Origin of the sequence: Streptomyces maremycinicus, assembly GCF_001184025.1 — a bacterium.
Classification (GTDB): Bacteria; Actinomycetota; Actinomycetes; order Streptomycetales; family Streptomycetaceae; genus Streptomyces; species Streptomyces maremycinicus.
Genome location: NZ_BBYG01000024.1, coordinates 114,719 through 170,311 on the forward strand (window position 1 = coordinate 114,719; position 55,593 = coordinate 170,311).

The window sequence follows — 55,593 nt, forward strand, 5'->3', positions numbered from 1 at the left end:
CGAGGGCGTCCGCGAGAAGGGTGTTCATCTCGGCGCGTGCCACACGCTGCCGGTCCTGCTCCCGCACCAACTCACCCCTCGTTCCACCGTGTTCGCCGGTGTTCGTCTTGCACCGGCAGAACAACGGCGCACACATTCTCCGCGATGGTCGGCCCTGCCCGTCAACACCGCCTCCAGGCAAGGAGAATGCCGTGCCCACACCCGCCGTTGTCGTCCTGGCAAGCACGATCGTCGTCGTGATCGCAGCGCTGGCCGGCGCAGCCACCGCGAAGCTCGCCCGCCTGGACGGCGCTTCCTACCCCACAGCCCTGACTCGTGCGGCCGGCGCCTTCACCACCGTCCTCGCCCTGGCCGCTGCCCTCACCACCGCCCTCGCCGCGCTGCGCCCCTAGGCAGTTTCGTGCCGCGGCGCACTGACCACGAAGATCCGCCTCGCGGCCGACGGCAACCGCCGGCCTCCCGCATCCGTTCTCACCGCAGGACAGGCCGGCGGTGCGCCGGCCTTCACCGACGTGCCGGACCGCACGTCGCGGGCATCTTCGTCCGGTCCGCCCGGTGATCCAACGAAACTTCCCGGCGGCCGGCGGCCACCGCGGGACGCTGACGGTACTTCCCCGGCGGGATGCCGTACTCGCGCTTGAACGCCTTGGCGAAGGCGAACTCCGAGGTGTAGCCGGCGTGTTCCGCCACGGCGCGCAGCGGTGTGTCGCCCGAGCGCAGCAGTCGGCCTGCCGCCGTCATGCGCACCCAGGTCAGGTAGGCGAGGGGTGGTCTGCCCACCAGGGCGGTGAAGCGGCGTGCGAATGCCGCCCTGGACAGGCCGGCACGGGAGGCGAGCCCGCCCACCGTCCAGGGCAGGGCCGGGTCGGAGTGCATCGCTTGCAGTGCGGCGGTCACCGCGGGGTCCCGCAGGGCTGCCGCCCAGCCCTTCGCCTCCCGCCCCTGCGCCGATGTGCCCAGCCACCAGGTGCGCAGCAGGTACACCAACAGCGTGTCCAGGAGGCCGGAGACGATCGCGTCGGAGCCGGGGTGCGGGTGCGCCAGTTCTGCGCCCAGCAGGTCCAGGGCGGACCGGAGGCCGTGGTGTGTCCCGACCCCGGACCGGATGTGGACGACCGGAGGCAGCTCCGAGAGCAGCGGGTGCGCCCGTGACCGGTTCAACTGGTAGGCGCCGCAGAGCAGCACGGTGTGCGCGTCGTACAGACCGGGGCCGGGATCCGGCGACACCGGCCACGATCCGTCCGGCTCCAGCGCGAAGTCCTCCAGGGGAGTGTGGGGATGGTCGGCCAGGGCGTGCCCGTAGCCGTGCGGCAGGAAGACCACGTCGCCGGACCCGAGGGCTACGGGAGCGGCTTGCCCGGGGCGCAGGAGCCAGGCCGTGCCCTGGAGTACGACGTGGAATCCGGCGCCCTGCGAGGCGGGGAACCGTACGCCCCATGGAGCGGTCTGCGCCGTGCGGGAGGAGTGCGGTCGTCCCGTGCGCATGGCGGCGACCGCGTCGCTGAGCACATCCATGCTCGAACCGTACGGCAGGCGCTCTGCGAGACGATCGGACAGTAAGGGAAGACATTGCGACATGGACCGTCTCACGGCTGATACGTAGCGTCGTCTCCATGACGGCTTCCCTTCACACCAAGGCGGTTCTCTTCCACGAACTCGGCGGTCCCGAGGTGCTTCGCGTCGAGGACGTGCCGCTCGGCCCGCCCGGCCCCGGGGAGGTGCTGTTCCGCGTGGACGCGATCGGCCTCAACCGCGCCGACGCCCTCTTCCGCTCGGGCACCTACTACTACCGCCCCACCCTGCCCGGCTCACGACTGGGCTACGAGGCCGCCGGGGTCGTCGAGTCGGTCGGCGAGGGCGTGACCGGCTTCGTGCCTGGCGACCCGGTGATGGCCGCGGCCAACTTCGACTTCGGGGTCCACGGCGTGCACGCCGAGCGGGTCGTGTTGCCGCAGGAGTCGGTGGTGCGTCGCCCCGCCGGCGCCGACGCCGTGACCTCGGCGGCGGCCTGGCTGACGTACACCACCGCATACGGCGGGCTGGTGGAGACCGCCGGGATGGTCCCCGGCGACCATGTGGTGATCACCGGCGCGTCGAGCGGGGTCGGCACGGCCGCGATACAGACGGCCCTGCGGCACGGCGCGATCCCCATCGCCACCACGCGCGGCCCGCGGAAGCGGCAGCGGCTTTCGGAGCTCGGCGCGGCCCATGTGATCGCGACGGATTCCGAGGACCTGGTCGCAGAGGTCCGTCGGATCACCGGGGGCAAGGGAGCGGAGATCGTCTTCGACGCGATCGGCGGTCCTGGCTTCGCCGCCCTCGGCGATGCCCTCGCACCCCGCGGCACGGCGGTGCTGTACGGCTGGCTCGACCCCTGTCCGGCGCAGTTGGGTCTGAACTGGCCCCAGACGGTGCACATGTACGACAACGGCACTCTCGTGGAGCGTTCCGACCTCCGGCGGCGCGCCGCCGCATACATCGGCTCGGGACTGACCGACGGCACGTTGACGCCCGTGATCGCCGAGACCTTCGACGGGCTGGACCGCGTCGCCGACGCGCACCGGCTGATGGAGTCCAACGCGCACACCGGCAAGATCCTCGTAACCCTGTAGGGCGACAGGCGGCGGCTGGACGGTGATCCGGACGAAGCCGCCCAGCCCGTGCCGCCCGGCCTCGGTCCTGCCCTGCCCTGCCGGGCCGGGTGCGCACTGAAGCACTCCGTTCCCCCGTCCCGGACACCGGCCGGGAACGCCGCCGCATTGTCCGGCCCCCGTCTGCGCCCGGCCGGCTCGCGTGCGCCCCGCCGCCCGAGACCACCAGCGGCCACCCGGCGCTGTCCGCCGATTCCGGCTCCGGCCCAGATCCCGTGATCTGGTCACTGAGCATTCGGATCCCCACGGAGACGGACTCGCAGGGAGCGGGATATCCGGTCTGCCTGCTCAGCCGTCACCCGCTCCTGCTCCGGTCGCCTCAGCAGTTCGAAAACGCCCGGCCCGCGGTGTTCCGGTCACAGATCCGCCATACGCGGCACGATGTGGAAGTGCACGTGCGCGAAGCCCTCGGCTTCGGCGAACTGGACGACGTACGTCTTGGCGCAGCCCGTCACACCCCGCAGCGCGCGGGAGAGTCTGACCTGCCACCCGCCCAGGGCGGACGCCTCGGCGGGGGTGAGGTCGTGGACCGCGGCCACGTGACGTCGCGGCAGCAGCACCAGCCAGCCGGGCACGGCGGTGTCAAGGGCGTGGGCCACCCGCCAGTGCCGGTCATGGGCCACGCGCTCGCGTGGCGGGAGGTCGTCGAACTCCGCTTCCTTGCCGCATGTGTAGCAGTCGGGAGTCGTCATGGACGGGGATCGTAGAGCGCGTGGCGCCCGCTCGCGATGGCGGCGCAGGTGCTGCCGACAGGGGTGACGGTGGCCTGGTCGCGGGTGCGGCTCGACCGCCGCACCCGGACGCACACGTGGCCGCCGGGCGGCGTTCGGTCTGTCGCCGGGCGGGGCGGTGGCCGGCGCCTTTCGCCGGGCCGGGCCGTCGGCACCCCAACGCGGGCGGGAGCGCGGGCTGTTGTCAGTGGTCGCGTGCCACGGTCCAGGCCGGCAGGTGTTCGAGGAACGCCACGGCGTCCGGCCGCCAGCGTCCCCGCCAGGCGGCGGCCCGGCCCGCGGCGTCCCGGGCGAAGCGGTCGGCGTCGGCCCGCAGCGTCCGGTCGATGCCGTGGGTGCGCCCGATACGGCGGATGCCCTCGAGGGTGTCGTCGTCGCAGCCGGGATCGCCCAAGGCGTCCTCCAGCAGCTTGCGTTCGGTCTCGTCGGCGGCGGCCAGCAGGGCCCGTACCGCGTAGCTGCGGCGTCCGGCACGGATGTCGGAACCGGCGGACTTGCCGAGCAGCGCGGGGTCGCCGAACAGGTCGAGCCAGTCGTCGTGGATCTGGTTGGCGATGCCCACCGCGGTGGCGTAACCGCGCAGTTCGTCCTCGTAGGGGGTGGGGTCGGCGCTGGCGGCGAGCAGGCCCAGACGCAGCGGGGCGAGCACGGAATAACGGGTGGACTTGAACTCGGTGACCGCGTGCAGGAGTTCGGTGTCGGGGGCGGGAGGGAAGTCGCGTTCCAGATCGAGCATCTGCCCGGCCGTCGCGGCGGCTGCGGCGTCGGCGTGGACGGCGGCCATGGCCAGGGCGCGGGCGGGTGGCAGGCCGCTGGTGAGCAGGACGCGTACGGACAGGAACGCCGCCAGGTCACCGGCGAGGACGGCGAGGGCGAGGGCGGTGTCGGGCCGGTCGGGGAACTCGCGGCGGTAGGCGTAGTAGGTGGAGGGGCCGCCACGGCGTACGGGTGCGTCGTCGATGATGTCGTCGTGGATCAGGCCGTGGGTGTGCAGCAACTCGATGCTGATGGCGGCCTCGTCGAGCCCGGGCACGCTCTCGTCGGTGACCAGGGCGGCGGCCTCGTGGATCAGGGCCACGCGCAGGCGTTTGCCGCCGCGCAGCGACATCTCGCGCACCAGGTCCAGCGCACGGGCGGGGAACGCGCCGTACGGCGGGACCTCCAGAGCGCCGCTCTGGGAGCCGGTCAGGGAGTCGAAGTACGCCGCGAAGCGGGCGTCGAACCGGCGCTGGTGGCCGGCCGCGCGCTGCAAGGCGGCGGTAAGGGCATCGTTCACCGTCCCAGAGTTCCACCCGCCCGGGCACCGCACGCGCCGCCCCCGGCGCCCGTGAAGGAGCGCCACGGGTGTGCAGGCAACAGGAGTGCCTGCCGCAGCCGCACCGGCCGGCCGAGAGGCACCCGTTCGACGAGAACATCTCGGGGCTGCGGATACCCGCCCCCCACCGCAGAAGGCCGCCGGGCAGGCGCGCGCTGGGACTTCTTCCATCTGGTTCGCGCGTTGATCGCCATACGGCGCGAGCAGCATGCCGCAGACTTCCAGGGTGATCCTCATACAGCCGGTCCTGGAGATCTGCTCCCATGACGGCTTTGCCCTCTGGCCCGTCGCCGAGTCCGGGTCCGGGTCCGGGTCCGGGTCCGGGTCGTACGATTTCCTGCCGCTCAGCGGCGCACTCGCTCCGGCCGAGGTCGGCACAGCGTTGATGTGCATCGCGGACTGCAACACCATCGGCTCCGAGGACGGCGGGCTCCCGCAGCGGCCCACCGAACCGCTCAGGGGCTTCCTGCACGGGCTGCTCACCATGGATGACCTCTTCGCATCGGGAGGTCTGCGGGTCACTGACACCGCAACCGGCACCACGCTGCTACCGGGCTGCTGCAACGGGCTGCACGAGAGGCGCGACTGGCTTGAGGTCGTCGACGGCGACGGCTGGGCTTCCTTCGGACACGATCCCTCACCGCTTGCTGAACGTCACGGCGAAGTCGTCCGATTGACCGTCGACGCCGAGCAGGCCGACAGCCCGGTGATCGAGCTGCCCGTCACCGACCTTCGCCGACTGCTCACCCACACGGAACGCGACCTGACCGACTTTCTTCGACTGGCCGCCGCCTGGGCTCTTCGCCACTTGCCTGATGACGCCGCCTCGGTCACCTCAGCCCTCGGCCGTGCTCTGGACCTGCCCGCGCCGGTGATACTGCCGAACCCTTGACATCCTCTCGGATCCAAAGGTCCGGGATTCCCACCTGCTCCCACACAAGCATCTGTGGTCCGGGGCCGCGGGCTCCGGGGTATCCGCGGTCAGCTCGGTGTGGGGTCGTTGTCGGTGAGAGGGCTCGACAGCTGGCGTGCCAGGGCGCGTTCCGTCGCGGTGAGCGGCATGTCGGGGCGCAGCCGCTCGGGGTGGCCCTGGGGTGGTCCGGCGCAAGCGGGCAGCGGGCCGTGCCCGGCCGCGGGCCGCTGCGCTCCCCCGCGGGCGCGCGAGGCGTCCTCGGGGGTGCGGCCGGGCCCGGGTACCTCGTCGTATCCCACCAGTCCCAGGCACATCAGGCCGTAGGCCTTCAGGGACCGCCACACGGGCAGCACACAGCGCCGGACGACGGCTGCTCTCGCCCGTGCCGCGGCCGTGGGGTGGTGCGGCAGGCCGTGCGGTGTGTCGCGCGCGGACGGTTCCATGTCCTTGGCCTCCGCTCCCGGGGTTTTCGGTCGGCTCTGCACAGTGCCCGAGGGGACTCGGGTTCCGGTCGAGAGACGAGCAGTGCCCGCACTGGTGGCGTGCAGTGGCGGCGTCATTGGTCAAGTGCTGCGGGGTGCCTGGCGAGCCGCGGGGTGAGGGTCCCTGCGGCGCTAGCGGGAGCGGGCTGCCCCGCGTTCCCGCCCGCGCGACTCTGGGGTAAGACCGGCCTTCGTCCTGTACGGCAGCGTGAAATCATCAAGCGATGACCGAAGCGAGTAGCGACGACGCTTCACGTTCCGGCGTGCGGCCCGAGCGGGTCGTCAACGAAACCGCTCAAGGGCTTCGCACGTTGGACGCGAGTGTGGGCTGGTTCTCTGGCCTCGCCCCGACACGTCGGCAGGAGGTTCTGCGCGAAGTCGCTGGCTATGCGATGCAGGCGCACGTTACATCTGCCGACGGTCGTGCGGGGGTGGCGCGGTCCGGGGTGAAGCCCACGGCCAACCCCGCTGTAATGATCTGCATGGACTCGCCTCGCTTCGGGTTCGCGGACCTGCCCGCCGCCGAGCACGTCAAGGCGTTCCGTGTCCTTGCCTCCGCGTTCGGCATTGCCGACACTGGCCGCCGCGAGACGTACTGCAAAGGCACCTGCGGGCATGCATGGCACAACCTGCCGGCTGCACCCGGGGCGCCATAGAATCGGCCATTCCGGCTCGTGTGTGGGCTGGTTATCGGGCGGCCCCTGTTGCGGGACGCATTTCTCCACTGCGCAGGAGCTCGGGAAGGGTCAGCACACCGTCGGCGAGCAGGCGGCGGCCGGTCTCGTCGATCGGGCCGATCGTGCTGCGGTGGCCGTCGCTGCGCACGACCAGCAGGTGGTCCGGGTCTGCCGCGGGGCTGTCCAGCAGATCGGCACTCTGCGTCGTCACCAGCACCTGCGTGTAGTGCGCGGCACCCACCAGTGCGTCGTAGAGAGCCCCCATGACTGGTGGGTGCAGGGAGATCTCGGGTCTTTCTATCCCGATGAAGGGGATCGCCCCGTCCAGGGCGGCAGACTGGAAGAGCGCGGCAAGGACACCGGCCAGGCGCAGGGTGCCGCCGGACAGTGACCGGCGGTCGATGTCGTTCTGACTGCCGTCCTTTTGGAAGCGTCCGACAACGTAGGCCAGATCGGCTTCCTCAAGCTCCTTGCCGTCCAGTCCCGCCGCGTTCTCGATCATGGTGGAGACGTAGCCGTCGATAGTGTCCTTGGCCCAGGGCCGGTGCCGGGCCAGGAGGCTCAGGACCCGTGCCAGGTGCTCCCCCCGTTCCCCGAGCACGACGTCACCGCGCCGGCTCCGTGTCTGGTCGATGTCCCGCAGTACCGGCGTGTGCAGTTCGTAAAAACGCATGGAGCGCAGGCTCCGGGCGACCGAGTAGGCATCACGCTGCCGGTGAGGGACCTTGGACAGGAACAGGTCATCCGGCCAGTCGTCGGAGCGCGCCTGCTGGTCGCACTCCGGCAGGGCAGACAGAGCAGGCCTACCGGGGAAGGACAGTTCTTCCCGCCTGATAGCCGGCATGCCGTCCGCCTCCGGATCGGCCCCCACCTCCAGCAGATAGGAAGCGTTCAGCGCTTCCGGTGCTCTGTCCGGCCCTGGGGCGGGCACGGTGAGGTCCAGGCGGATGCGGAAGGAGTCGGCCTGCGTGCCCGCTGGAGACCTGTGGAGGGCGTCTTCCAGGCCGCCTCGCCGCTCCAAAGCCTGGCCCGCCGACGTGTGCAAGGCGTCCCTGACGAAGCGCAGCGTGTCCAGGAAATTCGACTTCCCGGCCGCGTTCGGGCCTGCGAGGATCGTCAGCGGCCCAAGCCGGACATCACAGACAGCGAACGACCGGAAATTCTCGATCCGCACACGCGTCAGAAGCATAAACGCCTACTGCACCAGCAGAAGTCACCGCGCTCGGTGCCAAGGCCAGTCACGTGTGTCCCTGCTCCCTCGTCCGTATCGGCTACGCCGGGCACCATCCTTCCCCAGCAGGGACCGTCGCCATTGACGAAGCGCGATCACACCACGGCCAGCGCCTGCGCCGCCACGTCCCGGACGCATTGTGACCTCAGTCCGTCGCGTTACCGTCCACATACCAGCCGACCTTTCTTCACCCGAGGCCAATCCATCTCGCCAGCTGCTGCGGATTACCCAGGGCGCGGATTCGTCATGAGCCGCGCGCGAGCACCCGCTGGGACGAGGGATACGGGCACCGGCGGTGTGCTCCCGGGCTCTCGTGCACGGCGGTGCGCGAGAGCCCGGTCCTCCGTTGCTTCCACAGCCCTTGAGCCTGCCCTGGCCACCGCAGGCTGCGCCTCCATGCATGGTGAGCCCGGCAGACGCCCGGACGGCAAACGCCTCCGCCTGGCCGCCCCGCAATAAGCCCGGGGCCGCATGTCTGTGACGATTTCCGGCGACCACGCACCGGTAGCGGGCTGCTGTTCGGGAGCCGGAGGGCCCCGTACGCCTTTCGGCACGGAGGACGACGGCCACGATAGGAGCTGCCTTCGACGGCAGCCCCTCACCCCGCACTGCGGCGCAGCTCAGCGCTGCAAAACGGCGACCGAGCGTCGCTGTCCGCGGTGGGGAGCGTGAGACGCTAAGGGAGGTCAGTGCCCTACGCGGGAGTGCTCGCGCCGGGTGATACGGCGGTCGGAGAGGAAGACGGGGCGCGGGTGTACGTCACGAGGGTCCAGCTCACGAACATCAAGGGTTTCAGCGGCAAGCGTGTTGTCGACCTCACCCTGCCCGGGCGTAGCGGCTGGACGGTACTTGCGGGACGCAACAGCTCCGGCAAATCCACCGTGCTGCAAGCCATCGCGCTGGCGCTGGGGGGGCCGACTGTCGCGCGCACGCTGGTGCCGGACTTCACCGGTTGGATCACCACCGGCGCCAAGAAGGGTGAAGTGGAGGTCCACGTCACCGGCCAGTCCGGTCTTGACGCCTTCGTGGAGCCGGGAAACACCCCCCAGGACGACATCTCCCTGGGGTTGCAGTGGACGCGCCCGGCCGAGCAGGACCATGTCCAACGGCGGGTGATGGACACGCTGACCGGCAAGGGCAAGAGCGGCGCTCGTGGCCCCTGGGCAGACAACCCGATCGGCTGGTTCTGTGCTGGCTATGGACCCTTCAGACGCCTGACCGGCGGATCGAGCGAGGCACAGCGCCTCATGGCCAACCAGGGGCCCAGCGGCCGTCTGGCCACGCTCTTCCACGAGGATGCGTCGCTGGCCGAGGGAGTGGCATGGCTGGTCGATCTGCGGCTGCGCTCATACGAGGAGAACACCGAACGCGGCGTGGCCGGACCGCTGCTGGCCACGGTTTTGGAACTGTTGCGCGACGGGCTGCTGCCTGACCGGTACCAGATCAAGCGGGTGACGGCAGATGGTCTGTGGGTGGTGGAGGACGGACGCGAGGGGCCGCAATTTCCGCTGAAGGAGATGAGCGACGGCTACCGTACGGTCGCGGCTTTGGTACTGGACATCGTCCGGCAAATCCACGGGGTCTACGGGTACTTGGACATTGCTTCGGCTGCCGGCGGCGGGACGGCCATCACCCAGCCCGGTGTGGTGCTGATCGACGAGGTGGACGCGCACCTGCACGTGACGTGGCAGCGCAAGATCGGCGCCTGGCTACAGGAACACTTCCCCAACATTCAGTTCATCGTCACCAGCCACAGTCCGTACATCTGCCAGGCTGCTGATGAGGGCGGGCTGATCCGGCTTCCCGGAATCGACGAGCAGCAGGCCCCGCAGGTGGTCGCTGAGGACCTCTACCGGCGCGTGGTCTATGGCAGCGGAGACGATGCCGTGCTGTCGGAGCTCTTCGGTCTGGAAACGCCCTACTCCGGGCGGGCCGAGCAACAGCGCCGCCGTCTGGTGGAGCTCGAGGGCAAGGTGTACGACGAAACGGCCACCGACGAGGAAGTCCTGGAGTACCAAGAACTCGGAAGTCTGCTGACGAGTTCACTGCGAAGCAGGGTGGCCGAGGTGTCGGCCCGGCTGGAGCAGGGCCGGTGATCCCGCTTCAACGAGTTCCCGTCTCCTCGCACGCACAGCGCCTGCTGACACGGCGAACGGAGATTATCGAGGCCGCCGGCGGAACCGCCGAGACTGCGCGCGAGCAGTGGCGCACAGCGCAGGCTCCAAAAAGGCATGTGCGCGTGGCGTTGGAGTCGATGGCCCGCGGTGTTGTCCGGTGCATGTACTGCGACGAAAGCCGCGCCACGGATATTGACCACTTCGAGCCGATAGAGAGAGCGCCCCTGCGGGCGTTCGTGTGGGCCAACCATCTGCTGGCCTGCTCCTTCTGCAACAGCAACGCCAAGCGGTCGCAGTACCCGGTGGACGCAGGCGGTACCTGCCTGCTGGTAGACCCCACTGCGGAGGATCCTGCCGACCACCTGGTGCTCTACCTCAAGAGCGCCGTGTACTCGCCCGTTTCTGGTTCCCGCAAAGGTGCAGAGACGATCAGAGTATTCGGCCTCAATCGCCCTGACCTGATCGCAGGGCGGTTGGATGCTTTCGACCGGGCCTGCTCCAACCTGCGTGACTGGCACAGCCTGCGCCAGGAGGGTGATCCGGATGCGGACCGGGAAGCCGACCGCGTGGCGCAGGCGTTGCTGAACTCCCCCTTCATCGACGTCGTGCACGCCATGACGCGCCTCAAGCCGAGCATTGCGCCGGCCATCGTCGGCCAGAGGACCGTCCCTGCTCTTGGTGCCTGGCGTGCTCTACACAGTCTCTGAGAGATCCAGGCCCACATGCCGAGGTCTCCCCTGCCGATGGAGTCCTGACCGGGCCCAGTGATGCGCCTGATCGCGCAGCCCGCAACGAAGGAAGCGGCATTGCCTGCGGCCGCAGGCCGCTCTGTGGCTCGATGCTGAGCCTCACAGGCCGATTGGGCACGCGCTTCCTTCGCCAGCGGCTCGCGGCGGGCCGGTGGCCTGTCAGGCAGGCGACGCCGGTGCTCAACCGCCGACTGTCCGGCCATCGCGCCGTCTCCAACCCCCGCGCGCCTGAACCGGATCCCGGCTGTGCATGCCGGTCCGTGACGGTGAATCTTTGTATGTCAGGGACGTGCCTCGCTGACTCCTGTGGCGAGTTGGGTCACCACGTCCAGTACGCCCTGGCCGAACGCGGTCGGGGCGACCACCACGCCGAACGCCAGGACGATGAGCACCGTCAGCTTTTCGTCGTTGCGACTGCGGGCCTCGGTGCGGCGACCGAGCCGCACCACGATGATGACCGCCAGCAGCACCGCCACATTGATCGTCAGCACGAACAGTCCCTCCCGCACGAGTGCCTGGCTTTTCAGGTGTAGTCGCCACCGCCGTCCCTCGGGTCCCGCTCCCCCGCGGATGGCACAAAGGAGCAGGCTGGTCGGCCGGATCGGCGGTGTTGCGGGCGGGCCGGCTCCAGCGCGGTGCAGTGGTCCTCGCCCGCGGCCGGGCCAGGTGGCCCGAACGCAGAAAAAGGGCCTGCCGTCCCGGGGAACAGCCGGGGCAGGCAGGCCTGTTGCGGGTCGGTCGGCGGGTGGGGCGGGCGTCGGGACCGGCGGGCGGGCGGGGTCGGCGAGGGAGACGTGCGTCACATTCGGCGGGGTCACAATCGCGCGGGCCGGCCCGTCGTAGAGGTGTAACTGTCAACAACGCAAGGGACGCCTCATGGAAGCCCGTTTGAACCTGTTCGGCAGCGAGCTCGCAGGCAAGACCGTGAAGTACATCAACATGGCGAGCATGGTGATCATCAAGGAGTCGGCCCTGCCCAAGGCCACCCAGAACCTGGTGATGCTCCGCGCCAGTCAGATCAACGGCTGCGGCTACTGCACCGACGTGCACAGCAAAGACCTCGCGCACGACGGGGAGAGCGCTCTGCGCGTCAACCTGGTCGCGGCCTGGCGCGAGACCAACGTCTTCACCGAGGCCGAGCGCGCCGCCCTGGAGCTGACCGAGCAGGGCACGCGGATCGCCGACGGAGCCGGCGGCGTCACGGACGAGGCCTGGGCGAACGCCGCCAAGCACTACGACGAGGAGCAGCTCACCGCGCTGACGCTGCTGATCGCGCTCATCAACGCCACCAACCGTTTCCTGGTCATCAACCGCCAGCCCGGCGGCGACTACCAGCCCGGGCAGCTCGGCTAGACCGAGGCACACCGCACGTCGCACATCGCACACCTATACGGACGCGACACCTATACGGGCGCGCAGCAGGGCGATGTCCCGGAGAGCCGGCCGCGGTTCTCCGGGACATCGCCCTGCCGTGCTCCGGGGGTCAGCGGCCGTTGTAGGCCAGTCGGGTGGCGAGGCGGGTGAACTCCTCGCGCCAGGGCCGGCCGAGCGCCGGAGTGGCCAGCGCGGCGCAGGCCCTGTCGACCAGACCGGCGATCCCGCGTTCGGCGGTGGCCTGCGCGCCGGCCTCGTCCAGCAGACGGCGCAGCAGCGCGGCGTCCGTATGCCCGTTGCGGGCCCGGGCCGGCAGGACGCCGGTGCGTGCGGAGCGCTGCGCGGCCAGGGCCAGGAGCAGGGCCGGGCTGTGACGGGGCGCGGCCGGGCCGCCGGTGCCCTCGGGGGCGGGGCCGTGCACGGCGATGAGTTCGTCGCGGAGCCGGAGGGCCTCGTCGAGGGCCAGGCCGTAGCGGTCGAAGGCGGCGCTCAGGTCGGGGCGGCCACCGAGCAGGGCTCCCAGGAGCAGGGGGCGGTGGATCGTGCGGCGGGCGCTCCCGGCGGCGGCGGGCGGATCGTGCGGCCCGCTGCCGGTGACCGGTGCGGTGTGCGGTTCGGTGTGCGGTTCGGTGTGCGGTGCGGTGCGCAGGTCGTTCCACAGCGTCCGGGCAGCGGCGGGCAGCCGTGCGGCCAGCCGGTCGGCATGGGTGCTCGCCGGGTCGCCGGGGAAGCGGCCGGGCAGGTGCAGGAGTTCGAGGGCGGCGCAGGTGTCGACGGCGACCGGGTCGCCGGGGTTGCCGCCCGCGGCCAGGAATCCGCTCACGCAGAACAGCGGTCCCAGCCGACCTGCGCCCTCGGCGGCACGGGCGGGGCGGGGGCCGGTGCCGTGGCGGGCGGTCTCCTGCTGCTGCGTGAGGAGGGGGCGCAGGCGCTGTTCGGCGAGGGCGAGCATGCCGGCACGGGTCTGCTCGATCGGGCCGGCCTCAGCAAAGGGCACGGAAACGCTCGTCATGGTGGCCTTCTTCGCTGGGTGTGCGCGGACGGGACGGGGCGGGGCGGGGCCCTGGCGGGATGCGGGCGGCTGCGGTGCGGTGCGTGGCCCGGGGTGGCGGGCCCAGTCGTACAAGGACCGGGGAGTGGCCGGGGGCCGGGAGCGTTCGCCGCTGCCTGCCGATCGCTGCGGTGCGCTGCGCTGCGTGGGCTGCGTGCGCTGCGCCGCGCTTGCAGCGGGCCAACGGTGCGTTTGCGGCGGGCCGAGCGGGCGAGCGGTGCGCTTGTACCCGGCCGGGACTGGAGGGCGCGGCGGGTGGACAGGAGCACGGGGCAGCGCCCGGCCGGAAGCGCAGAGGTGCCGCGGTGGCCAGGCGCGCGCTGGCGCCGCATGTGGCCAGGCGCGCGCTGGCGCGGCGGGTGGACAGGAGCACGGGGCAGCGCGCGGCCGGAGGCGCAGAGGTACCGCGGTGGCCAGGAGCACGGGGGCGCCGCGGCCTGCCGGGAGCGCGGGAGCGCAGGGGTGCAGAGGTGGGGCGGGAGCGCAGGGGTGGGGCGGGAGCGCAGGGCTGCCGCAGGTGCGCAGGGGTGGGGCGGGAGCGCAGGGCTGCCGCAGGTGCGCAGGGGTGGGGCGGGAGCGCAGGGCTGCCGCAGGTGCGCAGGGGTGGGGCGGGAGCGCAGGGCTGCCGCAGGTGCGCGGTGCGCAGGGGTGGGGCGGGGGCCGGTCAGGCTGCGGTGTGGTGTTCCGGCGGCAGGATCAGGGTGGGTTCCAGGGGGACGCGCGCGGTGGCGGGTTCTTCGTGGACCGGGGTCAGGGCGGGGCGGGCGCCGCGTTGCTGGCGCCAGCCCGCCTGGGCGGCGACCACGGCGACGTAGGGGATGAGGAAGGCGCCGGCCAGGGCGCACAGTGCGAGGGCGGGCCAGCGGCTCCAGGTGGCGGCCATGACGACGACGCAGGCGCTGCGTACGAGCATGGCGGCGAGGTAGCGGCGCTGGCGGGCGCGGACGTCCTGGGTCAGGCCGGTGCGGGCCTGGGTGATGGACGCGGGGCGGGGGCCGTGCCGGTGCCAGGGGGTGCGGCTCACTGGGCCTCCGTGGACGCTCCGGCTCTCGTGCCGGATGGCCGGAAAAAGCAGGGGCGTGCTGTCGCTGTCCGGGGTGGCACGGCGGTGGCGCGGGTGACGTGTCGCCTGGTCACCCGCGCCGCCGGTTTCAGTGCCGTTCCTGGTCCGGTCCGCGTCCTGCCGGGAGGGCGCCGGTGCGGGCGGTGTCCAGGTGTCCGTTCGGTGAGGCGTGATCGTCCGCGCCGTGGTCGAGGTGGGCGTGGGCCTCGCGCAGTTCCTGCGGGGTCGGGTGCGGGACCTGGCCTCCGTACAGCCAGCGGCTGAGGCGGTGGCGCAGCATCTCCTTGCGGGCCCGGGGGTTGGGTACGCCGTCGTGTTCGGCGGCGGGCAGGGGGGCTGTCTCGCGGATCTCGCGGGAGAGCAGCGCGTACTGCTGTCCGGCGTCGAGGGGTTCGTGGACCTCGATGAACTCGCCGTGCGGCAGCCTGCGGATCTTTCCGGTCTCGCGGCCGTGCAGGAGCTTGTCGCGGTCGCGCAGCTGGAGGCCGAGGCAGATCCGTTTGGTGATGACGTAGGTCAGGGCCGGGACGAGGAAGAACCCGATGCGTACCGCGTAGGTGATCTGGTTGAGGGACAGGTGGAAGCGTTCGGCGAGGATGTCGTTGGCGCCGCCGAACAGCAGCACCAGGTACAGCGCGACGAAGGCGCTGCCGAAGGCGGTGCGGGTGGGGTGGTCGCGGGGCCGGTCCAGGAGGTGGTGTTCGTCCTTGTCGCCGGTGACCCAGGCTTCGAGGAAGGGCCACAGGGCCAGGACGAGCATCATCAGCGTGGGCAGCACGACGGCCGGTATCAGGACGCCGAAGTTGATGGTGTAGCCGCCGGGGGTGTTCCATTCCCAGGCGGGGAAGGCCCGCAGGGCGCCTTCGAGGAAGCCCATGTACCAGTCGGGTTGGGAGCCCTGGGAGATCTGGTCGGCGCGGTAGGGGCCGAAGGACCAGATGGGGTTGATCTGGGCGATGCCCGCCATCAGGGCGAGGACGCCGGAGACCAGGAAGAAGAAGCCGCCGGCCTTGGCCGTGTAGTGCGGCATCAGGGGCTGGCCGACGACGTTGTTCTCGGTGCGGCCGGGGCCCCGGAACTGGGTGTGCTTGTGGTAGAAGACCAGGATCAGGTGGATGACGGCCAGGGCGAGCATGACGCCGGGGATCAGCAGGATGTGCAGGCTGTAGAACCTCGGGATGACGTCCTGGCCGGGGTATTCGCCGCCGAAGAGGAACATGGTCACGTAGGTGCCGACCACGGGGATGGCGAGGGTGACGCCTTCGGCGATGCGCAGGCCGGTCCCGGAGAGCAGGTCGTCGGGCAGTGAGTAGCCCAGGAAGCCTTCCAGGATGACCAGGACCAGGATCGCGAAGCCGATCAGCCAGTTGACCTCGCGCGGCTTGCGGAACGAGCCGGTGAGGAAGTGGCGCAGGGTGTGCAGGCACAGGGCGCCGATCATGACCAGGGCGGACCAGTGGTGCAGCTGGCGGATGAACAGGCCGCCGCGTATCTCGAAGCTGATGTCGACCGTGGAGGCGTAGGCCCTCGACATCGGGATGCCCTGGAGCGGGACGTGGGAGCCGTGGTAGACGGTCTCGGCCATGCTCGGCTCGAAGAACAGGGTGAGCCAGGTGCCGGTGAGGATGAGGATGACGAAGCTGTAGAGCGCGATCTCGCCGAACATGAACGACCAGTGTTCGGGGAAGACCTTGCGCGCCAGGAATCCGAAGTTGTAGATCCCCAGCCGTCCGTCGGCCCAGTCGGCGATGCGCTCGCCCTTGGGCGCTTCAGCGCGCCCGCTCGGCGGAGCCTCCTCGATCGTGCTCATACCCGCGCGCCCTCCCGTCGCCGCTCGGCCGTCACAGGCACACCCCGCCCGGCCGGTGAGCGGTCGGGGGTGGGGGCGGCCTGCCGCGGCGCAAGCGGGCCCGTGCCCTGGAGCGGATCGAACGCTATCGACGCCTGAGGTGGGCGAACAACCGCGCTCAAGCGAGACTCAAGTCTGTACTGGGCTGTTTCCCGGGCGAGTTGAGACCACGGCGGGCGTGCGCCGGGCCGTCCCGGGGGCAACAGGGCTGTTTTCGGAGGCCTGTTGGCGGGGTGCGGGTGGCGGGTGGTGTTCAAGTGGACTTGCACGGGGGCTGGTTGCTCCGCTCTCGTCATCCTCGCAGCGTATGACCGGGCCGTTTGTGCACGCGACGGCGCGAGGTGGCCATGCGGCCAGAACCCGCCGGTCGGTCGCCAGGACCCGCCGGTCGGTCGCCAGGACCCGCCGGTCGGTGCTCGGCGCCCACCGCCCGCCGCCCGAAGCGCCCTTCCGCCTTCCGCTCGCCGCCCGGAACGCCTGCCGTCTGCGGCTCGGCGCTCGGCACTTGGCGCTTGGCGCTCGGCGGGGGTGGTCAGGGGCGGTGCCGGTCCGTGGCCGGTGCCGGTGCGGTGGCGGGCGGCTGGGCGGGTGTTCCGGCGGGCCGTACCGTGCGCCGGGCGGTGCCCGCGGGGGCCGGGGCGGCCGTGGTGAGGGGGGTGTCCGGTGCGGCGGGGCGGCGCCTGCGGGCCTGCGGGCCGTGGGTGAGACTCGGCACCGCGGCCAGGTCCGCGGCGGGTGCGGCGCGCAGTGCGGCGCGCAGGACGCGGAGATGCGGCGCGGCGGGCGGGGCGGCGCCCTGGTGCTGCTGGAGCAGCAGGGTCGCGGCGTGCGGGTCGGTGGTCGCGGCGGCCGCGATCCGGGCCGTGTAGCGGCGGGTGAGCCGGGTGCGCGCGCCGGTGGGCCTGCCGTGGTCCGCGGGGGCTGTGTGCGCGCTGCGCAGGCTCGCCTGCCAGGCGGGGCCGATGCGGTGGGCGAGGGCCTGGCGCAGCCGGTAGCCGAGGCCTACGGCGCTCTGGTGGGCGGCCAGCATGTGGTCCAGGACGAGGGCCTGCTGCACGGCGAGTGTCATGCCGTGGCCGTGGGCGGGGGCGAGGCGGACGAGGGCGTCGCCGACGACGAGGAACTGGTCGGGCCAGCGGCGCAGTTTCTCGTAGTGGTGGCGGCTGCTGCCGGTGCTGGTGCAGCTGTAGACCGGGCCGAGGGGGGTGGCGGCCTCGATCAGGTCGTGCAGCAGGGGGTGGGGCAGGGCGGCCGCGGCGCGCAGCAGGCCCTCGTGGTCGGTGGGCGGTGCGGTGCCGTCGCCGCTGCTGAGCGAGACCGACCAGCGGCCGCCCTCGACGGGGTTGAGGATGCCCTGGCGGGGGTTGCCGGGTGAGGCCATGAGCAGCAGGCTCTTCCAGTCGGCGACATGGCCGACGGGGGGCGTGAATTCGGCGGTGGCGTAGGTGGTGGGGGTGCCGGCGAGGGTCTGCGGGGGTGGCGCGTAGCCGAGTTCGGCCAGCCACCGGGGGGCGCGCGAGGCGCGTCCGGAGGCGTCCACCACGAAGGCGGCGGGGATCAGTCGGCGCGGTGTCCAGCCGTCGGGTGCCTGCCGGTCCCGGCCGCGTGCCCAGACCCCGGTGACGGTGTCATGGGGGCCGCCCTCCAGGGCGACGACCTCGTGGCCGGTCAGGAAGGTCACCTTGGGGTCGGCGCGCAGGCGGTCGCGTATCACCGAGTCGGTCAGGTCACGGCCGGCGCTGAGCATCGACAGGCCCGTGTCGAAGCGGGGCAGCCAGCCGCCGGGGCCGAGCGCCAGCATGTCCTCGGGCATGCGGACGCGGACCGCTCCGGCGCGGGTGAGGTCCTGGCCGATGCCGGGGAAGAGCTGTTCCAGGCCCTGCTGGGCGGCGGTGGTGAGGGGGTGGGTGTGGCGTGCCTGGGGCAGGCCGCGGCGCCGGGCGGGTCCGCGTGGCAGCCGGTCGCGTTCGATGACGGTGACCCGGTCCATGAAGTTGGCCAGGGCCCGTGCCGCGGTGAGCCCGGCGAGGCTGGAGCCGATCACCACGGCGTGGCCGTGGCCGCCTGTGTCTGCGCGTGTGTGCGGACTCAACTGGGCGGCCCTCCCTGTGCGTTGTGGTTGCATCATGCGGTGCGGGCGGCCGGTGGGGCAGGGCGCGTTCCGGCCGGTCGGCGGCGCCGGCGCGGTGCCGCGGGCGCCGTGTCCGCGGCCGGGCGGCCCGACGTGCGGGGCCGGCCGAGGGCGATGTGCCTGGTGGAATGCGTGACGCCGGGGCCGGCGGGCGGCGCTCGAGGACCGGCATCGGCGGGGGCGGGCGCCGGGCGGGGGTTCGAGCGAAGGTCGAGGGATTCACGAGGGGGGCTCCGGCGGGCGTCGAGGACCCGGCGGCCGCAGACCGCTGGCGTGCGGCAGCCGGATCCCTGCCCGGCGGTGGACGAGGAGCGCGGGACTCAGGCGTTGCGGTAGGCGACCCGGTGGGCCATGGCGGTCAGTTCGTCGCGCCATGCCTGCGGGACGGGGGCGTCGGCAATGGCCTTGCAGCCGCGTTCGACGAGGCCCGCGATGTGCTGTTCGACGTCGTCGGGGACGCCGGTGTCCACGAGGCGGCGGCGCACCTCGTCGGGGGTGTGGCCGGCCTCGGTGATCAGGCGGTGGATGTGTTCGTCGCGCTGCATCGCCCAGCCCAGCAGCAGCGTCATCTTGTGCTGGGTGAAGTCCAGGCCGGCGGGCTTGCCGGTGTCGGCGGAGTCGCCGAAGGCGTCCAGGAGGTCGTCGCGCAGCTGGAAGGCCTCGCCCACCGCCTCGCCGTACTCGGTGAAGGCGGCGGCCAGTTCACGGTGCCCGGCCGCGCTCGCGCCCACCACCAGGGGGCGGTGGATGGTGTAGCGGCCGGACTTGATCAGGGCGATCCAGCGCGAGAGCTCGGGATCGACGGAGAACTCGGCGGCCGCGGCGACGTCCATGTACTGGCCGATCATCACTTCCGAGCGCAGCTTGTGCCATTCGGCGACGGCCGTGCGCGGGGCCCCGGACATCAGCTCGTCCGAGTAGACCAGCGCCAGGTCGCCGACGAGGAGGGCGACGCCCTCGCCGAAGCGGCGTGACTCCCCCTGCCATCCGCGGCCGGCGTGCAGCGCGGTGTGCTTGGCGTGGACGGTGGGCAGGCCGCGGCGTGTGTCGGAGTCGTCCAGGACGTCGTCGTGGATGAGGGCGGAGATGTGCAGCATCTCCAGGGCCGCGGCGGCCTCGACGATCCCGGGGTCGTCCGGGTCGCCGCCCGCGGCGAGGTAGCCGGCGATGCAGAAGGCCGGACGGATGCGTTTGCCGCCCGACGCGGTCAGTTCCGACAGCGCGTCGATGGCGACGACCGCCCGTTCGTTCACTTCGGCCCACTCCTCGCGCTCGGCCGCGAGGAAGGAGCGCAGCCGGTCCTCGACGCGCTCCAGCAGGTCGCTGCTGGTGCGGCGGGCGGCGGCCTCGGGGCCGGACCGGGTGGTCAGGTCCGTAGTCACACGGGTCTCCTCAGGTAGGTGTACGGGCGCCGGTGGCGGGCACCGGGGTGACGTCGCGGGAGCTCCCCCGCCCGGGGTCAGGCCGCGGGCCGCGCAGGGCGGCGGCCCGCGGCCGGGAGCCGGAAGCGGGGGCGGGAGGTCGGGCTCGGGCCCGGTGCGAGGCGGGTACGGGAACGGCTGCGGAACGCCCGACGAGGCGGGTACGGAACGGCTGCGAAGCGCCCGCGGGACGCCCGGCGGGGCGACTGCGGGACAGTCGGCAGGCAGCCCGCGGGGCGGGCAAGAGGACGCCCGGCGGGGCAGGTGCGGGACGCCCGGCAAGGCGGCTGCGGGGTGGGTGTGGGGCGCCCGGCGGGGTGGGTGCGGGGCGAGCCTGGAGTTCCCCTTTAGGGGCGATCGATTGCGAATGGTGCGCGTTGACACCCTCATTTGCGCCATGGAAGTCTCCCCAGTGCACCCATAGTTACCTCTGGGCAGCAATCGGGGGGTCGGAACGCACATGACGTGCTCAGTCCGCTGAACACTGAATACATCGAAGCCGGTACCCGCCGGGCCGGATCCGCACTCTCTGCCGGAATTCACCGGCGCAGACCATCCGGTCATCACCGCGGTTTTCCCTTTCCGCGGGTCCCGGCGCGGGATCCGGCAGCGGCACCCCCCTTTTTTTGTTGAGGGTCACCGATCCGACATCGAATACAGCGATCAGCACGGTGAAGTGACGGATCCGTGCCGGTCGCAGGGCGAGCCACCTCATGAAGGAGATTCATGGAGTTTCACGCATGCCCCCAGGACCACACCCCAGCACTCCGCGCGGCCGCCGGGTCCGTCCTCTGCGTCCCGTGTATCAGGCAGGTGGAGGGCAGCCTGCGCACGCTTCCCGGGCTGTACCAGGAGAGTCTGCACAACGTATCCCCCATATCCAGGCGGCTGAGCCAGACGAAGGTGTCCGGGAGCCGCAGCAGGGATCATCTGAACCTGACGGCACTCGACGCCCGGCACAACATCCTCGCCATTCTCGAGTCGTGGTCGGGATTCGTTGCGGAAAAACTCGGAAAAGCCGCCCCGCAGCGCGGTGTCGCCCAGATGGCGCGGTTTCTGCTGACCCATCTGGAGTGGCTCACGGCCCAGCCGGCGGCCGCCGACTTCGCGGACGAGATGGAGGCGCTGCGGGCTGAACTGCTGTGCACCGTCGATCCGGGTCCCGGGGATTTCCGCGCCCTCATCACGGATTGCTTCGTGGACAACTGCCCGGGAACGATCAGCACGTCGTCGCAGAGCGTCCCGGCCGCGGGAAGGGGCAGCATCGGCTGCTCGTCCGGGCACACCTGGGACATGCACGAGTGGATCACTCTGCGGCCGCTGATGGAGCGGCGGCGCAAGGCGGTCAGCGCATGACCAGACCGCCGCGTCACCGTCTCGTTCCCACCAATGTGGCCGCCCTGGCGGCGGGGGTGTCCGAGGCGACCATCCGCAAGTGGGTGAGCCGCGGGAAGATCACCCGCTACGGCACGCCGGGGCGCTCGGAGTTCGACATCGACGAGCTCACGCAGATCGCGCTGCGCCGCCGCCCCTGACCCTGACCCTGACGCCGTTGCCGACGACGCCGACGACGCCGTCGCCGCACAGGCAGGCACCCGGGTCCGTGATGTGCACGCAGGTCGGCGGGGTATCTGCGGGCACGGCCACGCGGGCTGCGGGCTGCGGGCGTCCCGGGACGGCGTCGTCGTACGACCGATGCCCGGTGAGCCGTGGCCGGTGGCCGGTCGGCCGGCGGCCCGGCCGGGGACGGCGGGCCGTTAGGCGCTGTCCACGGACGGCGGGCCGTCAAACGCTGTCCGCGGGCGGCAGCCGCCGGGTCAGGGCGCGGTCGGTCAGTGCGCCGGCGGCTCCGGTGTAGGCCCGCGGGTCGAACAGGTCGCCGAGCGCGCTCGCGCCGAGGGCGGCGGCTGCCCGGCCGTCGCGGGCGAGGAGGTCGGCGAGGGCCTCGCCGGTGCGCGCCGAGCGGGCCGAGGCCTCGTTGAGCAGCCGGCGTGCCTCGGTCTTGCCCAGCAGCGGGGCCAGGACGGCGGCGACCCGTTCGGAGACGATCTGCCCTGCCGTGAGCGCGGTGTTGGCGTGCATGCGGCGCGGGTCCACCGACAGCTGTCCGGTCAGTTCGACCGCCTGGTGGGCCGCTCCCCCGGCCAGCCGCAGCAGGGCGCGCAGGGGTTCCCATTCGGCGTGCCAGGCGCCGGCGGAGCGTTCGTCCTCGCTGGGCATGCAGGCCAGGACGGTCGCGGCGAGCTGGGGTGCCTGGAGGGCGGCGGAGCGGACGGCGGTCGCGAGCACGGGGTTGCGTTTGTGGGGCATGGCCGAGGACGCGCCGCGGCCGCCGGGCGCCGGCTCGTGCACCTCGGCGGTCTCGGTGCGGGTCAGGCTGAGCACGTCGACGGCGATCTTGCCGAGGGCGCCGCACACGAACGCGGCCGTGGTGGCCACGTCCACCACCGGGGTGCGCAGCACGTGCCAGGGCATCAGGGGGGCGCTCAGGCCGAGTTCGGCCGCGAACGCCTCGGTCAGCTCGGTGACGTAGGCGGCGGGGTCGGCGCCGGGCGCGTGCTGGAGGTAGCCGGCCAGGGTGCCGGCGGCGCCGCCGAGCTGGACGGGCAGTCCGCGGGCGCCGAGGTCGTCGAGTTTGCCGATCGCGTCCAGGACGAGGTGGCGCCAGCCGGCCGCCTTGAGGCCGAAGGTCGTCGGGACCGCGTGCAGGGCCAGGGTGCGGCCCGCCATCAGTGTGTCGCGGTGCTCCGCGGCGAGGGCGGCCAGTGCCTGTTCGACCCGGGCCAGGTCGGCGCGGATCAGGCGCAGGGTGCGGTGGGCCACCAGGATGCTCGCCGTGTCGAGGATGTCCTGGCTGGTGGAGCCGCGGTGCACGAAGGCGGCGGCCTGCGGGTCGCGGGCCGCGACCAGTGCGGTGAACTCCCGTACCAGCGCCACCACCGGGTTGGCGGACTCGCGGGCCTGGCGGGCCAGGGAGAGCAGGTCCAGGTCCTCGGCGCGCGCCGAGGCGGTGATCACCCGGGCGGCGCCCGCGGGCACGGTGCCGAGCCGGGCCTGCGCCCGGCTCAGTGCCGCCTCGGCGTCCAGCATGGCCTGGAGCCACGCCCCGTCGGACACCGCGGCCGCGGCGGGGGTGCCCGCCCAGACCGGCGCGAGCAGACCGGAGTCCAGCAGACCGGAGTCCGGCTGCGTCACGGCGGCGGACGCATCTGCGCCTGCGTCTGCGGCGGTGTCCGCGGTGCGGGTGGTGTCAGTGGACATGGGTGAGTCCTTGGTGTGGATGCGCGGGGGCCGGGCCGCCGTCGGTGGCGGTGTGCTCCCCCGTGCCGGGCAGGACGGCGCCGGCGCAGACGAGGGCGGCGCGGGCGATGGCGTCGGAGTCGGTGAGGGTGACGGAGTTGACGCCGGGGCGGATGCCCGCGGCGGTCACCCAGTGCACCGATTCGGTGGGCACGCCGAAGGCGAACCGGCGCGGGTGGGGCCGTCCGGCGGCGTCGATGAGGCGGAACGGGCGCGGGGTGACGGCCAGTCCGTCGGTCTGGTGGCTGCCGGCCGGGCGGGTGCGGATGCGGTAGGCGGTGCACTGGCCGGTGGCCAGCAGGTGCTGGAGGAGGGGGTCGGCGGTGCGGCTGAGGGTGATCTCGGGCAGGCGGGCCTCGACGAGGGCGTCCACCCGCACGGTGGAGCCGGGCACCAGGGGTGAGTGGACGGTGTATCCGGTGGGGCCGGGGTGGACCTGGACGGCCGGGCCGACGACGTGCAGGACGCCGGCCTCGATCAGCGCGATCATCTCCTCGACGCGCCGGGCGGGCGGGCCGATGGAGAGGTAGGCGTTGAGCGGGGTGTACCAGTTGTCCAGGTCGCTGCGGTAGGAGTCGCCGTGCAGGCCGCCGTGGTCGACGGCGAGGCGGATCTCGTTGCGCAGGTCGCGCAGGACGTCGAGGGCGGCCTTGAGGGGGCCGCTGACGTTGCCGCAGTGGGCTTCGGCGACGTCTTCGCGCAGGTGGTCCAGGAGCCAGCCGGTGAAGTCGTCGGGGCCGGTGAACTCGCGGTCGCGCCAGGGGCGGGCGATGAGTTCCCAGTCCCAGCGGTCCTTCTCGCCGATGCCGTAGGCGGCGATGACGGCGTCGGTGTGCTGCTGGTGGAATCCGGCGGCCAGGTAGTCGTCCTGGAACTGCTGGGCCTCGCGGGTGTAGCCGCGGGAGATGAGCAGGGTGCGGTAGTAGACGGCCTCGACCTCGCGGGAGATCAGCGGCCACAGCTGGGTCCTGAAGTCCAGGCCGGTGCCGGCGTGGGTGCGGCGCAGGCGGGCGATGGTCTCGGCGGTGAGCAGGAGCGGTTCGTGGCGGCCGTGGGGGCCTTTCTCGTTCTCGCCGCGGGCCTGGTAGGGCACGCCGCGCCGGGAGGCGGCGTAGATCTGCGGTTCGGCTCCGGCGGGGTGGTAGACGAGGCGGCCGCTGACGCGGGAGAAGGTGCCGCCGCGGCCGGCGGTGAGTTCGGTGAGGTGGTCGAAGAAGTTCAGGCCGAGGCCGCGCAGCAGGACGGGGGCGGCGGGGGGCAGGACGTCCAGGTCGACGTCGGCGGGGTTGGCGGGCGCGATGTAGAGCAGTCCGGCCTGGCGGGCCCGGGCGGCGAAGTCGCGTTCGGCGCTGTCCGCGCGGACCGGGAGGTGTCCCTGGCACAGGATGACCGCGTCCAGGCCGTCCAGGACGGTGCCGTCGTCGAGGGTCACCCGCTGGAGTGCCAGGTCCCCGGTGTCGGGGTCGTCGTCGAGGGCGACGGCGAGGCGGGGGTGGGTGCTGACGGTCAGTGCGGCGGGGGCGGCGTCGATGACGCGCTGGTAGGCCCAGCGCAGGTAGCGGCCGTAGAAGGCGCGGGTGGGGTAGGTGTCGGAGTCGAGGCGGCGGGCCTCGGCGAGGGCTTCGGCGGGGTGGTCGTCGCCGAACGCGCCGGCGACGAGGGCGAGGGCCCATTCGTGCAGGCTGGGGCCGGGCTCCAGGGGGCCGCGCAGGTCCACGCTGGCGTCGGTGAACACCGATATCTGTCCGGCCACGGTGTTCATGAGCAGGTGGCGGGACTGGTCGGTGCGCCACACCTTGCCGGGGCCGGGCGGGTAGGGGTCGACGATGTGAAGGTGGAGGGTGCTGTTCTCGGGCTGTGAGCGGAGGTTGGCGCACAGCCGCTCGAGAACCGAGAGTCCGCGCGGTCCGGCGCCGATCACGCACACGGAGCGATGTCTCGTTGTCATGTTTCCTGTTTCTGCCGATGTCGAGCAACAGAGCGAGGGCCGCTGGGTGCGGGGCCGGCGGGGTTGTGGGGGACGCCTGTGGCCCCCTTCACCACTCGAGCAGCGCGAACCCGGCCGCCATGCCTCCGCCGAAGCCGGCGAGGAGGATCAGCTCGCCCGGGCGGAAGGCGCCCTGGCGGGCGGCTTCGTCCAGGGTGATCGGGATGGAGGCGGCGCCGGTGTTGCCGTAGCGGGTCAGCGTCAGGTGCATGGTGGCGCGGGACAGGGCCAGTTCGGCGAAGACGGTGTCGAGCATGACGCCGTTGGCCTGGTGCGGGACGAAGTGGCTGATGTCGTCGGGGGCGACGCCGGCTTCGTGCAGGAACTGCTTGGTCAGCGGCGGCAGGCGGTCCTCGACGAAGCTGCGTACGGCGCGGCCGTCCATCGTGAAGTACTGCCGGCCGGCGTCGAGGGTGTGCTGGTCCAGGGGCAGTCTGCTACCGCCGCCGGGTACCTGGATCAGGTGCGCCAGTTCACCGAAGGTGTGGTGGGCGGCGTGCCGGATGCGGGCGCCGTGGCCGGTGCGGCCCAGTACCATCGCGCCCGCGCCGTCGCCGAACAGGACGACGGTCCTGCGGTCGTGGGGGTCCAGGATGCGGGAGTAGACGTCCGCGCCGATGACCAGGGCGTGGCCGCCGCGGCGGGCGAGGACGCCCTCGACGGCGGTGAGCGCGAAGACCTCGCCGGAGCAGACGGCGTTGAGGTCGAAGGCGGCGGCGTCGGTGGCGCCGAGGTGGTGCTGGACGTAGGCGGCGGTGGGCGGCTGGGGCCGGTCGGGGGTGGAGGTGGCGACCACGATCACGGTGAGCTGGTCGGCGGTGATGCCGGCCGACTCCAGCGCGGCCCGTCCGGCGGCCGTGGCCAGGTCGGAGGTGGCCTGGTCGGCGGCGGCCCAGCGGCGTTCGCGGATCGCGGTCTTGCGGATGACCCAGGCGTCGTCGACCGCGGCCGCCGCGCCGACCTCGTCGTTGGAGACAACCCGGTCCGGCACAAAGGCACCGGTGCCGAGGATCGCTGTGTCGGTCATGCGCCTGCCCTCCCCTCACTGTGGTGGTGGTGCGTTGTGGGTGTGCCGGCTGTGCGGCCGGCCGGCGGGTGCGCGGCCGTGACCGTCCGGTCGGCGGGGCAGCCCGCGCGGGCTGCCGCTTAGTCGTTCACGGGTGCGTGCGGTGCGGTGGCCGCCGCACCCTCCGGGCGGCGGTCCCCCAAGGCGGCGGGCCGGCCCCGGGGGCGCTGCGGGGCGCCTTCCAGGGCGGCGGGCCGGACCCCCGGCGGGTGTGGCGGCCTCCGGGTACGGCGATTCGGGCTCCCCCCGGGGGGGCGTGGCGGCCGTCCTGGCGGTGATGCGGTCGGCCCGCCCTCGCGCGGGTGCGTGGGGGCGGGGCCGGGGCGGCCGTGGTCGGGCCGGTGCCGTGTCGGTGTCAGCGCCGGCACCGACACCGGCACCGGCACTGGCACTGGCACCGGCACGGGTACTGGCACCGGTGGCCGGTATCCGTGCCGGGACGGTGTGGCTGTCCCGGTACGGGTACCGGGAGCCGGTGCCGGTGTGGCGGTTGCCGGTTTCCGGTACCGGTAGGGCTGTGCCGGTGTGGCTGTCCCGGTACGGGTACCGGCTGCCGGTGCCGACTGCCCGCTGCCCGCTGCCCGCTGCCGGTGAGGCTGCGCCCGCTGCCGGTGAGGCTGCGCCCGCTGCCGGTGAGGCTGCGCCGGGGCAGCGGCACCGCGGTGGTGGGGTCAGCGGGTTTCGTAGATGCGCTTGTGGGCGCGCAGGGCTGCCAGCCGGTAGGGGCCGGTGGTCTGGGCGGGGGTGGGGTGGTCGCCGCCGTCGGCGGGGAAGGAGCGCTGGTGCAGTGCGCGGTAGCGGGCGTAGTCGAGGCTCTCGCGGCGCTCGACGGCTTCGCGGTGTTCCTGGGTGCGCAGGTGGGCGCGGTAGCCGGGGACGACGGTCCCGGCGAAGAACTCCGCGACGCTGCCGGAACCGTAGCTGAGGAAGGCCACCGCCTGTCCGCTGAGGTCGTCGGCGTGGTCCAGGAGGGAGGCCAGGGCCAGGTAGACCGAGGCGGTGTAGCTGTTGCCGATGACGGTGTTGTAGGCGGTGGTCTGCGCGATGTCGCGGGCGACCCTGGCCTCGTCGGTGTCGTGGCCGTTGCTGTTCAGCAGGTGGCGGTGGGCCTTGTAGGCCATCTTCGTGAACGGCTGGTGGTAGCAGAAGGCGGCGAACTCGTCGAGTTTGCGGCCGCCTTGCTCGACGTAGTCCTTCCAGGTGCCTTCCACCGCCTGGAGGTAGGCGGTGATGGACTCCTGGCCGTCGACGAGGGCGGCCTCGCGGTAGTTGGGCCGCCAGAAGTCCATGACGTCGGCGGTGAACACGCCCGACGGTTCCTCGATGCGTACCAGGGCGGGGTCGGCGCCGACCAGCAGGGCGACGGCGGCCGCGCCCTGGGTGGCTTCGCCGGGGCTGTCCAGGTCGTACTTGGAGACGTCGCCGGCGATGACCAGGACGCGCTGGGCGGGGTCGCGGTGGACCAGGCCGATGGCGAACTGGAGGGCGGCGGTGGCCCCGTAGCAGGCCTGCTTGAGTTCGACGACGCGGGTGGCCGAGGGCAGGCCGAGCAGGGAGTGCACGTACACGCCGGCCGCTTTGGCCTGGTCGATCGAGGACTCGGTGGCGAAGATGACCGTCCGGATGCCGTCGCTGCCGTGCCGGGCGATCAGGGGCGCGGCGGCCGCGGCGCCCAGGGTGACGATGTCCTCGTCGGCGGCGGGCACGCTCATCGACCGCTGGCCGATGCCCAGGTGGTACTTGCCGATGTCGGTGCCGTTGTGGGCGGCGAGTTCGGTGTGCGGCAGGACGAACTCGGTGGTGGCGAACGACAGATCGTGGATTCCTACGGCGGAAGCGCTGGCCATTTCCTATACACCGACCTTTGCTGTCTTGTTGTCGCGTTCCAGCTGGACGTGCGCGCGCATGAGTTCGCCCGGGTTGGTCTGGGCGGCGAGGAGGGAGAGTTCGCCGCACAGCACGGTGGCGGCGGCGATGACGGCGAGGCGGCGGGCGTTCTCCCCGGGGGCGCGGTCGGCCCGGCAGCCCAGGCGGGCGAGGTTGGTGTCGACGAAGGCGAGTCCCTTGCCGTTGCCGACGGTGCCCACGATCAGGTTGGGCAGGGTGCAGGCGAAGTAGAGGTCGCCGTCGCGGTCCTCGGTCATGACGACGCCCTGGGATCCCTCGACGATGTTGGCGGCGTCCTGGCCGGTGGCCAGGTAGAAGCCCAGGAGCATGTTGGCGAAGTGGGCGTTGGCCGAGCGGATGCCGCCGGCCAGGAGGGTGCCCAGGAGGTTCTTGCGCAGGTTGAGCTCGGCTATCTTGGCGGCCGTGGTGTGCAGGACGTCCTCGACGACGGTGCGCGGGACGAGGAGTTCGGTGACGACGTTCTTGCCGCGGCCCAGGATGCCGTTGATGGCGGTGGCCTTCTTGTCCGTGCAGTAGTTCCCGGAGATCGATCCGTAGGAGATGCCGGGGATCGTCTCGAGCAGGTGGCCGAGCAGGAGGTCGGAGGCGAGGGTGGCCATGTTGTGGCCGGAGGCGTCGCCGGTGGAGAACTCGAAGCGGATGAAGAGCAGGTTGGCGTTGATCTCGTGGCGGATGCCGATGAGTTCGGCGAACCTGCTGGAGGTGCGCACGAGTTCGCGCAGTTCGCCGATGCGGGCGTCGATGGTGCGCGCGGCGGTGAGGGCGGTCTGTGCGTCGGTGGCCTCGACGAGGACCGAGCGGGTCATCCGCTCGTCGACGAGGGTGGCGACGATGCCCTGCTCGGCCAGCATGGAGACTTTCGCGCCGCGGCCGACGGAGGGCCACAGCGGCGACTCGTAGGTGGCCAGCGGGACGTGGGTCTCGGTGGTGGTGACGTTGCCCGAGATGCGCAGGGGTCCCACCCAGCGCATCGGGACCCCGGCGATCGCGTGCGCCTCGGTCATCGTGTGGTTCCCGTCATCTCGTGGAGGGCGTCGTGGCTGCCGGAGCGCCGGGCCAGCGGCCGGGTGTCGATGCCGCGGTCGGCGCAGAAGGCGCGCAGCTCGCCGTGGATGAGCACGTCGCAGTGCGTCAGGTCGGCCGGGGTGCGTGCGCCGAGCATCGTCTGGAGTGCGGCCAGCTGGTCCAGCCAGGTGGAGATCTGTGCGACGAGCGCGGAGACGCCGCCGTCGAGGAGGGTGCGCAGGAATCCTCCGGAGGCGCCGACCGCGCGGGCGCCCAGGGCCAGGGCGCGGGCGACGTCGAGGGGGTTGCGGACCCCGCCGGAGGCCAGGACGGGCAGGCCGGTGTCGGCCGCGTCCAGGAGGCAGGCGGCGGTGGACTGGCCCCAGCCGTAGAGGTAGGCGTAGTCGCCGAGGCGGCGGCGGCCGTTCTCGATCGCGGCGAAGTCGGTGCCGCCGCGGCCGCCGAGGTCGGCGACCGCGACGCCCAGTTCCTTCAGGGTCAGCACGCTCTCGCGGCTGAGTCCGAAGCCGACCTCCTTGACGATCACGGGGACGTCGACGGCCGCGGCGATCTTCTCGATCTGTCCGGGCCAGGCGGAGAACGAGCGGTCCCCTTCCGGCATCACCGTTTCCTGCACGGTGTTGACGTGGATCTGGAGGGCGTCGGCGCGCAGCAGGTCGACGGCGCGCCGGGCGTGTTCGGCGGAGACGGTGGCGTTGATGTTGGCGATGACGAACCCGTCGGGGTTGTGCTCGCGCAGCACGCTGAAGGTGCCGGCGCAGGAGGGGTCCTTGAAGTAGGCGCTCATGGATCCCGAGGCGATGGGCACGCCGGTCTCGCGGGCGGCGGTGGCCAGGTCGCGGTTGATGAGGCCGGTGTTCTCGCTGCCGCCGGTCATCGCGTTGATGTAGAGGGGTACCGGCCAGGAGATGCCGGCGAAGGCCGTGGCCAGGGACACGTCCGGGCGGTCGATGCCGGCCAGGGCGTGGTGGACGAACGACACCTCGTCGAACTGGTTGTGTCCGCTGTGCTCGCGCTGCTGGTCGACGGCGAGCCGGACGTGGTCGTCCTTGCGTTGTCCGATCATTGTTTTTCGTTCCCTTCCGCGGCGGGACGGAGAGGCAGGGGCAGCACCCCGGCCGCGGCCCACCGTTCCCGCACGTGTTCGATGTCCCGCGGGGCGTCGGCGTCCAGCAGGGCGATGCCGCAGTCGCCGCCGCCGGCCCCGGAGGGCTTGGCCGCGCCGCCGGCGGCTTCCGCTGCGTCGCACAGCGCTGTGAGGCGGGGCGTGAAGATTCCCAGGCCGATCTCGTCGTCCAGGCGGGCCAGTTCGCGGCGGGCCCGCCGGATCTGTTTGAGCAGGCCGTGGGGGTCTTGGTGGTCGAGTGCGGTGACGCAGGCGCGTACGCAGTCGGTGGTGGCCGCGACGAACGCGCGGTGGGAGTCGCTGCCGTGCCAGGCCCGCCGGTCCAGGCCGGAGACGAGGGCGGTGGTGGAGGCGGGGCTGCCGCTCCAGCCGACCTCCAGTGACAGGCCCGCGGGGGCCGGCAGGCGGCGTACCGCGAACTGGGGCCAGGGTGCGCGCAGTGCCTCGTGGACGCCGTGGCGGGCGGCGAGGTCGCGTACGGCGGCGCGGTCGGGTGCCCGGTAGGCGATCCAGCCGCCCCAGGTGCTGGCGGCGAGGTCGCCGCAGGAGGCGCGGGGGTCGATGCGGGCGGTGGCCAGGACGGCGAGGCGGTAGCGGGTCTCGGGCGGCAGCCGCAGTCCGCAGAAGGCGCTGACGGCGTCGACGGCGGCGACGGTGACCGCGCCGCTGGAGCCCAGGCCGTACTTGGTGCCGTTGTCGTGCAGCCGGCTGTCGACGCTGAGGCGGAACCCCGGCAGGGGCAGGCCGCGTTCGGCCAGCAGCCGGGCCACGGTCTGGGCCGCCGACACCACGTACGCCAGCCCGGCCGGCACCCCGCCCCCGCCGGAGCCGCCGGAACCGTCGGCGCCGTCGGCGTTGTCGGGGCCGTCGGGGTCGTCGTGGGGGGTGAGCCGGGTGTCCTGCCAGTGCAGGCGGGCGCGGGGGCCGAGGTCGGAGGTGATCTCCACCGTGGTGCCGGGCAGGTGGGAGACGGTGACGGTGACGTAGCGGTCGACGGCGACCAGGACCGCCGGGTTGCCGGGGTCGACGACCGCGTACTCGCCGGCGATGAACAGCTTGCCCGGGGCGCGCCGCACGACGGTGGGGCGTCCGGTCATCACCGCTCCCCCGGCAGCAGGCGGGCGGCCGGGCCGGGCCGGGCGACGAGGACCGAGCCGTCGGGGACGGCGGCGCGGAGCGTGCGGGCCACCCGTTCGGCGTCCGCGCGCGGGCAGAGCACCTTCACGTTGGGCCCGGCGTCCATGGTGGCGTAGGCGCGGACGCCGTCCTTGCGCAGCTGGAGCACGCCGTCCAGGACGGTGAGCGTGGCCGGCGCGAGGTAGCGCACGGCGGGGCGGGCGGCCAGCATCGTGGCGTGCATGCCGAGCGCGTTGCGTTCGGCGATCTCCCCCACCGCCTCGAGGTCGGCGCGGCGCAGCGCGGCGCGCATCTCGCGCAGGTCGTCCGCGCTGGAGCGGGCCCACGGCTCGTACAGCGGGGAGGTGTCCAGGGTGCGGCGCATGGCCTCCCGGCTGGAGACGGCCTTGGGGCCGGCGTTGACGACGGCGATGACCAGGGCGGGGTCCAGGCCCGCGGCGGGTACCGGTTCGGCGTAGGAGGCGAGGTCGGCCTCGTCTTCGTCGGCGGTGGGCGGGCCGGCGTGCCACTGGGCGAAGCCGGCGAAGATCGACCGGGAGGCGGAGCCGGAGCCGCGGCGGGCCAGGCGGGAGTGGGCGGTGGCGTCCAGGCGCAGGCCGTAGGCGGCCGCGGCGGCGACGGCGAGGGCGGCGAAGCCGCTCGCGGAGGAGGCGAGTCCCGCGCCGGTGGGGACGGTGTTGTGGCTGTCCACGGCGGCGTGTTCGGGGCGGCCGGCCTGTTGCCGTACCAGGTCAAGGAAGGCGCTGACGCGGCGCAGGGTCTCGCCCTGGGCGGGCCGGCCGCCCAGGGTGAGGGTGTCGTGGCCGGCTTCGGGAGTGAGACGGACGCGGGTGGTGGTGGGGAAGATGTCCAGGGTCATCGACAGGCTGTCGACGCGGGGCAGGACGAGCCGTTCGTCGCGCTTGCCCCAGTACTTGATCAGGGCGATGTTCGGGTGGGCGACGGCGGTGGCGTGTTCCTGGCCGCCGGGGTGCGGTCGCGGTGCGGCGGCCGGCGGGGCGAGGTGGTGGTCAGCGCGCATGGTCGGCAAGTCCCCTCAGCGGTACAACCCAGGTCTGCACGGCGCCGGCCTCGTGGAGGCGGGCGGTGACCTCGCGTGCCTGCACCGGCTCGGTCAGGGCGATCACGCAGCCGCCCAGGCCGCCGCCGGTGATCTTGGCTCCGAGGCTGCCGGCCGTCAGCGCGGCCTCGACGAGGGTGTCGATCCGGTTGGTGCTCAGGCCGGCCGCGCGCAGCAGGTCGTGGTAGTCCGTCAGGCGGGCGCCGAGTTCTCGCGGCCGGCCGCCGGCGAGGGCGGTGCGGGCCTCGTCGGTGAGGCGGGTGGCGCGCTGCACGAAGCGGTCCTGTGCTCCGAGGTGGCGCTGGAAGCCCTCCCGCAGCAGTTCGACGGCGTCCTTGGTGCGGCCCACGACGCCGCTGTCGGCGATGATGAACAGGCCGTCGCAGCCGATGCCCAGTTCGCTGGCGCGGCCGGCCTGGAACAGCAGCGGGGCGCTCGCGCCGACGGTGCGGGCGTCGACGCCGCTGGAGCGGCCGTGGGCGACGTTCTCGGCCGTCTGCACCAGGTCGAAGGCGGTGCTCTCGCTCAGGTCGCGGCCGAAGAGGTCGGCCAGGGCGAGGACGACCGCGCGGGCGCAGGCCGCGCTGGAGCCCAGGCCGCGGCCGTGCGGGATGGCGCCGTCGATGATCACGTCGAGGTGCGGGCTGTCGGTGACGTCCATGGCCGTCTTGAACTCGGCGGTCAGCCGGCTCAGGCTGTCGGAGGCCTGCGTCATCATCGGCCGTGACGGCGAGCCGGTCATGGTGAAGGACACTCCGCCCGGTTCGCCGGGAGCGCGGGAGGACCATCCGGCGCTCGCCGTGACGGTCAGCTGCGGAACGGGCAGGGCGAGCGCGGGGGCTCCGTACACGACCGCGTGTTCGCCCAGCAGAATGGCCTTGGCGTGGGCGCGGCCGATCCCGACCGAGCGTGCCCGGTGGTTTTCTGACACCCCCTCCGCTGAGGTCGGTAGGGTCAACGCACTCAGCTCCCCTTGTCGGTTCTGCATGGAGATCGCACGGTCCAGTTCTGGAAGGCGGTGGAGCGGGACATCGGATCCGGGCAGCCCTGACGGGCCGAAGGCCCCGCGGCCCGCACCGAGGGGGTGCGGGCGCCGGGGCGCACGGGCGGGCGGGTCAGACGGCTTCGCCGGCCGGTACCGGCGCGGTGCCGGCGGGTGCGGGCTGCGGGGGCCGGGGCTTCCTGCTGCGGCTCCAGCGCTTCATCACCGGGTTCTCCACCAGGGTGTAGAGCAGCCAGGCGGCCAGCAGGTTCACCGCGAGCAGTGCCAGGAGCAGGCCGAGGCCCGGGAGGAGGTCGAAGGTGCGGCTGCCCAGGACCTCGGGCCGGCCGTAGAAGATCACCAGGGCCTGGAGGAGGTAGAAGGCGAAGGAGACGCTGCCCAGCCACACCATGGTCCGGCCGGCCAGCCAGCCGCGTTCGCCGCGCAGGTCCGCGGTGGCGGCGGCGCAGATGATCATGCCGATCGGGATGATCGTGGTGAGGCTGAAGTCGTAGGGGTCGGGGGCGGCCAGGGCGGCCCAGTAGCCGGCGGCGAAGGCGGCGGCCGACGGCAGCAGGCCGATGCGCGGCCAGCGGCCGGCGGCGACGATGCGGGCCAGGATCATGCCGAGCACGAACTCGAACAGGCGCGGCGGCGGGAACGCGTAGCTGAACCACTGCTGGTTCAGCGGCAGGTCGTATCCGGGGATGTCCATGCCGCGGGGGATGAACCGTGTCGCCAGGGCCACGCCCGCCACGCCGGCGACCGCCGCGGCGGCGTACAGCCACAGCCTGCGTTCGGCGATGCGCCGCACCCCGAGGATGAACAGGGGGAACAGGGCGTAGAAGAGGACCTCGGAACACAGCGACCAGGAGGGGAAGTTGACGCTCTGCACGGTGTCGGGCCGGTTGCTGAAGGCGTGGACCAGGGAGAGGTTGGCCAGCCAGGCGTGCAGCGGGGTGGAGGAGGCGAACAGCCACATGCACAGGGCCCAGGTGACGATGTGGTTGGGGTAGATCTTCAGTGCGCGGCGCCGCCAGAACGCCGTGGCCGGGTCGGTGGGGCTGGTGGACCAGGTCAGGACGAAGCCGCTGAGGACGAAGAAGAAGGACACGCCGATGGGTCCGGCGGGCAGGAAGAAGTCGGACAGTGATTTCGCCAGGTCCATGTCGGCGAAGAGGCTGGGCGGCGCGGTCGGCCGCACCGGGTTGCCGAGCATCAGGCTGTGGGTGAGGAACACCAGCAGGGCCGCCAGGAACCTCAGTCCGGTCAGCGAGGGAAGCGGGGGCCGGCGCTGCGGCTCACCGCTGGGGGTCGGTGCGGCGATCTGGTCAGCCATGCGCACGCCTGCCTTTCGGACGGACGAAACGGAGCGGGACGGAGCGGGACGGAGCAGAACGGGTCGGGAAGAGCGGGGACGCGTTCCGCGGTACGGCCGGGCATGCCGACGGACCGGCGGCCCGTACGGCCGCGGGGCGGCCGGGCACACCGGCGAGCTGTGCTGGTGCGGTGCGGCGGGCCCGCGCAGGCGGGCTGCGTCACTGCGGTGCGGTGAGTCCGCGCAGGCGGGCTGCGCCGCTGCGGTGCGGGTGGGCCTGCGCAGGCGGGCTGCGCCACTGCGGTGCGGCGTCGGCCAGGCCGGCCGGGGACGGCGGTTCGCGCGAGCGCGGTGGGAGCAGGTCCGGGGTGCGGGCGGGCTCGGGGGCGGGACGCGGGGCGGGCTGTCCGGCCGGGCGGGCGCGGCGCGGTGCGGTGCGGTGCGGGTGTGGGTCCCCCGCGGGGCGCCCGGGCATGCGGGCGGGCCGAGGGGGAAGACAGGAGGCTGCGCCGTTCGGGCGTTCAGTGGTTCTCGCCGGCGAAGGCGGCGGATGCGGCACCGTCCGCTGCCCCGGAGCGACTTCCGGGCAGGGGTGACGCCCGGGAATAGTGACACGGGCGGCGTCCCCCCGCCAAGAGCCCCTCACAGTGACGCAGGTCACCCCGGAAAGGGATCATGCGTTACGGGGACGGCGGCGCGGGCGACGGCTCGCACAGGTGCGCGTTCCGCCTCAAGTCAGTCTTGAGGCAATAAGAATGACGTTACGTCAGCCAAAGGTGCGGGGGGGCGGGCCGCCCGGGCGGGTGCCGTACCGGAGCGGGACGCGAGGGGGGCGAGGCTGCGTTTTCCCTCGGGTCGGCGGCCGTCCCGCCGGACGTGCTCGGGCCAAGTCCGGCCGTGTGCGGGGCGGATGAGGCCGAAGTCCGCCGCGGCCTGCGGCGCGATGGCGGCCCGGCCGGGGGTGGCGTTGGCCCATGTCCGTTGCCGTGCGGGGCTGCTGAGGCCGCGTCCGCTGCCGGCGGTGGCCTCGAGCCGGGGTGCGCGGGCGGCTCCGGGGACGGGCGGACCGCCCCCGGAGCCGGCCGGGGGCGGTACAGGTGTGCCCGTTCAGGTGCCGTTCAGGAGCCGGTGCGGGTCGGGGTGGCTTCGGCTTCGGCCGCCGCCCCGCTGGTGGCTTCGGCGACCGCGTCGCGCGGCTTGGAGTCCACCTTGTCCATCAGCACCAGGACCAGGACGGCCGCGACGACCAGGACGCCGGCCGCGGCGCGCAGGGCCAGGGCGTAGCCGTCGGTCTGCGCGATCTGCGGGAGGGTTCCGTCGGCGACGTGGTCGTTGACGTAGCGCAGGGCGAGCGGGACCAGGGTGGCCAGGCCGAGCGAGGCGCCGACCTGCTGCATCGCGGTCTGCACGCCGGAGCCCAGGCCCGCGTCCTGGCCGGTGACCTGGTGCAGCGCGCCGTTGGTGAGGGCCGGGTAGCCGACGGCGTTGAAGAAGCCGTACAGGAGCAGTCCGGGCATGATCCCGCCGACGAAGGAGGCGTCGGTGGCCAGGCCCGCGGCGGCGACGACGAATCCGCCGGCGCTGCCGAGGAACGAGATGATCAGGGTCGCCTTGACGCCGATGCGGGGCATCAGCGCGGTGGACACGCCCATGCCGACGCCGATGGCGAGGGTGAAGGGGATGTAGGACAGCCCTGTCTTCAGCGGGGAGTAGCCGAGGACCTGCTGGAGGTAGAGGGTCAGCAGGAAGGCGTAGGTGTAGAAGGCGGCGAGCGAGAGGACGCTGACGCCGTTGGACGTCACACGGGTGCGGTTGGTGAAGAACCGCAGGGGGATCATCGGGTCGGGGACGCGGGACTCCCACACGGCCATGAAGACCAGCAGGGCGAGGCCGCCCAGCAGCGGTGCCAGGACGTCGGCGGAGCCCCACGGGTCGTCGGCGGCCTGGAGCAGGCCGTACACGACCGCGACGAGACCGCCGGTGGCGCTGATCGCGCCGACGACGTCGACACGCTGGTCGGGGCGGCGGGCCATCCGGCTCTCCGGGATCACCCGCGGGACCATGATCAGCGCGAAGATCGCGATGGGGATGTTGATGTAGAAGATCCACCGCCAGTCGACCAGGTCGGTCAGCGAGCCGCCGACGACCGAGCCGATGGCGCTGCCCAGGGCCGCCATGCCGCCCCACAGGCCCAGGGCCTTGGTGCGTTCCTTGGCGTCGCGGAACAGGACGGGGATCAGGCCGAGCGCCGCCGGGCCGGCGAGCGCCTCGCCCAGGCCCTGGACGAACCGGCCGGCGACCAGCATGCCGGAGTTGGCGGCGGCGCCGCACACGGCCGAGGCCACGCCGAAGACCAGGACGCCGGCGATGAAGGTCAGCCGGCGGCCGTACATGTCGGCCAGGCGTCCGCCCAGCAGCAGGAATCCGCCGGCGGTCAGGACGTAGGCGTTGACCACCCACGCGAGGCCGCCGACGGAGAAGTCGAGGTCTTCCTCGATGTTGGGCAGGGCGATGTTCACGACGGTGACGTCCATCATGAGCATGAACTGCATCGCTGTCAGGACGGCCAGCGCCGTCCAGCGCCGCGGGTCGGCATCGACGAGGACGCCCGTCCCGCCTCGTGCTTCCTTGTCTGCGCTACTCATACCTAACCAGTTCCTCCGAGTGATCTTGCGGCTGGAGAAATCCGTCCGCGCGGCCGGCCGGCCGGCCCCTTGCCGCAGGTCGGGGCCGGCGAGCCGGCCGGCCGCCCGCCCGTTCGCGGGACGGTGTCGTCCGTCTCAGCACTACGACGTAGCGGATCCCCCGGATGTGACAGAGCGGGACTGCTTTGTTCGCCGGGTTCTCCGCGGCGTTGTCCGCGGCCGCGGACGCGGTGCCCCCGGGACGGGACCGGGCCCCGGGCCTGGACGGCCCGGGACCGGGAAAACCGGGGGGATCATCGGGCGGGATCACCAGTGGGATCCGCCCCGCGCGGCGCGGATCACCGGCGGGACCCGTTCCGCGCGGCGCCGGTCCGCGCACCGCCGCGCCGTCCCGCACGCGCACTGCCGTGCGGGCAGGCGCGCAACCTGCCGTGCGGGCACGGCAGGCCGGCCGCCGTGCAGGCGCGCATGCTGCCGTGCCGGCGTGCGCGGCAGCGCGGTGGCGGCATGCTCACCGCTCTGGCGCGCGTTGCGCACCTGCCGCGCCGGCGCCGGGGCGGGCCGGCGGGTGCCGGGTCAGCCCAGGTAGCGCTGGATGGTCGGGGTGAGCAGCTCGATCAGCTCCTCGCTGGAGGCCGAGGCGACCGGCTCCAGCTCCACGACGTAGCGCAGCAGGACCACGCCCCAGACCTGTCCCGCCGCCGCGTTGATGTTGATCGCCGGCACCTTGAGGGTCTCGGCCGCCTGGTAGATGTCCATGCCGGCGATGCCGATCGCCTTGCCCGCCTCGGCGAAGAGCTGGTTGGCGAGGAAGCCGCGCATCTGCTCCGCGCCCTCCTTGCCGTTGACCGCGGCCTTCAGGATCCCGAGGAGCTTCGGCCTGACCTGGGGGTCCTCCCACAGTACGAAGGCCGCGCGCAGAAGGCTCCCGGCCAGCTGCTCGCGCGGCCCGTCGAGCGCCGCCGCGCCGGCCTCCCCCAGGACGCCGCCCAGCGAGTCCAGGGCTGCGGCGCGTTCTTGGGCCTCAAGAGCTTCGGACATTTCTCCTCCAGATATCACTGATATCACTGCTGTCACTGATGTCGCCGGTACTGCTCCGCTGCCGTTGCCGGCATCCGGAATGCCGTTCGTCGTCCGGTGCCGGCCGGCGCGGTTTTCGGCTAGGCGCCGCGCTGGGCGGCCACGAGCTTTTCGAACGTGTCGGCCAGCGGCAGGTTGTCCCAGAAGGCGGGAGGCCTGCGGTAGTAGACCCCGAGCTTGTGGTATTCCTCGGTGCGCGAGAGCGTGGCGCCGTAGACGAGGACCCGCTCGCCTTCGTACTCGTGCGGGGCGTTCTGCGCGAACAGCTCGATCTCGGGGTGGAGCGTGGTGGGATATGCCGCCTGGTCCGGGCTCACCACGGAGAAGCAGATCCGCGAGATGTCCGCGGAGTCCCAGCTGAAGGTGGGGTAGATCGAGAACGACTTCTGGATGAACTCCAGCAGCGGTGCGCTCGGCTCGGGCAGTCCGGTGTCGCTGAGCAGCGACAGGGCGGTCTTCTCCTCGACGGGCGCGGCCATGAAGTAGATGTTCATGGTCTTGCTGATGTAGTCGACCCCGATGATGGATATGCGGTTGTCCAGGCCGATGGAGGCGAAGGTGCGGGCGTGTTCGGCCACGCTGCGCGGCATGGACGGGATCTCGGCGAGGGTGGAGAGCTTCCCCAGGTTGTCCAGGGGGAAGAAGACGTAGGTCTTCTTGAAGCCGCCGACGACTCCGGCCTCGACACCGAAGAAGCTGACATCGCACCGCTCCGCGATGTCCGAGGCCAGGGTGGAGACCGGGTGGTCCGTCTCCTCGATGAAGCCGTTCGCGACGGCGATCTTGTAGGGGTCGCCCACCTCGGTGGGCACCGTGAAGTTGTAGTCGATCTCTCCTCGGTACTTCTCGCCGCCGGCCATGGCGAGCACGACCACGGACTCGTCCGAGATGTCGTCACCGAACGCGGTCAGGACCGACAGGACCTTGTCCCGCGTGTAGGGGACGTCCAGCAGACCCGACGCCTCCTCGATGGCGGCGTAGACGGCTTCCGCTTTCGTTGCTCCGGACATTACTCCTCCAGGGTTCGACCTTTGTTTTTCCGAACAGGAAGTGCAGCGACGAAATGCGCCGGGTTTTACCAGGGCTCGCACCGTGAAGGGGCCGATTCCGGGCGACCGTACCATTCGTCCGTGACTTCCGTCAGACGGACCGCTTCATATCCGCTCGATATCCGCTCGATATCGGCTGGAAACCGGCTCGAGGTGTTCCGTGCTTTCAGGCGATCTTCGTCGCGGACAGGAGCGCCTCTACGGTGAGTGCGTGCGGCGGCAGATTGGCGGGGTCGTCGGTGATCGCCTTGGTGACCTGGAATCCGCATTCTTCCAGCCAGCTCTGCCACGTCGACAGTTTCTGCGGCCCGCCCTGCCCCATGGTGCAGCCGATGAAGAAACTGGGATAGAAATCGACGGTGTAGTTTTCGGTGTCCTTGATGTCCTCGGGGAACACCGGGACCAGGACGTGGACCTGTCCGCCTGCTTCCAGTGACTGGTTGACGCCTTCGAGGATGCGGAACACGTCGCTCTTGTCGAACATGGGCAGGAAGTGCTTGATCAGCACCACGTCGAATCCCTTGGGGACTTCTTCGAAGACGTCACCGCCGATGAATGAGCAGTGTTCTTCCACGCCGTGGGCCCGGAAGTTCTCCAGGCATTCCTTTTCCTTTTCGGGCAGGTCGAAGGTGGTCACCGTGAGGCCGGGCGACTTCTTCAGCCGCAAGGTGTTGACGGCGCCCAGACCGGTGTTCCCGGCGAGGTCGAGCACCCTGGACCCGGCCGGGACGTCGACGTTGTCGAAGAACCAGGGGTCGACGTGGGCGGTGACGGTGTTCATCAGCTTCGCCCACGGCTCGCGCAGTTCGGGCAGCTCGGCGAGCGCGCCGTAGAGGTCTCCGTCGTAGCCGTAGAGCTCCTTGAGGCCGACGGTGGTGCCGGTGCGCACGCTCTCGGTGAGGTAGAACAGCTGGCGCAGCGTGACCGCCTTGATCATGTCCAGGTCGGCGAGGACCTGGCCGAGCTCCTTGTCGGCGACGCCTTCGAGTCCGTCCAGGGCGTAGGTGCCGGACGTGTCGTCGTAGGCGACGAAGCCTTCCTTGACCAGCAGGAGCAGCAGCTGCTGCACGGCGTCCGGCTTGGCGCCGGCGACCTCGCCCAGCTCGGCGGCCGTGCGGCCGGGGCGCTCGCGGAGCGCGTCGATGATGCCCAGCTCGAAGCAGGACAGCAGGGTCATGAACCGGGAGGGTCCCACCAGGTATTCACGAAACCGCGCGAGCGTGGCTTCTGGCGTCATGTCACTGACCTCATTCTCTTCGGCCGCCGGGCGCGGCCTCGCGGCGGCACATACGGTGCGGGGCAGGGGCGGGTCGGGGGTCGTCTCGTCGGGGTGCCCGGGCGGCACGAGCGGGGCCTCGGCTCAGCGGGCGCGCAGGATCGCCGGGCTGACCGAACCCAGGACGCGGCGGTGGATGTCCAGGGCCGCCGTGGACTTGTTGAGGGTGATGTAGTGCAGGCCGGGGGCGCCCTCGGCGAGCAGGCGTTCGGCCATGGCGGTGGCGTGCTCGACGCCGATGCGGTGGCCGTCCGCGGGGTTGTCGCGGGCCGCGTGCAGGCGGGCGGCGAGGGCCTCGGGGAAGGCGGCGTCGGACAGTTCGGCGAAGCGGGCGATCTGCCGGTGGTCGGTGGCCGGCATGATCTCCGGGATGATCGGGATGTCGCAGCCGGCGGCCGCGACCCGGTCGCGCAGCCGCAGGTAGTCCTCCACGTGGAAGAACATCTGGGTGATCGCGTAGTCGGCGCCCGCCCTGCACTTGGCGACGAAGTGCCCGATGTCGGACTCCCAGTCGCGTGAGCGGGGGTGGCGCTCGGGGAACGCGGCCACCCCGATCCTGAAGTCGCCCAGCGAGCGGACCAGTTCGACCAGCTCGCTGGCGTAGGTGAAGCCCTGCGGGTGGGGTGTCCAGGCGCCCTTGGGGTCGCCCGGCGGGTCGCCGCGCAGGACCAGGACGTCGCGGATGCCGGCGTCCGCGTACCGGCCGATGATGTGGCGCAGTTCGGCGACCGGGTGGCCGACGGCGGTCAGGTGGGCGACCGGGCGCAGGGTCGTCTCGGCGGCGATGCGCCGGGTGACGGCGACGGTGCGGTCGCGGGAGGAGCCGCCGGCGCCGTAGGTCACGGACACGAAGTCCGGGCGCAGCGGCTCGATCCGGCGGATCGCCTTCCACAGGGTCTGCTCCCCCGCGGCCGTCTTGGGCGGGAAGAACTCGAAGGAGAACGTCACCGCGGGCCGCCTTGCGCCACCGGCACCGCCCGCATCCGGCACCGCCGGCCACGGCCCTGCCGGATGCGGGGCCGCCTGCTGGGAGGCGGCCGGATGCGGCACGTGCCGTGAGGCGGGGGCCGGTTCCCGCACGCCCGTACCCGCCGCGCCCGTCGCGAACGCCGTATCCGTGGCGGCCGCCGCGGGCGCCGTGCCTGGCGCGGCCGTCGTAGTCGTCGCGGGCGCCGTGCCTGGCGCGGCCGTCGTAGTCGTCGCGGTCGCCGTGCCTGGCGCGGCCGTCGTAGTCGTCGCGGCTGTCGCGGCTGGGGTACCCGTCGCGGCTGTCGCGGTCGTCGGGGCTGGGGTGGCTGCGGTGGTGGGGTGGGGCCGGGCGGGGGTCATGACACGCCTGCCAGGCGGGGTTCGGCGGCGCGGGCCGCGTCGTCGCCGTAGGTGCGGGCGATGCGGTCGCTCAGGTCGGCGGCGAGGAGTTTGTACTCCTGGGTGCCGACCGACTCCAGCACGGTGGTGGCCAGGGCGCAGCCGAGCCGGGCGGCCTGTTCGTGCGGCCACTGCCAGGCCAGTGCGGCGAGGAAGCCGGCCCGGAAGGCGTCGCCCGCGCCGGTGGGGTCGGCGATCCTCTGCGCGGGCACGGCCGGTATGTGCAGGCGGGGGGCGTCACGGCGGTCCAGGTTCACCCCGTCGGCGCCCAGCGTGGTGATCCAGGTGCCGGTCCGCCGGAGGATGTCCTGCTCGCTCCAGCCGGTGCGTTCCTTCAGCAGGGCGGCCTCGTAGGCGTTGGTGAACAGCCAGGTCGCGCCCTCGACCAGGCGGCGGGCCTGTTCGCGGTCCAGGCGGGCCAGTTGCTGGGAGGGGTCGGCGGCGACGGGGATGCCGAGGCGGTGGGCGGTGGCGGTGTGCCGCAGCATGGCCGCGGGGTCGTCGGCGCCGACGAGGACGAGTTCCACACCGGTGCGGCCGGCGGTGGCGGCCAGGTCGATGTCGCCGGCCTCGGCCATGGCGCCGGCGTAGAAGGTGGCGATCTGGTTCTGGTCGGCGTCGGTGGTGCACACGAAGCGCGCGGTGTGCAGGGTGTCGCTGACGCGCACCGCGGAGGTGTCGACGCCGGCGGCCCGCAGCCAGGCGCCGTACTCGGCGAAGTCCGTGCCCGCCGCGCCGACCAGGAGCGGGTCGCAGCCCAGCAGGCCGAGGCCGAAGGCGATGTTGGCGGCGACACCGCCGCGGCGCACCTCCAGCCGGTCGGCGAGGAAGGACAGGGAGACCCGCTCGAGCTGTCCTTCTATCAGCTGTTCGGTGAAGCGTCCGGGGAACACCATCAGGTGGTCGGTCGCGATCGATCCGGTCACGGCGATACGCACGGCAGGTGCTCCTCGTGGCGGTCGGGAGAACGGCAAGCGGAATGCGGCATGCGGGTGCGGCATGCGGGTGCGGGTGCGGGGTGTGGTGGTGCGGGAGGGGACCGGAAGCGGGGAGCGGTGGGACGGGGGGTGCCACCGCTCCCCGCCGGTCCGGGCGCCGCCGGGTGTGCGCGGCGCTGGTTTCGCGGTCAGCCCGCGGCGACGGCCGCGCGCAGGGCGTCGGCGCGGTCGGTGCGCTCCCAGGTGAAGTCCGCCAGTTCGCGGCCGAAGTGGCCGTAGGCGGCGCTCTGGGCGTAGATGGGGCGCAGCAGGTCGAGGTCGCGGATGATCGCGGCGGGGCGCAGGTCGAAGACGGCGGTGATGGCGTCCTCGATCTTCTCGGCGGGGACCGTGCTGGTGCCGAAGGTCTCCACGAACAGGCCGACCGGTTCGGCCTTGCCGATGGCGTAGGCGACCTGGACCTCGCAGCGCGCGGCGAGTCCGGCGGCGACGACGTTCTTGGCGACCCAGCGCATCGCGTAGGCGGCGCTGCGGTCGACCTTGGAGGGGTCCTTGCCGGAGAAGGCGCCGCCGCCGTGGCGGGCCATGCCGCCGTAGGTGTCGATGATGATCTTGCGGCCGGTGAGTCCGGCGTCGCCCATCGGGCCGCCGATCTCGAAGCGGCCGGTGGGGTTGACCAGGAGGCGGTGGCCGTCGGTGTCGAGTTTGATGCCGTCCTCGGCGAGCGCGGCCAGGACGGGCTCGACGACGTGGGTGCGGATGTCGGGGGTGAGCAGGGCGTCGAGGTCGATGTCGCTGGCGTGCTGGGAGGAGACCACGACGGTGTCCAGGCGGACCGGGCGGCTGCCGTCGTACTCGATGGTGACCTGGGTCTTGCCGTCCGGGCGCAGGTAGGGGACGGTGCCGTCCTTGCGGACCTCGGTCAGGCGGCGGGCCAGGCGGTGGGCCAGCTCGATCGGCAGCGGCATCAGGGCGGGGGTCTCGTCGCTGGCGTAGCCGAACATCAGGCCCTGGTCGCCGGCGCCCTGCCGGTCCAGTTCGTCCTCGTCGCGCTCGCTGCCGACGCGGACCTCGTAGGCGGTGTCGACGCCCTGGGCGATGTCGGCCGACTGGGCGCCGATGGACACCGACACGCCGCAGGAGGCGCCGTCGAATCCCTTGGCGGAGGAGTCGTAGCCGATGTCGAGGATCTTCTGGCGGACCAGGGTGGCGATGTCGGCGTAGGCGGAGGTCGTCACCTCGCCGGCGATGTGCACCTGGCCGGTGGTGATCAGGGTCTCGACCGCGACGCGGGAGGCGGGGTCCTGGCGCAGCAGCGCGTCCAGGACGGTGTCGCTGATCTGGTCGGCGATCTTGTCGGGATGTCCCTCGGTCACGGATTCCGAGGTGAACAGGCGGCGGGACATGACACTCCAGAACGGTGGTGGGCGGGCACGGGCGAGCACGGTGCGCGAGGGGCGAGAGCCGGGGGGTGAGGGGCGGGGCTGTCTGCCCCGGCCGGGACGGCCGCCGGCCCGGCTTGCGTGCCGGGGCGGCGGCCGGGAGGGGTCCGGCCGGGGCAGGCGGGGCGGCCGGTGGCGGGTCAGGCCCGGTTCTTCAGCTGGTCGCTGATCCGGGCGGCCAGGGCGAGCCGCTGCACCTTGAGGGTGGCGGTGCGCGGCAGTTCGGCCTGCGGGATCTGGACGGGGTCGGCGAGCTGGGGGAAGGCGGCGACGGCCTTGCGCCAGCGCTCGAGGTCCAGGGGCTGGTCGTCGCGGGTGCAGATCACCGGGATCGCCTCGGCGGCGGGGCCCTGGATGACGACGAGTTCGCTCAGCTCGGGCAGCTTGCCCAGGACGAGGTCCTCGACCTCCAGGGAGCTGCGGACCCCGGGGATCATGTCGACCTCGCGGTCGAGCATGTGCAGGCAGCCGAACCGGGTGAAGTAGCCGACGTCCCCGGTGCGCCACCAGTCGCCGAAGCGGTTGGTGTCGTAGCGGTCCTGCTCGGCGAAGTACGTCTTGGCCAGACCCGGCCAGGCGACCTCGATGAAACCGGGGTTCTTCTCCGAGGGCCGCTTGCCGTCCCGGCTCACCACCCGGACCTTCGCCGCTCCCGCGGGCATCTGCCAGCCCACGCAGCGGCCGTTGGCCTTGTGGGCGGAGCCGCGGAAGTAGGCGCGGCCGACGGCGGGTCCGACCTCGCTCTGCCCGTAGATCTGGAAGAAGAACGCGCCGCGCCGCTCGGAGGACTTCAGCAGCCGGCTCATCGTGCCGGGGTGGATCGCGTCGAAGGTGCTGCTGAAGTACTTGACCGAGGCGAACGGCTTGCGCGGGTCCTCGGCCAGGCCCTCCCACTCCATCAGCGAGTTGGGCAGCGCCTCGATGAACCCGGGCCGGTTGGCGCGGAACAGGTCGGCGACCGTGTCGGGGTCCGACTCGTTCATCAGCAGGACCGGCATCTCCCGCAGCAGGGCCAGGGCCATCGCCGCGACCATGCGCGAGTGCACGAAGGAGATGTGCACCGCGACGGTCTCCGGCTCACGCATCAAGGAGAGCAGCCGCCACTGCGGCTTGAGCCGGATGCCCTGGGTGCGGGGGGTGTGCACGACCAGCTTGGGCAGCCCGGTGGTGCCCGAGGTGTGGGTGATGACGGCGGCCTCGTCGATCGGCCGCACCACCGGCCGCACCCGCGGCGCGCCGGCGAACTTGCCGAGCGACTGCGCCCCCGGCCGCTCACCGGACACGATGATCACCCGCCGGGTCAGCTCCGCGACCGGCACCTCGGCCAGCACGTCGAGTTTGTGCTCGTCGGTCAGCAGGTTGGGCCGGCCGACCCGTTCCAGCAGGGCGCCGACCGTCTTGGCGTCCAGGCCGGGCGAGAGCATCACCGGGATCGCGCCGATCCGGGACGCGGCGCAGGCCAGCACCCACACGTCGGCGTTGGCCTTCTTGTGGACCACGATGTGCTCGTCGGGCCGCACGCCCGCCGCCCACAGCCGGGCCGCGAGGTCGTCCACGAGGTCGGCGAGGCGGGAGACCGTCAGGTTGCGGCCGGTCTCGGGCGCGACGTCGAGATCGTGGTCGAGGGTGATCGGTGTCGCGCCGTTGACGGCCGCGGCCATGGCCGGCAGCAGGCCGATGTGAAGACCGCGCTTCTGTATCGATTGGTAGGCCACAGAGCCCTTCATCGGGGCTGCTCCTTTGCGTGGGCGAGGGACGTTCGGGCTGTCACCGGCGGGTGCGGGAGGCCGCCGCGCACGCGGCGGCACTCCGTACGGCAGATACGGCGGATACGGCGGGCACGGTGAGGCCGGCAGGCACGGCGAGGCCGGTGAGGCCGGCGGCCGCGAGGCCGACAGGCACGGCGAGGCCGGCGAGGCCGACAGGCACGGCGAGGCCGACAGGCACGGCGAGGCCGACAGGCACGACAGATACGGCGGGACCGGCGGGTTCACCGCGCGGGGTGTGATCTACCTGCTGGTCGGACTGCTGGCGCTCCAGCGGGCACGACAGGTACGGCGGGCACGGTGAGACCGGCAGGTACGGCGGGGCCGGGAGCCGGCGGCGGCAGGACCGCTCCGGTCGCCGTCACGGCAGGGCCGGCGGCCGGGAAGGGCCCCTCCCCCGGGAGCAGTTGTGCATGCTCCCGGGGAACGGGGGGCGGGTGTGCCGTCCCCGTTCCGGGGGGAGACGCAGGCCCCCCCCGGGGGGGGGTGGGGGCGTCCCGGGGGGGGTGGGGGGCGCCCGGGGCGGGGCGCCCTGTCCTTCGGGGGCGTCAGGAGGTGGCGCGGCCGGCCTTGAGGGCTGCGGCGGTCTCCGCGACGCGCCGGGCCTGGTGGGCGGCGGCGGCCAGCACCGCTTCGCCGGGCGCGGCGCCGGAGCCGCCGACGCCGGCGACGTGCGAGGTGCCGTAGGGGTTGCCCGTCTGGAACTGGATGGGGTCGGTGTAGCCGGGCGGCACGATGATGCCGCCCCAGTGGTAGAAGGTGTTGCTCAGCGCCAGGATGGTGGACTCCTGGCCGCCGTGGGCGGTGCCGGAGGCGGTGAACGCGGAGACGACCTTGTCGGCCAGTCCGCCCTGCTGCCACAGGCCGCCCGCGGTGTCGATGAACGCCTTGAGCTGGCTGGCCACGTTGCCGAAGCGGGTGGGGGTGCCGAACAGCACCGCGTCCGCCCAGCTGAGGTCGTCCAGGGTGGCCTCGGCGACGTCGGCGGTGTCCTGGAGGTGCTGGGCCCAGGCCGGGTTGGCCTGGACCGCCTGCGGCGGGGCCAGTTCGCGGACCTTGCGCAGGCGCACGGTCGCGCCCGCCTTCTCCGCGCCCTCGGCGGCGGCCTTCGCCAGGGCGTGCACGGTGCCGGTGGAGCTGTAGTAGATGACGGAGACGTTCACGGGTGCCATATCCGGTTTCCTTGTCTTGGTTGCGGTGGATCGGGTGGTCCACGGGGCCGGGCCGCCCCGCGCCACGGGGCGGGCTGCCGGACTGCCGGGCTGCCGGACTGCCGTGCTGCCGGGCGGGTGCCGCTAGCGGGCGAGGACCAGCGTGGCGGGGGGCGCGGAGTGGAAGGTGACGTCCGTGAAGCCGGCCTTGAGCAGCCAGTCGCGGTAGTCGCTCTGCCGCCAGGTGCTGCCCTGTTTGCTCTTGAGGAGCATTTCCGAGGCGAAGATCAGCGGGAAGGCCGGGCCGCTGCGGTCGTCGTCGACGACGTAGTCGTTGACGACGAGGGTGCCGCCGGGTTTGAGGGCCTGGCGCAGCCGGGTGAAGACCTCCACGTTGGACTCCGGGCCCTCCTGGTGGGCGATGTGGGAGTACAGCGCGATGTCGTAGCGGGCGGTGCCGAAGTCGGTGGTGTGGAAGTCGCCGTCGACGGTGGTGAAGCGGTCGCCGACGCCGCGTTCGTCGACGAGGCGGCGGGCGATGGCGTTGATCGGTGCCCAGTCGAGCTGGGTGGCGCGGGCGTCCGGGTTGGTCTCGAGCCAGATGCCGGAGTAGATGCCCGAGCCGCCGCCGACGTCGAGGATGGAGATCTCGCCGGCGCCGGCCAGGCCGAGGACGTCGGCGGCGAGGGTGGCGGCGGGTACCGACTGTGCGGCGATGGCGGTGACGATCTCCTGCCAGTGCGGGTTGTTGGCGACTTCCACCACGACCTCGCTGACCGGTCCCCCGGCGCGGACCACGTCGGGCAGGCCGGTGAGGGCGCCCATGTGGGACAGCTTGAGCCTGGCGAAGTTGCTCAGGCTGGCGGGCTTGCCGTCGACCAGGTAGGCGGAGGCCTCGGGGGTGTTGCGGTAGCGGCCCTGCTCGAGGGTGACCAGGGCGATGCTGACGAGGCCGTCGAGGAGGGTCTGGGCGCCGCGTTCGGAGATGTCGGCGCGGGCGGCCAGTTCGGTGGCGTTGCCCGCGCCGTCCTCGAGGTGGGTGAACAGGTGGTGGGCGGCCGCGGCGCCCAGGACGCCGGTGGCCCAGTAGCCGTTGATCAGCCGCAGGACGTTGTCCGGTGACGGCGGGCTGTCGCTCATGCTGCCCCTCCTAGGGCCGGGGAGGACGACGCGTGGGTGCGGACCGCGCTGCGCAGCGCGGTGGCGACCCGTTCGGCCTGGTGGGCGGAGAGTTCCGCGTGCATGGGGATGGCGAGGTTGCGGCGGAAGAGGTCCGCCGAGACGGGGCAGGTCTGCTTGGACTCGAACACGGGCTGCACGTGGGTGGCCCAGGTGCCGTGTCCGCAGCCGATGCCCTGGGCGCGCAGTTCGGCGGCGACCGCCGAACGGTCCACGCGCGGGTCCAGGGTGACCATGTAGGACTGCCAGGCGTGGGTGCGGTCCTCGGGCACGTGGGGCAGCGTCAGGAGTTCTTCGCCGGCCAGGAGTTCGCCGTAGTGGGCGGCGACGGCGGCGCGCCGGTCGAGGAGTTCGCCGATCCGGCCCAGCTGGACCTGGAGGATCGCGGCGGCGATGTCGGAGAGTTTGAAGTTGTAGCCGATCTCGGTGAATTCGGGGATGGGCAGGCCGACGACCTCGGCGATGTCGAAGATGCTGCCGATGCCGAAGGAGGAGCGCAGCCGGGCGTCGGCGGCGATCTTCGCGTCGGCGGCGAGCAGGGCGCCGCCCTCGCCGCTGGTGGCGCCCTTGCGGCCGTGGAAGGACAGGCAGCCGACCTCGGCGAGGGCGCCGGCCTGGCGGCCCTGGTAGGTGGCGCCGACGGCGCAGGCGGCGTCCTCGACGAGGAACAGGCCGTGGCGGTCGGCGATCTCCTGGAGCGGCGCGTAGTCGGCGGGGACGCCGACGGTGTCGACGGCGATGATGCCGACGGTGCGGGCGGTGACCAGGTCGGCGACGGCCTGCGGGTCGACGGTGCCGGTGTCGGGGCGGACGTCGGCGAAGACGGGGACCGCGTCGAGGTAGCGCACGGCGTGGGCGGGTGCGGGGAAGGTGTAGTCGGCGACGATCACCTCGTCGCCGGGTGTGACGCCGAGGGCGAGCAGGGCCAGGTGCAGTGCGGCGCCGCAGTTGCTGACCGCGACGGCGTCGCCGACGCCGTACTTCTGGGCGAGCTGGGCTTCCAGGGCCTTGCCCCGGGGGCCCTGGCCGGCCGGCCAGCCGGAGGCGAACACCTCGGCGACCGCGGCCAGTTCCTGTTCTCCCAGACTGGCGTGGACCAGGGGGATCGGTTCCATCGTGTGTCGTCTCCCGTCAGGCGCCGGGCCGGGCGGCCGGGTCTGCGGCCGGTGGCGTGGAAGGGGCGGGTGGTGTGTAGCGCAGCGGGGTGATCTGGCTGACGTCGTAGCGTTTGCGCATCTGCTCGACGGCGGCGGGGTCCACCGAGGTGCCGCGGGACCAGATCTCGGCGATCTCCTCGAAGTAGAGCTCGTGGTCGGGTGAGGGGTAGCTCTGGAAGAGCATCCGGGCGGGTCTGTCGGTGGCGTTGCGGAAGGCGTGCGGGGTGCCGGGGGGCACGAACATGCAGGCGCCCTCGCCCGCGCGCACGACGCGGTCGCCGCCGGGGGACTCCCAGTCGTGCCAGGTGTCCTCGGTGCGGTGGGCCGGCTCGAAGGCCAGCAGGTCCAGTTCGCCTTCCAGGACGTAGAAGAACTCCTGGGAATGGCTGTGCACGTGCGCCCCGACGTCGAATCCGGGCGGCACGACCACCTCGAAGATCGAGATGGAGGAGCCCTGGGCCTCGGTGGCCTTGAAGGTGACTTCCTGCGCCGGGGTGATCAGCTTGCGTCCCGCACCCGGGGGGACGATGAGGTCGGTCATACGCTTCGCTTCCTTGACGGTTGCGGGCCGGGGAGGTCAGCCGATGCTGCGCGGGCTGTCGTCGGCCCAGGTGCCGAGCGCCATCTCGGCGGTGATGCCGGGGCCGAATCCCGCGATCAGACCGGTGGCGCCGGGAGCGGGGGTGTCCTCCTCGAACAGCCGGCGGGCGGCTTCCAGGACGACGGCGCTGGCGATGTTGCCGTACTCGCTCAGGGTCGACCAGCTGTGCCGGAACACGTCGCGGTCGACTTCGAGGAACTTGGCGAGGTCGTCGAGGATGCGCGGTCCGCCGGCGTGGATGATGTAGAAGTCGAGCTTGCCGGCGTCCCAGCTGTGGTCCTTGGCCAGTTCGCGCAGGACGGGGGCGAGGGGTTCCATCGTGCCGGGCACGCGGCGGTCCAGCTGGAAGTGGAAGCCGGTGTCGCGTACCGCGTAGGAGATCCAGTCCTCGGTGTTGGGGATGAGGTAGGAGGCGTTGCGTTCCAGTTCGATGCCGGTGCCGCCCAGGCCGCGTACGACGGCGGCGGCGACCGCGTCGCCGAACAGGCCGTCGGACAGCAGGGATCCGATGTCGTCGGCGGTGGGCTGGTAGCACAGCGAGCACAGTTCGCAGGCGACGATGAGGACGTTGCTGCCGGGGTGGGCCAGGCAGAAGTCGTGGGCGCGGTTGATGGCCGCGCCGCCGGCCGCGCAGCCGAGCTGGGCGATGGGGATCTGCCGGGTGTCGGAGCGCAGGCCCATCTTGTTGATCAGCCATGCCGTCAGGGACGGCATCAGGAAGCCGGTGCACGACACGTAGATGATGGCGTCGATGTCACGGGCGGTCAGTTCGGCGTTGGCCAGGGCCTCTTCGATGACCGCGGGGCAGCGCTTCTTCGACTCGAGCTCGTAGATGCGGTTGCGCTCTTCGAATCCGGGGTGGTGCAGCGTCTTCTCGATGGGCTGGACGATGTGCCGCTTCTTCACGCCCGTGTTGCGGATCAGGCGCAGGGCCAAGGGAAGCTGCGGCTTGCCGGCATGCGCCTCTTCGGCAAATTCCAGAGTCTCTTCGACTGTGATGACATGTTCCGGCGCGTGCATCGCCGGTTTGCATAGCCTTGGCATATATCTGGAATCCACTTCTTCTGGAGTCTCGACAGCAAGGGCAGTGGGACGTGGAGCCGGCGGCAGGCCGCCTGCGCCTGCCTCCCTCGGTGTGGTGGTCTTTCGCGATGGCCCGCACCCCCGCCGTGCGGCGGCGCCCGCGTCAGCCCCGGTGGCCCAGGTGGCCCAGGTGGCCCAGGTCGCCTCGATGACCTCGGCGGCCTCGGTGGCGGGTGCCGGCGGGCGGGGTGCGGTTCCGGGTGCGGGTGCGGTCGGACGCCGCAGGGCCCCCTGCCGGGCAGCCCCTCCCCCGCCACCGCCACCGCCCCCACTCACGGCCCGTGTCCCGCCGTCCGCAGGTGACATGACGTGCCGTCACCCGCGGGCATGCCGGACGGGCCGGGCGGGCGGCGGGGTGTGGGGGTGAGGCGGCGGCGGGCGGCAGGGGCCTGTGCGTGCCGGGGGCGCGCCGTGTGCCGGCCTTGCCGGGAAAAGGAGTTCGGCCGCCCGGAGCGGGCGGCCGGCTGCCGTGGATCACAGGGGGCTCGGTCCCGCTGTGGCGCGGACCGGCGGTACCCGCACTCAATCCGCTGCCTCGTAAATGTTTTCGGGCAGGGAAGGCGTGCAGAAATCGTGACACGGGCCGGGCCCTGACGCCAGAACACCACCAGGTGACGCGGGTCACACCCGGTCCGCGGCCCCCACCGGCGCCGACACGGCCCGGCACCTGCGCCCGCGGCCGCCCCAACTCCTCGCTCGTGCATGCGAGTTACGGACGCGGCGGGCGGGAGGGGCCTGGACGGGGGCGGCGGGTGGCTGGGGACGGCAGCCGGCCGAAGGGGGGCGGCGGCGCGGCTGAGGCACAGGCAGCCGGGCCGGGAGGTACAGCGGAAACGTGGCGGGTACGGGTACGTACCCGTATCCTTGCGGGGTGGGAAGGAGTACGACGATGCCCGATGCCAATGTCCGCATCCCCGAGGAAGCCAAGGACCGCCTGGCCGCGATCGCCGCCGCCGAGGGGTTGTCACTGCGCGCGTATCTGGCCCGTCTCGCCGAGACGATGCTGACCCCGGCCGAGCGTGCCGAGCGGGCGGCAAAGGCGCTGGCCGCGCTCAAGGAATGGAACGGCTACGCGCCGAGTGCCGCCGAGGAGCGGGACCTGGACAGCGAGCTGGACCGGCGCCTGGCCCAGGCGGCCGGCCGGTGAGCGACGCCCTGCACATCGTCTTGGACGACACCGCGATGACAGCGGCCGGCCAGGGCAACATCCTGGCTTCCCGGCTGATCCACCGTGCGCACGCAGAATCGGGCTGGTTCCTGTATGCACCGGCCTGTGCGCTGGTGGAAGCCGACCGCACCCGGCCCGGCACGGCCGAGCACCTGGCCTCGCTGCCCGGCATCACCGTCCTGGATCTGGACCTGGCCGCCGCTCTGGCCGTCGCACGGGAGGCCACATGGGCCGCAGCGCACAGCCGGCAGGCGGCGCAGCCCACCCCTGAGCGTCCCGACGGCGCGGTCATCGCCACCACCGCGCCGCAGCGGTGGGCGGGAGAACCGGTCCGGGTGCTGGACCTCACCTCCTGAGCACCGCACCCCGGCCGGGCGGGCTGTCACAGCGGTGGGGCGATGCGGGGTGAGGGGGCGCTGCCGAGGAGGGCGAGTACCTCGGCGACGGTCTCGGTGCCGTCGAGGTCGGGCATCCGGCGCAGCAGCCGGGCGCACTGGCCGGCCAGCAGGGCGGCGTCGGTGTCGCCGAGGCGGGCCCGGTCGTGGACGACGGTGAGCAGCCGTGAGCCGTCGGTGTCCTCGCGGGCGAGCAGGGCGACGGGCAGCAGGGGGTGCGCGCCGCTGGCGTGGCGGTGCCCGAAGCGGATGCCGGCGTCGGCGAGCCGGGCCTGGAGGTCGGGCAGCGGGCGCGGGGCGGGTTCCAGGGAGACCAGGCTCTGGAGGCGGCGGGCCGGGCGGCCGGCCCACTCCTGGATCTGGCGGGGGCAGACCCATTCGTAGCCCGACATGTCCAGGGCCCGCTCGCGCAGGTCCGCCAGCAGCCGGCCGATCGGGCGGCCGGCCTCGACCAGGGCGCTCATCGGCAGACAGCTGCGCAGCGGGCCGACCAGCCGCTCGGCGCATTCCAGGGGGATGCCGCGCCCGGAGACGGTGACGCCGAAGCCCACCGGGACGGCCCCGCCGGTGTCCGCCGCGCGGTACAGCAGCAGCGCCCACACCGTGTGCAGCACGCTGGAGTCCGGCAGGCCCTGGCCGGCCGCCCACCGGTGCAGGCGTTCGGTGTCGGCGGCGGCCAGCCGCGCCTCGGCGCGGCCGGAGCCGTTCTGCCCGGTGGGCGGGCCGGGCCGCGCGGGCAGCACGGCGGAGTTCTCCTCCGGCAGGACCGAGCGGAAGTACTCCCGTGCGGCGGTGATGTCCTGGCACTCCAGCCAGTGCAGCCAGTCCCGCACGTCGGGCCGGCGTTCACCGCCGGGCAGCACGCCGCCGCCGAGGTAGGCGCGGCTGAACTCGTTGTGGAGCACGGCGACGCTGAGGACGTCCAGCAGCCCGTGGTGGAAGGTGAGCAGGACCCGGGTGACGCCGGGGTCGCCGGTGTCGACGAGGGTGATGCGCAGCGGGCCGGGGCTGCCCAGGTCGAAGCCGTGCAGCCGGTCCTGCTCCAGCAGTTCGTCGAAGTCGACGGTGCCCGCGCGGTGGCGTACGACCTCGGGGCGGGCGCTGAGGTGGAAGACCAGGCGGGGTGTGGGCGCCCATTCCAGCGCGCCTCGGAGAATCGTTTCTCTGTCGATGACGGACTGCCAGGCGGCGGTGAACCGCTCGGTGTCCAGCGGCCCGTACCAGTGCCACCAGACCTGTTCCACATGCCGGCCGGTGGTCCGGTTCACGGCGGAGGCCAGCAGCGCGCCGCAGCGCAGCCAGGGGGCCTGCACGGGCGGCCGTGCGGCGCGCGCGGGTGCGGTGGGGCGGCGGTCGGTACGGATCCACGCGCGGCGCCGGCGGCTCGACCTCGCCATGTCTCGTCCTCCTCGCAGTCGCCGGCGCGCCCCGCCAGGACCGCGGGTCACCGTGATCCCGCCGGAGCGGCTTACCCGGGTGTGGCACTCCCCGGCGCATCATGCAGCACCGTCCCGTCAGCGCCCTGACAGCGTGCCGACGCGGCTCGAGCACCGCTCGTGAACGCCTGGGCGACGGCTGGGGCCGCACGGTCCCGCCGCCCGGACGGCCGCCGCGCGACGGCCGACTGCCGCCCAGCGATGCCCCGGTGACGGCACACCGGGCCCCGCCGCTCCCGGCCCCGCACCCACGGCGCGCCGCCTTGCCCGCCACGCCTGGACGCGCGTGCCACCGCCGGTACGGGACAGCGGCACCGGCCGTGCGGTGCGGTGCGTCGCGCCGCGGTGTTCGCGGCGCGGTGTTCGCGGCGCGGTGTTCGCGGCGCGGTGTTCGCGGCGCGGGCGTCGCGGTGTTCGCGGCGCGGGCGTCGCGGTGCGGTGCGGTGCGGGCGTCGCGGTGCGGTGCGGTGCGGGCGTCGCGGTGCGGTGCGGGCGTCGCGGTGCGGTGCGGTGCCGCAGGTGGGCGGGGCGTGCGGAGCAGGTAACGATCGGGCTGGCGGGCGCCCGGGCAGGCGCAGCAGGCGCGTGCGAGCCGACCGGCGGGGGGGCGGTCGGGCTGGCGGGTGCCCGAGTAAGCGCAGCAGACGCGGGCGGGCGAGTGGGTAGGGGTTCATGGGCGGGCGGACGGTTCCCGGAGCATGAGGTGGTCGAGGCGGCTGAGCAGGTCGTTCTGTTCCCGGGCGAGCCGTTCGACGCGACGGCGCAGCCAGGCGATCTCCTCACGCAGCAGCCGTACGTCGCTGTCGGGGCCGGGGGCGGCGCCTGGGCCGGGGCAACGGGCGGGACCGGGGCCAGTGGCGGGGTAAAGGCCGGGGTTAGTGCGGGGGTAAGGGCCGGGGGTGGGGTCGTGGGGGTGGACGATGGCCTGCATCCGGGCGCGCAGCGCGGGTCCGGGTTCGATGCCCAGGTCGTCGACGAGTGTGCGGCGGGCCCGTTCGTAGACCAGGAGGGCCTCCGCCTGCCGGCCGCAGCGTTCGAGGGCGTTCATCAGCAGGTCGTAGAAGCGTTCCCGCAGCGGGTGGGCGACCGTCAGTTCCTCGAGCTCGCCGGTGATCTCGTGTCCGTGGCCGGCGCGCAGGCACGCGTCGTAGAGGGCTTCCAGGGCGAGGAGTCGGCCTTCTTCCAGCAGGGCGG

Annotated in this window: 50 protein-coding genes and 1 pseudogene (2 of these 51 only partly in view); 13 read left to right on the forward strand and 38 right to left on the reverse strand. The window is 72.6% G+C overall.

The window, feature by feature from the left end; translation table 11 throughout:
* Positions 1-43: the beginning of a tetratricopeptide repeat protein gene (locus tag AOQ37_RS35295; RefSeq protein ID WP_159401424.1), read on the reverse strand. The gene continues 1,952 nt to the left of window position 1, outside the view; 43 of the gene's 1,995 nt are visible here — the first part of the coding sequence; it begins with the start codon at positions 41-43; its stop codon lies off the left edge, out of view.
* A gap of 148 nt (positions 44-191) precedes the next feature.
* Here AOQ37_RS35295 and AOQ37_RS35300 point away from each other — a divergent pair, with 148 nt between their 5' ends.
* Both AOQ37_RS35300 and AOQ37_RS41600 read left to right on the forward strand, forming a co-directional pair.
* The gene (locus tag AOQ37_RS35300) at positions 192-392 is read left to right on the forward strand and encodes a hypothetical protein (protein WP_062650771.1); all 201 of its coding nucleotides are present in this window, start codon (positions 192-194) and stop codon (positions 390-392) included.
* A 12-nt stretch (positions 393-404) separates the two neighbouring features.
* Positions 405-524, forward strand: a pseudogene (locus AOQ37_RS41600) (IS5/IS1182 family transposase); the annotation flags it as partial.
* Here the strand turns inward: AOQ37_RS41600 and AOQ37_RS35305 are convergent.
* Positions 505-1,515 (reverse strand): AraC family transcriptional regulator, encoded by a 1,011-nt coding sequence (locus tag AOQ37_RS35305; RefSeq protein WP_062650773.1) that lies wholly within the window; start codon positions 1,513-1,515, stop codon positions 505-507. The pseudogene AOQ37_RS41600 and the gene AOQ37_RS35305 sit on opposite strands and share 20 nt — an antisense overlap.
* 98 nt (positions 1,516-1,613) lie before the next feature.
* Between AOQ37_RS35305 and AOQ37_RS35310 the strand changes: the two genes are divergently transcribed.
* Complete coding sequence (locus AOQ37_RS35310; protein ID WP_062650775.1) at positions 1,614-2,612, forward strand: zinc-dependent alcohol dehydrogenase family protein; 999 nt, start codon at positions 1,614-1,616, stop codon at positions 2,610-2,612.
* Positions 2,613-3,007: 395 nt separating this feature from the next.
* Here AOQ37_RS35310 and AOQ37_RS35315 read toward each other — a convergent pair whose 3' ends face one another.
* Positions 3,008-3,343, reverse strand: a complete 336-nt coding sequence (locus tag AOQ37_RS35315) for an HIT family protein (RefSeq protein ID WP_234437118.1) — start codon at positions 3,341-3,343, stop codon at positions 3,008-3,010.
* Positions 3,344-3,566: 223 nt separating this feature from the next.
* Positions 3,567-4,658, reverse strand: coding sequence for a polyprenyl synthetase family protein (locus tag AOQ37_RS35320; RefSeq protein ID WP_062650778.1), 1,092 nt, complete (start codon positions 4,656-4,658; stop codon positions 3,567-3,569).
* A 247-nt stretch (positions 4,659-4,905) separates the two neighbouring features.
* Here AOQ37_RS35320 and AOQ37_RS35325 point away from each other — a divergent pair, with 247 nt between their 5' ends.
* Positions 4,906-5,589: a hypothetical protein gene (locus AOQ37_RS35325; protein WP_199825139.1), complete on the forward strand. Its 684-nt coding sequence runs from the start codon at positions 4,906-4,908 to the stop codon at positions 5,587-5,589.
* A gap of 89 nt (positions 5,590-5,678) precedes the next feature.
* Here the strand turns inward: AOQ37_RS35325 and AOQ37_RS35330 are convergent, their stop codons facing one another.
* A complete protein-coding gene (locus tag AOQ37_RS35330; RefSeq protein ID WP_062650780.1) occupies positions 5,679-6,053 on the reverse strand; it encodes a DUF6059 family protein in 375 nt (124 codons plus the stop codon).
* Between the two features lie 263 nt (positions 6,054-6,316).
* Between AOQ37_RS35330 and AOQ37_RS40625 the strand changes: the two genes are divergently transcribed.
* Positions 6,317-6,748 (forward strand): DUF5958 family protein, encoded by a 432-nt coding sequence (locus AOQ37_RS40625; protein WP_063781222.1) that lies wholly within the window; start codon positions 6,317-6,319, stop codon positions 6,746-6,748.
* Positions 6,749-6,779: 31 nt separating this feature from the next.
* On the opposite strand, the gene AOQ37_RS35340 is transcribed toward AOQ37_RS40625, so the two are convergent.
* Positions 6,780-7,958, reverse strand: a complete 1,179-nt coding sequence (locus AOQ37_RS35340) for an AAA family ATPase (protein ID WP_062650783.1) — start codon at positions 7,956-7,958, stop codon at positions 6,780-6,782.
* A 731-nt stretch (positions 7,959-8,689) separates the two neighbouring features.
* On the opposite strand from AOQ37_RS35340, the gene AOQ37_RS35345 reads away from it, so the two are divergent.
* Both AOQ37_RS35345 and AOQ37_RS35350 read left to right on the forward strand, forming a co-directional pair.
* A complete protein-coding gene (locus tag AOQ37_RS35345) occupies positions 8,690-10,096 on the forward strand; it encodes an AAA family ATPase (RefSeq protein ID WP_234437119.1) in 1,407 nt (468 codons plus the stop codon).
* Positions 10,093-10,824, forward strand: a complete 732-nt coding sequence (locus AOQ37_RS35350; protein ID WP_159401426.1) for an HNH endonuclease family protein — start codon at positions 10,093-10,095, stop codon at positions 10,822-10,824. The genes AOQ37_RS35345 and AOQ37_RS35350 overlap by 4 nt, the downstream gene beginning before the upstream one ends.
* Before the next feature lie 323 nt (positions 10,825-11,147).
* On the opposite strand, the gene AOQ37_RS35355 is transcribed toward AOQ37_RS35350, so the two are convergent.
* The gene (locus tag AOQ37_RS35355; protein WP_062650879.1) at positions 11,148-11,357 is read right to left on the reverse strand and encodes a hypothetical protein; all 210 of its coding nucleotides are present in this window, start codon (positions 11,355-11,357) and stop codon (positions 11,148-11,150) included.
* Positions 11,358-11,742: 385 nt separating this feature from the next.
* On the opposite strand from AOQ37_RS35355, the gene AOQ37_RS35360 reads away from it, so the two are divergent.
* Entirely contained in the window at positions 11,743-12,219 is a 477-nt protein-coding gene (locus AOQ37_RS35360; protein WP_062650787.1) for a carboxymuconolactone decarboxylase family protein, read from the forward strand.
* Between the two features lie 130 nt (positions 12,220-12,349).
* On the opposite strand, the gene AOQ37_RS40630 is transcribed toward AOQ37_RS35360, so the two are convergent.
* From AOQ37_RS40630 to AOQ37_RS35385, 5 genes are all read right to left on the reverse strand, one after another.
* The gene (locus AOQ37_RS40630; protein ID WP_062650789.1) at positions 12,350-13,252 is read right to left on the reverse strand and encodes a hypothetical protein; all 903 of its coding nucleotides are present in this window, start codon (positions 13,250-13,252) and stop codon (positions 12,350-12,352) included.
* A gap of 703 nt (positions 13,253-13,955) precedes the next feature.
* Positions 13,956-14,315, reverse strand: a complete 360-nt coding sequence (locus tag AOQ37_RS35370) for a DUF3099 domain-containing protein (RefSeq protein ID WP_062650791.1) — start codon at positions 14,313-14,315, stop codon at positions 13,956-13,958.
* Between the two features lie 127 nt (positions 14,316-14,442).
* Positions 14,443-16,164 (reverse strand): cytochrome bc1 complex cytochrome b subunit, encoded by a 1,722-nt coding sequence (gene qcrB / locus AOQ37_RS35375; protein ID WP_078890526.1) that lies wholly within the window; start codon positions 16,162-16,164, stop codon positions 14,443-14,445.
* Positions 16,165-16,735: 571 nt separating this feature from the next.
* Positions 16,736-18,295 carry an FAD-dependent oxidoreductase gene (locus AOQ37_RS35380; protein WP_062650793.1) on the reverse strand — a complete coding sequence of 520 codons (1,560 nt, stop codon included), beginning with the start codon at positions 18,293-18,295 and terminating at the stop codon, positions 16,736-16,738.
* Positions 18,296-18,654: 359 nt separating this feature from the next.
* Positions 18,655-19,716, reverse strand: a complete 1,062-nt coding sequence (locus tag AOQ37_RS35385) for a polyprenyl synthetase family protein (RefSeq protein ID WP_234437120.1) — start codon at positions 19,714-19,716, stop codon at positions 18,655-18,657.
* Positions 19,717-20,568: 852 nt separating this feature from the next.
* Between AOQ37_RS35385 and AOQ37_RS35390 the strand changes: the two genes are divergently transcribed.
* Together AOQ37_RS35390 and AOQ37_RS40635 are read left to right on the forward strand one after the other, a co-directional pair.
* Entirely contained in the window at positions 20,569-21,111 is a 543-nt protein-coding gene (locus AOQ37_RS35390) for a hypothetical protein (protein ID WP_234437121.1), read from the forward strand.
* Complete coding sequence (locus AOQ37_RS40635) at positions 21,108-21,290, forward strand: hypothetical protein (protein WP_028807395.1); 183 nt, start codon at positions 21,108-21,110, stop codon at positions 21,288-21,290. The genes AOQ37_RS35390 and AOQ37_RS40635 overlap by 4 nt, the downstream gene beginning before the upstream one ends.
* Positions 21,291-21,540: 250 nt before the next feature.
* Here the strand turns inward: AOQ37_RS40635 and AOQ37_RS35395 are convergent, their stop codons facing one another.
* From AOQ37_RS35395 to AOQ37_RS35480, 19 genes are all read right to left on the reverse strand, one after another.
* Entirely contained in the window at positions 21,541-23,016 is a 1,476-nt protein-coding gene (locus tag AOQ37_RS35395; RefSeq protein WP_078890527.1) for a nitrosuccinate lyase, read from the reverse strand.
* Positions 23,006-25,003 carry an FAD/NAD(P)-binding protein gene (locus tag AOQ37_RS35400; protein WP_062650797.1) on the reverse strand — a complete coding sequence of 666 codons (1,998 nt, stop codon included), beginning with the start codon at positions 25,001-25,003 and terminating at the stop codon, positions 23,006-23,008. The genes AOQ37_RS35395 and AOQ37_RS35400 overlap by 11 nt, the downstream gene beginning before the upstream one ends.
* Positions 25,004-25,091: 88 nt before the next feature.
* Positions 25,092-26,069 carry a 3-oxoacyl-ACP synthase III family protein gene (locus tag AOQ37_RS35405; protein WP_062650799.1) on the reverse strand — a complete coding sequence of 326 codons (978 nt, stop codon included), beginning with the start codon at positions 26,067-26,069 and terminating at the stop codon, positions 25,092-25,094.
* 710 nt (positions 26,070-26,779) lie between these two features.
* A complete protein-coding gene (locus AOQ37_RS35410) occupies positions 26,780-27,955 on the reverse strand; it encodes a hydroxymethylglutaryl-CoA synthase (RefSeq protein ID WP_062650801.1) in 1,176 nt (391 codons plus the stop codon).
* Positions 27,956-27,958: 3 nt separating this feature from the next.
* Entirely contained in the window at positions 27,959-29,020 is a 1,062-nt protein-coding gene (locus AOQ37_RS35415; protein WP_143661502.1) for a hydroxymethylglutaryl-coenzyme A reductase family protein, read from the reverse strand.
* On the reverse strand, positions 29,017-30,108 hold the full coding sequence (gene fni / locus AOQ37_RS35420) for a type 2 isopentenyl-diphosphate Delta-isomerase (protein WP_062650803.1): 1,092 nt from the start codon (positions 30,106-30,108) through the stop codon (positions 29,017-29,019). Before fni ends, AOQ37_RS35415 begins: the two co-directional genes overlap by 4 nt.
* Positions 30,105-31,265 (reverse strand): phosphomevalonate kinase, encoded by a 1,161-nt coding sequence (locus AOQ37_RS35425; protein ID WP_062650805.1) that lies wholly within the window; start codon positions 31,263-31,265, stop codon positions 30,105-30,107. Before AOQ37_RS35425 ends, fni begins: the two co-directional genes overlap by 4 nt.
* The gene (mvaD, locus tag AOQ37_RS35430; RefSeq protein ID WP_078890529.1) at positions 31,265-32,326 is read right to left on the reverse strand and encodes a diphosphomevalonate decarboxylase; all 1,062 of its coding nucleotides are present in this window, start codon (positions 32,324-32,326) and stop codon (positions 31,265-31,267) included. Before mvaD ends, AOQ37_RS35425 begins: the two co-directional genes overlap by 1 nt.
* Positions 32,316-33,296 (reverse strand): mevalonate kinase, encoded by a 981-nt coding sequence (gene mvk, locus AOQ37_RS35435; protein ID WP_234437122.1) that lies wholly within the window; start codon positions 33,294-33,296, stop codon positions 32,316-32,318. Before mvk ends, mvaD begins: the two co-directional genes overlap by 11 nt.
* A gap of 184 nt (positions 33,297-33,480) precedes the next feature.
* Positions 33,481-34,686 (reverse strand): acyltransferase family protein, encoded by a 1,206-nt coding sequence (locus AOQ37_RS35440; RefSeq protein ID WP_078890531.1) that lies wholly within the window; start codon positions 34,684-34,686, stop codon positions 33,481-33,483.
* A 199-nt stretch (positions 34,687-34,885) separates the two neighbouring features.
* Positions 34,886-35,140 carry a hypothetical protein gene (locus AOQ37_RS40640; RefSeq protein ID WP_159401427.1) on the reverse strand — a complete coding sequence of 85 codons (255 nt, stop codon included), beginning with the start codon at positions 35,138-35,140 and terminating at the stop codon, positions 34,886-34,888.
* A 643-nt stretch (positions 35,141-35,783) separates the two neighbouring features.
* Complete coding sequence (locus tag AOQ37_RS35445) at positions 35,784-37,310, reverse strand: MFS transporter (protein ID WP_062650806.1); 1,527 nt, start codon at positions 37,308-37,310, stop codon at positions 35,784-35,786.
* A 576-nt stretch (positions 37,311-37,886) separates the two neighbouring features.
* Positions 37,887-38,351 (reverse strand): TetR/AcrR family transcriptional regulator, encoded by a 465-nt coding sequence (locus AOQ37_RS35450; RefSeq protein WP_062650808.1) that lies wholly within the window; start codon positions 38,349-38,351, stop codon positions 37,887-37,889.
* Between the two features lie 119 nt (positions 38,352-38,470).
* Positions 38,471-39,400, reverse strand: a complete 930-nt coding sequence (locus tag AOQ37_RS35455) for an aromatic prenyltransferase (RefSeq protein ID WP_062650810.1) — start codon at positions 39,398-39,400, stop codon at positions 38,471-38,473.
* 205 nt (positions 39,401-39,605) lie between these two features.
* Positions 39,606-40,676 (reverse strand): methyltransferase, encoded by a 1,071-nt coding sequence (locus tag AOQ37_RS35460; protein ID WP_199825140.1) that lies wholly within the window; start codon positions 40,674-40,676, stop codon positions 39,606-39,608.
* Between the two features lie 123 nt (positions 40,677-40,799).
* Positions 40,800-41,663, reverse strand: coding sequence for a methylenetetrahydrofolate reductase [NAD(P)H] (gene metF / locus AOQ37_RS35465; protein WP_234437123.1), 864 nt, complete (start codon positions 41,661-41,663; stop codon positions 40,800-40,802).
* A gap of 377 nt (positions 41,664-42,040) precedes the next feature.
* Complete coding sequence (locus AOQ37_RS35470; RefSeq protein WP_062650815.1) at positions 42,041-43,021, reverse strand: carbohydrate kinase family protein; 981 nt, start codon at positions 43,019-43,021, stop codon at positions 42,041-42,043.
* A 188-nt stretch (positions 43,022-43,209) separates the two neighbouring features.
* On the reverse strand, positions 43,210-44,427 hold the full coding sequence (metK, locus tag AOQ37_RS35475; RefSeq protein WP_062650817.1) for a methionine adenosyltransferase: 1,218 nt from the start codon (positions 44,425-44,427) through the stop codon (positions 43,210-43,212).
* A 176-nt stretch (positions 44,428-44,603) separates the two neighbouring features.
* Complete coding sequence (locus tag AOQ37_RS35480) at positions 44,604-46,190, reverse strand: class I adenylate-forming enzyme family protein (protein ID WP_062650819.1); 1,587 nt, start codon at positions 46,188-46,190, stop codon at positions 44,604-44,606.
* Positions 46,191-46,203: 13 nt separating this feature from the next.
* Here AOQ37_RS35480 and AOQ37_RS35485 point away from each other — a divergent pair, with 13 nt between their 5' ends.
* The gene (locus tag AOQ37_RS35485; protein ID WP_062650821.1) at positions 46,204-46,533 is read left to right on the forward strand and encodes a hypothetical protein; all 330 of its coding nucleotides are present in this window, start codon (positions 46,204-46,206) and stop codon (positions 46,531-46,533) included.
* Between the two features lie 244 nt (positions 46,534-46,777).
* On the opposite strand, the gene wrbA is transcribed toward AOQ37_RS35485, so the two are convergent.
* The 5 genes from wrbA to AOQ37_RS35510 all read right to left on the reverse strand — a co-directional run bounded on the left by wrbA (position 46,778) and on the right by AOQ37_RS35510 (position 51,361).
* On the reverse strand, positions 46,778-47,401 hold the full coding sequence (gene wrbA, locus AOQ37_RS35490) for an NAD(P)H:quinone oxidoreductase (RefSeq protein ID WP_062650823.1): 624 nt from the start codon (positions 47,399-47,401) through the stop codon (positions 46,778-46,780).
* Between the two features lie 123 nt (positions 47,402-47,524).
* On the reverse strand, positions 47,525-48,520 hold the full coding sequence (locus AOQ37_RS35495; RefSeq protein ID WP_062650825.1) for a class I SAM-dependent methyltransferase: 996 nt from the start codon (positions 48,518-48,520) through the stop codon (positions 47,525-47,527).
* Positions 48,517-49,674: a DegT/DnrJ/EryC1/StrS family aminotransferase gene (locus AOQ37_RS35500; RefSeq protein ID WP_062650828.1), complete on the reverse strand. Its 1,158-nt coding sequence runs from the start codon at positions 49,672-49,674 to the stop codon at positions 48,517-48,519. The genes AOQ37_RS35495 and AOQ37_RS35500 overlap by 4 nt, the downstream gene beginning before the upstream one ends.
* A gap of 16 nt (positions 49,675-49,690) precedes the next feature.
* On the reverse strand, positions 49,691-50,257 hold the full coding sequence (locus tag AOQ37_RS35505; protein ID WP_062650830.1) for a cupin domain-containing protein: 567 nt from the start codon (positions 50,255-50,257) through the stop codon (positions 49,691-49,693).
* Between the two features lie 36 nt (positions 50,258-50,293).
* Entirely contained in the window at positions 50,294-51,361 is a 1,068-nt protein-coding gene (locus tag AOQ37_RS35510) for a type III polyketide synthase (protein WP_062650831.1), read from the reverse strand.
* Between the two features lie 928 nt (positions 51,362-52,289).
* Here AOQ37_RS35510 and AOQ37_RS35515 point away from each other — a divergent pair.
* On the forward strand, positions 52,290-52,547 hold the full coding sequence (locus AOQ37_RS35515; protein ID WP_062650833.1) for a hypothetical protein: 258 nt from the start codon (positions 52,290-52,292) through the stop codon (positions 52,545-52,547).
* The gene (locus AOQ37_RS35520) at positions 52,544-52,924 is read left to right on the forward strand and encodes a PIN domain-containing protein (protein ID WP_199825141.1); all 381 of its coding nucleotides are present in this window, start codon (positions 52,544-52,546) and stop codon (positions 52,922-52,924) included. The genes AOQ37_RS35515 and AOQ37_RS35520 overlap by 4 nt, the downstream gene beginning before the upstream one ends.
* Before the next feature lie 26 nt (positions 52,925-52,950).
* Here the strand turns inward: AOQ37_RS35520 and AOQ37_RS35525 are convergent, their stop codons facing one another.
* Together AOQ37_RS35525 and AOQ37_RS35530 are read right to left on the reverse strand one after the other, a co-directional pair.
* Positions 52,951-54,360: a condensation domain-containing protein gene (locus AOQ37_RS35525; protein WP_062650838.1), complete on the reverse strand. Its 1,410-nt coding sequence runs from the start codon at positions 54,358-54,360 to the stop codon at positions 52,951-52,953.
* A gap of 709 nt (positions 54,361-55,069) precedes the next feature.
* Positions 55,070-55,593, reverse strand: the 3' portion of a protein-coding gene (locus tag AOQ37_RS35530) for a BTAD domain-containing putative transcriptional regulator (RefSeq protein ID WP_062650840.1). Its footprint extends 469 nt past the window's final position; the window shows 524 of its 993 coding nt (coding positions 470-993); the start codon falls outside the window, past its right edge — the gene reads right to left on this strand; it ends in the stop codon at positions 55,070-55,072.

What these genes read in the sequence shown, in the direction of transcription:
- AOQ37_RS35340 (WP_062650783.1), bottom strand. Translation starts at nt 7,958, where the DNA reads ATGCTTCTGACGCGTGTGCGGATCGAGAATTTCCGGTCGTTCGCTGTC.
- AOQ37_RS35305 (WP_062650773.1), bottom strand. Translation starts at nt 1,515, where the DNA reads ATGGATGTGCTCAGCGACGCGGTCGCCGCCATGCGCACGGGACGACCG.
- AOQ37_RS35525 (WP_062650838.1), bottom strand. Translation starts at nt 54,360, where the DNA reads ATGGCGAGGTCGAGCCGCCGGCGCCGCGCGTGGATCCGTACCGACCGC.
- AOQ37_RS35360 (WP_062650787.1), top strand. Translation starts at nt 11,743, where the DNA reads ATGGAAGCCCGTTTGAACCTGTTCGGCAGCGAGCTCGCAGGCAAGACC.
- AOQ37_RS35315 (WP_234437118.1), bottom strand. Translation starts at nt 3,343, where the DNA reads ATGACGACTCCCGACTGCTACACATGCGGCAAGGAAGCGGAGTTCGAC.
- AOQ37_RS35480 (WP_062650819.1), bottom strand. Translation starts at nt 46,190, where the DNA reads ATGAAGGGCTCTGTGGCCTACCAATCGATACAGAAGCGCGGTCTTCAC.
- mvaD (WP_078890529.1), bottom strand. Translation starts at nt 32,326, where the DNA reads ATGCGCGCTGACCACCACCTCGCCCCGCCGGCCGCCGCACCGCGACCG.
- AOQ37_RS35505 (WP_062650830.1), bottom strand. Translation starts at nt 50,257, where the DNA reads ATGACCGACCTCATCGTCCCCCCGGGTGCGGGACGCAAGCTGATCACC.
- AOQ37_RS35510 (WP_062650831.1), bottom strand. Translation starts at nt 51,361, where the DNA reads ATGCCAAGGCTATGCAAACCGGCGATGCACGCGCCGGAACATGTCATC.
- AOQ37_RS35450 (WP_062650808.1), bottom strand. Translation starts at nt 38,351, where the DNA reads ATGTCCGAAGCTCTTGAGGCCCAAGAACGCGCCGCAGCCCTGGACTCG.
- AOQ37_RS35400 (WP_062650797.1), bottom strand. Translation starts at nt 25,003, where the DNA reads ATGACAACGAGACATCGCTCCGTGTGCGTGATCGGCGCCGGACCGCGC.
- AOQ37_RS40640 (WP_159401427.1), bottom strand. Translation starts at nt 35,140, where the DNA reads ATGCCCGGGCGCCCCGCGGGGGACCCACACCCGCACCGCACCGCACCG.
- AOQ37_RS35425 (WP_062650805.1), bottom strand. Translation starts at nt 31,265, where the DNA reads ATGACCGGACGCCCCACCGTCGTGCGGCGCGCCCCGGGCAAGCTGTTC.
- AOQ37_RS35495 (WP_062650825.1), bottom strand. Translation starts at nt 48,520, where the DNA reads ATGAGCGACAGCCCGCCGTCACCGGACAACGTCCTGCGGCTGATCAAC.
- AOQ37_RS40625 (WP_063781222.1), top strand. Translation starts at nt 6,317, where the DNA reads ATGACCGAAGCGAGTAGCGACGACGCTTCACGTTCCGGCGTGCGGCCC.
- wrbA (WP_062650823.1), bottom strand. Translation starts at nt 47,401, where the DNA reads ATGGCACCCGTGAACGTCTCCGTCATCTACTACAGCTCCACCGGCACC.
- AOQ37_RS35460 (WP_199825140.1), bottom strand. Translation starts at nt 40,676, where the DNA reads ATGACGCCAGAAGCCACGCTCGCGCGGTTTCGTGAATACCTGGTGGGA.
- AOQ37_RS35330 (WP_062650780.1), bottom strand. Translation starts at nt 6,053, where the DNA reads ATGGAACCGTCCGCGCGCGACACACCGCACGGCCTGCCGCACCACCCC.
- AOQ37_RS35455 (WP_062650810.1), bottom strand. Translation starts at nt 39,400, where the DNA reads ATGTCCGGAGCAACGAAAGCGGAAGCCGTCTACGCCGCCATCGAGGAG.
- AOQ37_RS35325 (WP_199825139.1), top strand. Translation starts at nt 4,906, where the DNA reads ATGCCGCAGACTTCCAGGGTGATCCTCATACAGCCGGTCCTGGAGATC.
- AOQ37_RS35500 (WP_062650828.1), bottom strand. Translation starts at nt 49,674, where the DNA reads ATGGAACCGATCCCCCTGGTCCACGCCAGTCTGGGAGAACAGGAACTG.
- AOQ37_RS35410 (WP_062650801.1), bottom strand. Translation starts at nt 27,955, where the DNA reads ATGGCCAGCGCTTCCGCCGTAGGAATCCACGATCTGTCGTTCGCCACC.
- AOQ37_RS35415 (WP_143661502.1), bottom strand. Translation starts at nt 29,020, where the DNA reads ATGACCGAGGCGCACGCGATCGCCGGGGTCCCGATGCGCTGGGTGGGA.
- AOQ37_RS35405 (WP_062650799.1), bottom strand. Translation starts at nt 26,069, where the DNA reads ATGACCGACACAGCGATCCTCGGCACCGGTGCCTTTGTGCCGGACCGG.
- AOQ37_RS35515 (WP_062650833.1), top strand. Translation starts at nt 52,290, where the DNA reads ATGCCCGATGCCAATGTCCGCATCCCCGAGGAAGCCAAGGACCGCCTG.
- AOQ37_RS35310 (WP_062650775.1), top strand. Translation starts at nt 1,614, where the DNA reads ATGACGGCTTCCCTTCACACCAAGGCGGTTCTCTTCCACGAACTCGGC.
- metK (WP_062650817.1), bottom strand. Translation starts at nt 44,427, where the DNA reads ATGTCCCGCCGCCTGTTCACCTCGGAATCCGTGACCGAGGGACATCCC.
- AOQ37_RS40630 (WP_062650789.1), bottom strand. Translation starts at nt 13,252, where the DNA reads ATGACGAGCGTTTCCGTGCCCTTTGCTGAGGCCGGCCCGATCGAGCAG.
- AOQ37_RS35440 (WP_078890531.1), bottom strand. Translation starts at nt 34,686, where the DNA reads ATGGCTGACCAGATCGCCGCACCGACCCCCAGCGGTGAGCCGCAGCGC.
- qcrB (WP_078890526.1), bottom strand. Translation starts at nt 16,164, where the DNA reads ATGAGCACGATCGAGGAGGCTCCGCCGAGCGGGCGCGCTGAAGCGCCC.
- AOQ37_RS35395 (WP_078890527.1), bottom strand. Translation starts at nt 23,016, where the DNA reads ATGTCCACTGACACCACCCGCACCGCGGACACCGCCGCAGACGCAGGC.
- AOQ37_RS40635 (WP_028807395.1), top strand. Translation starts at nt 21,108, where the DNA reads ATGACCAGACCGCCGCGTCACCGTCTCGTTCCCACCAATGTGGCCGCC.
- fni (WP_062650803.1), bottom strand. Translation starts at nt 30,108, where the DNA reads ATGATCGGACAACGCAAGGACGACCACGTCCGGCTCGCCGTCGACCAG.
- AOQ37_RS35445 (WP_062650806.1), bottom strand. Translation starts at nt 37,310, where the DNA reads ATGAGTAGCGCAGACAAGGAAGCACGAGGCGGGACGGGCGTCCTCGTC.